A 55,932-nucleotide genomic window follows, 5' to 3' on the forward strand; every position below is an offset into this window, starting at 1 on the left:
CAACATCCTGGCGAAGCTGGGCGCGACGAGCCGTACGGAGGCGGTGGCGATCGCCTACCGGGAGGGTCTCATCGCGCCCGAGCAGACGGCCTCGGGCTGAGGGGCCGCGCGGCTCACCCGCGTCCGGCGCAGTCGAGCTCGGTGAGGTCGACGGCGTCGGCCATCGCCTGCATTCCCTTGTCGTTGGGGTGCAGATGGTCGCCGCCGTCGAAGAAGGGCAGGATCCGCTCCGGGTCGTAGGGGCTGCGCAGGATGTGGTCGAAGTCGGTGTACGCGTCGAAGTCGCCGCTGCTGCGGATGTAGGCGTTGACCTCCTGGCGTACGGCCTCGGCCGCCGGGTCCCACTCCGACCAGCCCTTGAAGGGGGCGACGGTGGCGCCGACGACGCACTTGCCGGCCGCGTGGACACGGCGGGCGATCTCGCGGTAGCCGGCGACGAGGTTCCGGGCGGTGACACCGCTGTGGCTCTTGATGTCGTTGACGCCCTCGAAGAGGAAGACGGTGCGCACGCCCGGCTGGGACAGCACGTCGCGCTCCAGACGGTTCAGGGCGCTCTGGCCGCCGCCGTCGGCGAGGACCCGGTTGCCGGAGATCCCCTCGTTGGCGACGCCCCGGACCGCGCTGTGCGTCTTCTCCAGCCTGCGGGCGAGGTAGTCGGGCCAGCGGCGGTTGAGGTCGCTGGTGGACTGCCAGCCGTCGGTGATGGAGTCGCCGAGCGCCACGACGGCCGCGGTGCCCGCGTGCGGTCGTACGGACACGGAGTCCAGATAGGCCCAGGAGCCGGTCGTCTGCGTCCAGTCGGCCGCCCCCTCCTCGGCGGTGTGGTCGCCCAGGCTGAGGTACGAGGTCTGCATGGCCATTCCGTGGCCGGTCGCCGGGCCCGCCGCGTCCTGCGAGTGGATGCTGACGACCAGGTTGGTGGCGTCGGGCAGCCGTCCGGGCAGCGGGTCGCTGAGGGCGGCGGCGCCCGCGGGGATGGTGATCGACCGGGCGCCGTCGAAGGTCAGGCGGCGGTTGCTGCCGTGGACCAGTGCGGCGCCGGTCTGCTGGATGCCGGCGTAGACGCTGTCGAAGGTGACGGGGCGGTCCCCGAAGGCGTTGGAGAGCCGGACGCGCAGGTCGGTGCCGCCGACGCCGGTGTGCACGATCAGCCGGTAGCCGCGGTCGGGCACGGCGTCGCCGATCCGGTCGGCGCTCGCGCCCCAGGTGACGACGTCCCGCCTGTCGGCGGGCGCCCCCACCACCGCGAACGCGGGCTGCCGGCCGGATGCCTCGACCGGTGACGCCTGGAAGGCGCCCGCCAGCAGCAGGAGGGCGGCGAGCCGGACGGCCCGTCTGTGCCGGGCCCTCACCGCGCGAAGTCCTTGATCGTCACGGACCCTCCGGGCGCTACGGTCACGGTCCGCGACGAGCCGCCGAACGCGACCGTCGTCGTACGGCCGCCCACGCTGCGGATGCGTGCCTCGGTCGGCCTCCCGTTCTGCCAGCGTAGGTCGACGACGAAGCCGCCGCGCGCCGGGGCTCCGGTGAGCGATCCGGAGGCGGCCCAGGCGTCCGGGAGGGCCGGGAGGAGTTCCAGACGGCCCGGCCGCGAGTACAGCAGCATCTCGGTCACGGCCGCCGGGGTACCGAAGTTGGCGTCGATCTGGAAGATGCCCCGGCCCGGCCTGGTCTCGTAGATGTCGAAGAGGTTGGGCGCGGTGCCGTTGCCGCCGTTCACCGACGGGCGCAGGTTGGTGACGATCAGCTGGTAGGCGTTGTCGGCCTTCTTCAGGCGGGCCCAGCACAGGCTCCGCCAGGCGTTGGCCCAGCCGAAGCTGTTCATGCCGCGCGCGGTGAGCAGGGCGGTGGCGCCGGCCACGACGTCGGACGGGGTGGAGCCGTCGGGGCGGATGCGGTCACCGGGGAACAGGCCGACCAGCGGCGAGAGATGACGGTGGGTGGTCTCGCCGAGGTTGTCGGGGGACATCCACTCCTCGAGCCAGCCGGTCTTCGGGCTCACCTGGGGAAGGTACAGCTTTTTGCGGAGGCCGGAGATGGTTTCCGCGTAGCCGCCGTCCCGCTTCAGCTCGGCCGAGGCCACGCAGTAGTTGCCGAACAGCGCCCACACCAGCTCCTGGGCGTAGGTGATGCCCTTCGCGTCGAGGGGTCCCTGTTCCGGCGACCAGTCGCTGTCGGCGATCAGCACCTCCTTGGAGCTGCCCGACAGGGTCGTGGTGAGCAGCCGGGCCTCCCAGAACTCGCAGGCGCCCTTGAGCAGCGGGTAGATCTTCTCCAGATGGGCGCGCGAGCGGGTGAACTCGTAGTGCTCCCACAGGGAGTTGCACAGCCAGGCGTTGCCCGCCGGATGCCACCACCAGCCGCCTCCGCCGTAGGGGTTGGTGGAGATGGCGAGGGTCCAGCCGGCGTTCTTGCCGCTGGAGTTGCGGTAGCGGTTGCGGGGGTCGTCGAACAGCCGGCGGGTCAGCTCGGTCCAGGACGGCACCTGGGCGACGCAGTAGTCGGTGAGGGCGTCGAAGCAGGCGGACAGGCCCGCCCGGTCGGCCATCCAGTAGTTCATCTGGATGTTGATGTCGGTGTGGTAGTCGCCCATCCAGTCCGGATCGTTGCCGTCCAGCCACAGCCCCTGGAGCCCGAGGGGCAGGCTGCCGCGCGACCCGGAGATCATCAGATAGCGGCCGAACTGGACGTAGGCGGCCTCGAGTTCGGGGTCGGGTTCGCCGTCGCGCGCCCGGGCCTGCAGCCGCTCCCAGGTGTCGAGGGAACGCTGCTGGGCGGTTGAGGTCCCCAGCGAGAGACCGAACCGCCCGAACAGCGCGTGGTGGTCGGTGACATGGGTGCGCAGCAGGGTGTCCGCGGAGTGCACGGCGGCGTCGGTGACCTTGGTGCGGGCGAGGCGCCGGGGGTCGAGGAAGGGGTCGCGGTAGCCCCGGGCCGCGTCCGGCGCGTAGTTGGTGCCGCCGCTCACCACCACGGTGAGGTCCTTGCAGCCGGCGAAGGAGATGTGCGGGCCGCTGACGGTGACGCGGCCGCCGGTGCCGTACGCGGTCACGGCGGCCCCGTACTCGAGGCCGTTCGCGAACGCGGCACCGAAGGAGATTCCGGCGCCCTCGCCGTGCGTGCCCTCCAGCGTGACGGTGCCGGTGTAGCGGCCTCCCCCGCTCTGGGTGAGGTGCAACACGATCACGTCGTCGGGCCGGCTGGCGAAGAGCTGCCGCTGATACGTGACTCCCGAGCGGACGTACGACGTCGTCACCACGCCCCGGGCGAGGTCAAGGGTGCGTCGGTAGCCGGAGACGGCGCCGAGGTCGTGGTCGGGGATGTCGACAGTGAGCCGGGCGAGCAGGGTGAGGGAGCCGAAGTGGTCGCGGTCGTAGGGGAACTGGCCGTCGGCGTCGAGGGTGTCGTTGAGGCCGCCGGTCCACAGTGTGGCGTCGGTGACGAGCAGGACCTCGTGGCCGGGGTCGTTGCTCGCGAGGGCGCCGAGGCGGCCGTTGCCGACGGGGAGGCCCTGTTCGATCATGGAGTTGTCGTCGGCGGGGGCCTGCCACCACAGCTCGTCGTGCGAACTCGTCGTGATCCGGGGTGGGTCGGCGGGCCGTTGGGGTGCGGCCGAGGCGGTGAAGGCGGGCAGTGCCGCCAGGGCGGCTCCGGCGGCGGTGGCGGCGAGCAGGTCGCGTCTGGGAAGCAGGCGGGCGGGATCGGTGTTCACTGCGGCTCCTTCAGGCTCGGTCAGGAAGACTTCGGGACGTCGATCCGGTCGATGTCCGGTGCGTAGCTGGTGCCGCTGTCGAAGGTGATCGTGTTGGAGCCGGCCTTGAGGGTCAACGGCACGCTGACCGTCTCGACGGTCCCCCAGTCGCCGGTGGAGGGGAACTTGTGGTTCGTCGCGCCGCCGCCGTCGACGGAGACGGCGGCGGAGCGGGCGTCGCCGCTGACGTAGGCGATCTTCACCTGGTAGGTGCCGGCCTTGGGGACGACGACGTCGTTGACGGTCAGCTTGCCGCCGAGGTAGAGGTTGCCGACCTTCTTGCCGCCGGAGCAGGCGGAGCAGTCGGCGACGGAGGCGTTGCCGGCGAGGGTGTTGGCGGAGGACTCGGCCTCGTAGCCGGTGAAGGCGAGCGCGCTGCCGTGCGGGGTGACGGTGAACAGGCGGGAGCCGTGGGCGGGCAGGGCATCGGTGACCTTGTCCTTGAGGCTGCCGAGGTTCTCGTGGTTCCACAGGTCACGGACGGACGCCGTGCCGGTGAAGCCGAGGGAGGCCCAGGAGGCGGAGACGGCGGCGGGGCTGTCGGCGAGGTTGAACAGGGCGACGGTGTAGCTGCCGTCGGGGTTCTTCGCGGCCCACACCTGCTGCGGGTCGGACGGGGTGATCGGCCGGGCCGGCGGGGTGGCGCCCTGGTCGAGGGCGATGACTTCCTTGTTGGTCAGCAGGGACAGACCGTAGGAGTCGAGGCGGGTGAGGTCGTCGCCGGTGAAGAGCGGCGACTTGGCGATGGCCCACAGGGTGGCGTAGCTCTGCCGCTCGGCCTTGGTCAGGCCGTCCATCGCGCCGTTGCCGACGTCGAGGGAGTCGAGGTCGTTCCAGCCGCCGGGGCCTGCGTACCTGGTCCAGCCGGGGGTGTCGTCCCAGCGGTCGTCGACGGAGTTCTCCCAGCTGACGAGGGTGTTGCAGTAGCACTCGACGTCGGTGTCGATGCGCCAGCCGTTGGAGTACTTCTTCCAGTCGGCGGCGTGTCCGATGTCCAGGGACCAGGAGAGTTCCAGGTGGATCGGGCGGCCGGTGGCGGCGATGGCCTTGTTCCAGGCGGCCACGTCGGCAACGTTGTCGTACTGGTCACCGCTCTTGCCGGAGCCGGGGCCGACGCCGTCGAGCTTGAGGAAGTCATAGCCCCAGCCGGCGATCAACTGGGCCTGGGAGTCTATGTACTTCTGGGTGCAGGGGCGGGAGAAGTCGAGCTTGTAGGAGCTGTCCCAGCCGTTGGTGGTGCGCAGGTCGCCGTAGACGATGTCGGCGGTGGTGCAGCCGTCGGCGTTCCATATCGGCGTCTTCCCGTCGCCGTACGCCTCCTTCTCCAGACCGGCGGGCAGGTAGATGCCGGCCTTGAGGCCCTTGGCGTGGATGCGGTCGGCGACGGCCTTCATGCCGCTGGGGAAGCGCTCGGGGTCGGCCTTCTGGCGTCCGTACTGGTCGTACTCCGGCTTCCAGGTGGTGTCGCGCCACCAGCCGGCGTCGATGTTGACGTGGTCGTAACCGTACTTCTTCAGCTTGGCGGCCAGGGCGTCGGTCTGCTTGGTGACGTTGGCCTCGGTGAGGTAGCTGTAGTCGCCGTCGGGGTTGAGGCCGGGGTACTTGGAGGACTGCATGCTCCAACTCGACCAGCCCATGTAGGGCTTGGCGGCGAGGGTGGGCGCGGTGGTTCCGGCGTGGGCCGCCGGGGCGACGGTGACGGCGCCCGCGGCGAGGGCCAGGACCACCGCGGCTCTCAGGGTGCGTGCGGGCAGGGCGGAGTACGAGGAAGACCTCATGGGTCGTGCCTCCAGGGGGAGTCGGATCAGCGGCTCGGCTGCGGGTGATCTGAGGAGATGAAGGACTGGATGGCGGTGGCGGCGGCTCCGCGGGCCCATTCCTCGAAGGGCAGCGGACGGGTGAGTACGTCGCACTGGGCGGCGGAGCCGAAGGCGGCGGCGGTGAAGGCGTCGCGGATCTGCTCGGCGAAGAGGTCGTGGGCGGCGAGGCCCTCGCCGGAGATGATCACGCGTTCGGGGCCGAGGAGGTTGGCGACGGTGGCGATGCCCCGGCCGATGGCCTCACCGGCCCGCGCGTACACCTCCCGCACGCCCGGCACCTCGCGGTGGGCGAGCGCGACGGCCTCGGTGGCGTCGGCGACCTGGCGGCCGGTGGCGGCGCGGACCTGGCGGACGATCGCGGCCTCCCCCGCGATCGCCTCCACGCAGCCCCGGTTGCCGCAGTGGCAGGCCGGTCCGGCCGGGTCGACGGTGACATGGCCGATCTCGCCGGCCACGCCGTGCGCACCGGAGATCACCCGTCCATGCACCACCAGACCGCAGCCGATTCCGGCGCCGACGGTCACCACGGCGAAGTCGGACAGGCCCACGCCCTCGCCGAACCACTGCTCGGCCACGGTCAGGGCCCGTACGTCGTTGTCCACGGTGACCGGCAACCCGCAGGTCATGGCGGCGAGTTCAGCGAGCGGGACGTCCCGCCACTCCAGGAACGGCGAGTAGCGTACGACGCCCTCGGCGCGGTCCACATCGCCGGAGACGGCGATCCCGAGGCCCTGCACGGTGGAGCCCAACGCGTCGGCGGACAGCAGCAGTTCGTCGACAAGTCGTGCGATGTCGGCGAGGACGGACTTGGTGCCGCGGTCGGCCAGCGGCAGACGGCGGTCTGCGCGGACACGGCAGCACAGGTCGGTGAGGACGGCGATGATCTCGTCGCCGGTCACCTTGACCCCGAGGAACAACGCCCGTGCGCCGTCGACCCGCACCGGGTTGGCGGGCCGCCCGAGCGTCGGCCGGCCCTCGTCCGCCGCGTCCTCCACCAGGTACCCGGCCTCGATCAGGGGCTTGACCGCCTTGGTGACGGCGGCCGGCGACAGACCCGCCCGCCGGGCCGCCTCCAGCCGGGTGAGCGGTCCGTGGGACAGGACCGTGGTGAAGATCTGCGAGGCGGCCGGCGTGTTCGCCGGGAACGTCTCGACACGAGGGGTCGGGCGCATGACCGGGAACCTAGAGGGCTTCTTTTCCACCGTCAATAAAAGAAGCAGGATTCGTCCGTGGCCCCGTTGTCAGACCCGGCGGGCACAATCGCCGCATGACGACGATCAATTGGGGCGAGCTGACCCACGCCTACGGCAGCGCCGAGGACATCCCCGGACTGTTCGCGCAGCTCGGGGGCACGGAGGACGACAGAGTGTGGACGGATCTGTGGTCCGCGCTGTGCCATCAGGGGTCGGTGTACGAGGCGAGTTGGGCGGCGATGCCGGTCCTGGCGGACATCGCTCTCGGGCGGGCCCCGGGCGAGCCGATACAGGCGGTGCTCATGGCCGGCCTGATCACGACGGACGCGGACCCCGGGCGCCGGGAGCGGTACGCCCCCGAGATCGCCGAACTGCTGGGGGTGGCACGCGCGTTGCTCGCCACGCCGGGGACCGGTGACTTCGTGTACCTGCAGATGGCCGTCCTGGCCTTCGAGGACGCCGGGGTGTGGGCGGAGGCACTGGAGGGCGTGGTCAACGAGGAGTACGAGCTCCAGTGCCCGGATTGCGAGGACGGCCTGTTCGTCGCCTTCGGTTCCTACGGCTGCTTCTGCGCGGCCGGCGACTACGTGACGGGGCCGGGCGCGCGGGACACGGAAGGGCGGGCGGAGCTGACACCCATCGCCCCGGACCGCCTCGACGGCATCGGCGCGCGCCTGCACCGCGAGGCCGTGGCGGCAGGGCAGCACGAGGTCGCGCACGCACTGACGTATGTCTTCGGCAGAGCCCACTGCCCCTCCTGCGACGCCGGGTTCACGGTGTCGGAGGAAGTGGAGAGGCAGTGGCTCTGAGCGCCTCCGGCGTCGGCGTCAGTGCCGGTCGGCCGGCGTGTTGGCCTCGCTGACGTTGACGGCGGCCCAGGCCTGGTCCACCGTCCGGTACTCGACGCCACTCGCCCCGTAGAGGTCCTTGGCCGCCTTCAGCGTCGCGACACGCGCGTCGTGGAAGTCGGTGGTGGAGACCATGTAGCGGGTCAGCGCACGGTAGAAGATCGCCGTGGCCTTGGCGCGGCCGATGCCCTTGACGGTGGAGCCGTCGTAGGTCGGCGAGTCGTACCTGACGCTGCCGATCGTCTTCTGGCCACTGCCCTCGGCGAGCAGGTAGTACGCGTGCGAGGAGACACCGGAACCGGCGTGCACCTCCGCGTCGTACACCTCGGGCTGCCAGTAGTCCACCGTGCCCTCGAGCCGGTCGAGGGAGGGGTGGTCGAGGCGGCGCAGGAACTTCTGCGCGAGGCCCAGCTTCTCGCCGATGAGATAGTCCGGCGCGTCCTTCGGGTTGTTGGTGAAGAACTCGACGTTCGAGCCGAAGATGTCCGCCAGGGACTCGTTCAGCGAGCCGGGCTCGCCGTACTGGTTGCCCTGTGCGTCGACCCGGGTGGGCTCCAGCTTGGCGGTGGCGTCCACCACGCCGTGGGTCAGCTCGTGCCCCGTGACGTCCAGCACGACGAGCGGCTTCTTGAACATGTCGCCGTCACCGTCGCCGTACAGCATGCAGCCGCAGTCGGAGTCCCAGAAGGCGTTGGCCACCTTGCTGCCCCAGTGGACCATGCCCTTGGCGGGCTTGCTGTTGTTGGCGATGCCCCTGCGGGCGAAGGTCTTCAGGTAGAAGTCCAGCGTCTTGGTGATGCCGTACTGGGCGTCCGCGGCGGCGCTGTTGCGGCTGGACGTGGCGCCGTTGCCGAAGACGTCGTTGCTGGTGGTGATCTGCTTGCCGCGGGCGAAGCTCTCCGTGTAGGTGCCCTTGGCATCCCGGGTCTCGGTGCCGTACCGCGTCGGGTCCTTCAGCACGAAGGTCCTGCGGGCCGTCTGCGTGGTGGTCAGCGGGACCGGGCCGACGAAGAGGGACTTGCCGGTGCCCTTGGCCGTGCGCGGGTAGTGCACGGCGGCCGCCGCGGACGACGAGGCCGCCGCGGAGGCGAGCGAGGCGCTCCGCGCGCCGATGCCGGTGGCGGGGTCGGCGATCTCACCGCGCTCGCGCAGGGTGTCGAGCAGCTCGGGCGAGAGGAACTCGTCGTTGTTCGGCGTGTTGCTGCGCACCTTGCCGGTGACGGCGTCGATGACGACGGTCCGGGCCCCGGCACCCTCGGTGGTGCCGCTGTCGGTGACCGTGACCTGGTAGGCGAGGGCGGATGCGCCGTCGCGGGCGTCCACGACGAGGCGGGCGGTGCCGGCGTCGCCCTTGGCCACGGCCGCGGCCTTCCGCTCGGCCTCGTCGGCCGAGAGCTTGGCGGCACTGGCCGCGGCGGGCCTGACGGTGTGGTCGGCGGCCCGGGTGACCCCGGTGTACGACAGCTGCCGGTTCAGGTGGACGACGAGGTCGCCGCCGAGGACGGTCATGCCCTGGTGGGTCCGGGTGAACCGGACGTGCCGCGCGCCCTCGGGGTCGATCATCACGTCCTGGGCGTGCAGTTCGTCGCCCTGGGAGACGCCGGTCGCGGCGGTGTGGGCGAAGGCGGCGGCGCGGGCCGCCGACACCACGGACGCGGCCGAGGTCGTGGCGGCTGCAGCATGGGCTGTCCCCGTGTCCGGGCCCGCGAAGGCGGTGCCCGCAAGGCCCGTGGCGGCCGTCGTCACGGCGACGGCGACCGCCACGCTGCGTATGTGCGGTCTACGCACTGATAGGGGTTCCTTCCTTCCAGGACGGCCGCTTTCGCCAACCGCCCTGACGCATGGCCTGGTTGTCCGCCATGGGGGCTGGTCGGGCCCCAGTTCGAAACCCTTATGGACGAGTCATGTCCATGTAAAGCCCAAATCATGGGATTCCGCGCAAAGCAGGGCAATACTTTGCCAATCCCCACCACTCGGTGATCGAGGAGTCACCAACTGTGTGCCAGTAGTGGAGATGTGACGGGACGGAAGAAGGTTGCCCCACGTGAATGTGACTCATCTCGCATCCAGGGCCACGGCCCTGGGCGCGGTCGCGCTCTGCCTGCCCACGGCGCCCGCGCACGCCGCCACACCCGCTCGCCCCGACGTCACGGGAGTCGACACCGCCCTGCGCACCGCGCTGAGACAGGGCGCCCCCGGCGCGATCGCGCGGATCGACGACGACGGCACGGTCCGGCAACTCGCCGTCGGCGTCGCCGACCGGCGGAGCAAACGGGCCATCAGCAACGCCGACCGGTTCCGTATCGGCAGCGTCACCAAGGTCTTCTCGGCGGTCGTGCTGCTCCAGCTGGCCGACGAGAAGAAGCTGGAGCTGGACGCCCCGGTCGACCGCTATCTGCCGGGCCTGCTGCCCGACCGCCGCATCACGGTACGGCAGGTGCTGGGCCACCGCAGCGGCCTGTACGACTACACCAACGACATGTTCGCGAAGTCGGTCTCCGGCTTCGAGGCCGTGCGCACCAAGGTTTTCACCTACCGCCAGCTCGTTGACCGCTCACTGCGGCACGCCCGCACCAACGCGCCGGGGGCCGCGTACGCGTACTCCAACACCAACTTCGTCGTCGCCGGGATGCTCATCGAGAAGCTGACCGGTCACTCCGTGCGCACCGAGTACGAGAACCGCATCATCAAGCCCCTGGAGCTGCGCGACACGCTCTACGTGCACCCCGGCACGGCCATCCCCGGCCGGCACACGAACGGCTATCTCACCCCGGACACGGCGGGCGCGCCCCTGGTGGACGCGACCGAGCAGACCGTCTCCTGGGCGCAGAGCGCGGGCGCCCTCATCTCCAGCACCCGCGACCTCGACACCTTCCTGTCGGCCCTGCTCCGCGGCCGTCTCACCTCGGCCGCCCAGCTGCGTCAGATGGAGCACATGCTCCCGGTCAACAGCACCCAGGCGTACGGCCTCGGCCTGCGCCGCCGCGACCTGTCGTGCGGCGTCTCGGTGTACGGCCACACGGGCGCCGTCCAGGGCTACTACACCTACGCCTTCGCCACCAAGGACGGCCGGCGCACTCTCACGGCCCTGGTCAACACCTCCAACAACGGCGCCGTGCACAACACGATGCTGGGCACCCTGGAGTCGGCGTTCTGCGGCAAGCCGGCGAAGGTGCGGCGGGGTGCGACGATCCTGGAACGCCAGGAGGACGCCATCCCGGGACCCGCCCGGCAGTGACCGCCCGCCGGGGAACCCTCCCGTCCCGGTGGGCGTTGCCCCGATGAGCCCTCCTTCGGGGCCGAGGACGACGACACCGGGGCGGTGACATGAGCGAGTTGGTCCCGGGGGGCAACATGCCCCTCCCGGGCGGCGTCGTGACCGTCCGGGTCCCCGGCCCCTTCGACGTCTCCGCGCTCATCACGGACGACGGCGGCAGGGTCCGCGGCGACGCCGACTTCGTGTTCTACAACCAGCCCTCCGCTCCCGGCGCCCGCCTCGACGGCGACACGCTCACCGTCGACCCGGCGAGGCTGCGCGCCGGGGCCACCCGCGTCACGGTGGTGGTCAGCCCGGCCGACCCCGGCACCCCCCTGGGCCGGCTCCCGGCGCCCACCCTCCACCTGGGCGGACCCGGAGCCCGCCCCCTGGCCCGCTTCACCCCGCCCCCGCCGCGCCAGGAGACGGTGCTGCTGCTCGCGGAGCTCTACCGGCGGGGCGGCGGCTGGAAGCTGCGCGCCCTGGGGCAGGGGTACGCGGACGGACTCGCCGGGATCGCACGGGACTTCGGGGTCGACGTGGCCGACGACGGGACGACCGCGGCGCCGCCCGTCGCCTCCGCACCGCCGCCCTCCCCCGCGCGCGCCACACCGTCAGCGCCCTTCCCACCACCCCGCTCCTCCCCCGACCCCGACGGCTGGCTGACCCTCGTCAACTCCGCCCGTGCCGCGGCCGGTCGTCCGCCCGTCTCCCCCGATCCCCGGCTCGCCACCGCCGCGCACGCCCACGCCGCCGCCATGGCCGCCGCGGGGCGGCTCGGAGTCGACGGGCCGGACGGCGTCTCGCTGTACCAGCGGGTGACAGCAGCCGGATACCCGTACATCACCGTCGGCGAGCACCTCGTCTCCGGCCCGCGCACCGCCTCCGAGTTCATCGACTACGTGCTGGGCGACGAACAGTCCCGCCGCACCCTGCTCGACCCGGCCTTCACGCACGCGAGCATCGGGCACGCCCGCTCCGGCGACGCCTTCTGGACCGCCGTGTGGGCGAGGCCCTTCACGCCCGGCGACCTGACCCGCACGGCCACGGAGGTCGTCGAACGCACCAACCGCGAGCGCGCCGGGGCCGGCCTGCCTCCCCTGGCCGTCGATCCCGTCCTGACGGCCGCGGCGCAGGCGCACAGCGCCGACATGGTGGCCCGCGCCTTCTACTCCCACACCTCCCCGGAGGGACGACAGCCCTGGGACCGGGCGGCCGCCGCGGGCTCCACCCGCCGGACGATCGGCGAGAACATAGCCTGCGGTCAGCGTTCCCCGGCCGAGGTCGTGGACGGCTGGATGCACAGCCCGGGCCACCGCGCCAACATCCTCAAGCCCGATTTCACCCACATCGGCGTCGGGTTCGCCGGTGGCGGCCCCAAGGGGACGTACTGGACACAGCTCTTCGGTGCCTGACCACCGAAAACCGTGACGGTCGTGATCTTGGCGGAATGAACCGCTCCGGGACAGGATGCCCGCATGAAGGGTTCCCTCTTTTCCAGCGAGCACATGGTCCAGCCGGCGACCCAGGCGGGTATGTCGGTCGAGAACGCCAAGTGCATCAAGTACGCGGTCAACGGCGAGATGCTCGCCCGTCAGGGCGCGATGATCGCCTACCGCGGCAACCTCCAGTTCGAGCGCAAGGGCCAGGGCGTGGGCGGCATGCTCAAGCGCGCGGTCACCGGTGAGGGACTGCCGCTGATGTCGGTGCGCGGGCAGGGTGAGGCGTGGTTCGCGCACGAGGCGCAGAACTGCTTCATCGTCGACGTCGACCCCGGCGACGAGTTCACCGTCAACGGCCGCAACGTCCTGTGCTTCGACGCCTCCCTGTCGTACCGGATAGCGACCGTCAAGGGCGCGGGCATCGCCGGCGGCGGCCTGTTCAACAGCGTCTTCACCGGGCAGGGCAGGCTGGGCCTGGTGTGCGAGGGCAACCCGCTGGTCATCCCGGTCTCTCCGCAGTACCCGGTGTACGTCGACACGGACGCGGTGGTCGGCTGGACGGCCGGTCTGCAGACCTCCTTGCACCGTTCGCAGTCCATCGGCTCGATGCTGCGCGGCGGCTCGGGCGAGGCGGTGCAGCTGATGCTGCAGGGCGACGGTTATGCGGTCGTACGGCCGAGCGAGGCGACGCCGCAGAAGGCCCAGCAGCACTGATTTTCGACGCCGAGGGGGAGTTACCGGCGGGAACATATGCCGTCCTGAATTGGGGTCAGGCGTAAGGAACTTCGGGAATTCCCCCAACAGCGCGTGAACAAATAGGGGCGCACGCCGGTGAGTTGAGGATGCATTGAACACGCACCGGCGCACTCCTCGTACCTCTTGTGAAAGGTGAGAGCCCGGGGTTCAACGAGGGATGACCATGGTCAAGGCGCATGTCTTCACGCACGAGTTGGTTGCCGGAAGGTATCGGCTCGTCGACGTCGTCCACCGCGAGGCGAACCGGGTCTGCTGGTACGGCAAGGCCGTCGACGGCGCTGCCCAACGTCCTTATCTGCTCACCCAGATCGCCCTCCCCGCCGACCCGGACGGCGATTCCGCGCTGCGCACCACCGCCCGCATCATCCGTATGTCCGAGACCATGGGACTGCTGTGCCCCGGCGCGGTGGCGACCGTCGTCGACGCCGTGGAGGACAACGGCACCCTGTGGATCGTGACCGACTGGATCGACGGCACGCCGCTCGGCGAACTCCTCGCCCAGGAGGGCACGTTCAACTATGTGCGGGCGGCCCGCGTCGGCCTGGAGCTGCTGGACGTTTTGGAGGCGGCGCATGGCCAGGGCATCACTCACGGCGAGCTCAGCCCCGGGCAGGTGTTCGTGCGGGACCGGGGTTCGGTCGTGGTCACGGGCTTCGGCCTGGCCGGCGCCACCCTGGCGCCCCGCCTGACGGCGCCGTCGTACGCCTCCCCCGAGCAGGCCCGGGACGAGCGGATCGGGCCCGCGGCGGACCTCTGGGCGCTCGGCGCGATCCTGTACACCATGGTCGAGGGCCGGCCGCCGTTCCGGGACCGGGACCGGCCCGAGGCCACGCTGAAGGGCGTGGACCGCCTGCCGCTGCGCACGCCGGCGCACGCGGGCCCGCTCACCCAGACCGTGCTGGGCCTGCTGCGCAAGAACTCCCGGGAACGGCTGACCCGTCCGGTGGTCCGCGAGGCCCTCCAGCGGGTCCTGACCGAGGATCCCGACACGCTCGCGGAGAGCTCGCCCCGGCCCCGGCTGCGCGGCAACTACACCGCCGCCTGGCACGCGGCCCCACCGTGGGGCAGGCGCGCCATGGCGGCCGGCACCGCCCTGGCCGTGGTCACCGTGGCGGTCGCCGCGCTGGCCGCCACCCACCGGCTGCCCGGCCTCGGCACCTCCTCGTCCGAGAGCGCCCCCCGGCCCTCCCCCACCCTCTCCGCGCCCGAGAGCCGCACGGAGGGCACGACCGCTCCCTCCGCCTCGGCGGCCCCTTCCACGTCCCCCTCGGTCTCGCCCTCCCCCTCGGTCTCACCCTCCCCCTCGGGGTCGCCGTCGGCCTCGGCCCTGCCGCCGGCGTTCGTCCGCTACTCCGCGCCCGAGGGCTTCTCCGTCGACCTCCCCAAGGGCTGGAAGCGGGTGGACACCCACCGCGTGGGCGACCTCTCGTACCGCGTGACCTTCGGCGCGAGCGGAGATCCGCGCACCCTGGCGATCACCTACAGCACCGTCCTTGGCCCCGACCCGGTCGCCGTGTGGCGCGACGACGTCGAGCCGGAGCTGCAGAAGGAGGTCGGCTACCAGCGGATCGGCGAGATCAAGGCGACGACCTACGAGGGCCACAAGGCCGCCGACATGGAGTGGCGCTCCACCGTCGACGGCACCCGGGTGCGCACCTTCGGGCGCGGCTTCCTGCTGGGCGGCGGCCGCGGGTTCTCGCTGCGGTGGACGACTCCGAACGCCGAATGGGACACCTCCGCCAACCAGCAGGCGCTGGCGACCTTCCTGCGGACGTTCAGTCCGTCGTCAGGCTGACGGCCACGGCGCCCGCAGCGCGCGCAGGGGCGGGTGGTGCAGCGGGGCGGTGTGCCAGCGGGCCGTGAACGTGCGGTCGGAAAGCGTGCACGTCACGGTCAGGCGGTGCGGTGTCTCCAGGAACACGATGTCCACGGCGAGGGTGCCGGCGTCGCTCCAGCCGCCGCTGACCGCGGTGGGCAGCGGCCCCCCGGTGACGCTCCAGCCGGTCCCCAGGCGCAGGTCGAGGGGGTGGCCGTCCTCGGTGAGCCGCAGCTCCCAGCCGCCGTCGGCGTCCGTCACCGTGACCGAGCCCAGCTTCGGCTGCTCGGCGCAGACACCGCCGAGCGGGGTGAACACGGCACCGGACCATTCCCCGGCGTGCTCGGGCGGTGCCGGCTTCCCGGTGACCGGAGGCAGAGAGAGCCGGGCCAGGCGCTCCCGCAGGGCCGCGTCCTCGTGCTCCCTGCCGGACAGCGGCTCCGGTCCGAAGGCCGGCAGCAGGTGCTCCCAGACGAGATCGAGGACCTGCTGCATCCGCTCGGTCGCCGCGGTCGTCGCGATCACGGCGTCGTGCTCGGGCAGCACGATGCAGAACTGCCCGTAGGCGCCGTCACCGCGATATCCGTGGCGCGCGATCCAGAACTGGAAGCCGTAACCCTGCTGCCAGTCCGACAGCGCCCCCTCGGCCGTACCGTCGCCGTTGTCGATGTGCGGGCGCGTGGCCTCGGCCACCCAGCCCTCGGGCAGCAGCCGCTCGCCCTCCCACACTCCGTCCCGCAGATACAGCAGGCCGAGCCGGGCGATGGCGTCGGTGGTGGCGTGCAGCCCGCTGAAGCCCAGTTCCCGGCCGTTGCGGTCGCGCAGCCAGGCCACCTCACCGATGCCGAGCGGGTCCAGCAGCCGCGGACGGAGGTACTCGGTCAGCGGCTGCCCCGTGACGCGCTGCACGATCGCGGCGAGGGTGTAGGTCGCGGGCTGGTTGTAGGCGAACACGGTCCCGGGGTCGCGCTCGGGCGGCACCAGCAGGAAGCCCCGCACCAGTTCGCCCTGGTCCATGGTGAACGCCCGCTCGAAGGTCTCGTCCTCATGCCCGCTGGCCATGGACGCCACGTGCCGCACCAGCATCGCCCGGCTGCGCGGGTCGGTGATGTCGGCCTCGAACTCCGGGAAGTAGGAGATCACCGGGTCGTCGAAGCTCAGCAGGCCCTCACCGGCGGCGATCCCGGCGGCCGTCGCGGTGAAGCTCTTGCTGAGGGAGTACAGCAGGTGCGGACGCCCGGGCGTGTACGGCGCCCACCACCCGGAGGCCACCAGGCGGCCGTGCCGCAGGATCATCAGGCTGTGCGGCTCGATCTCGGGATCGGCTTCGAGGGCGTCGAGGAAGGCGTGGACACCGGTGGCGTCGACGCCTTGGGCGGCGGGGGTACCGGACGGCAGCGGGCGGGAGCTCATGAGGGCATCCTGCCTGGTGGGCCGCGCCGGATCGAGAGGCCGTTTTCCGTCGCCGGTGCAGGGGACTCGGACGTCATGGTACGAATCGGATACACGATGATGACCGAGCAGGCCGGCCCTCGTGAACTGGTCGACCACGTGGTGCGGGCCGAGCAGGCCGGTTACGACTTCTCGGTGACCTCGGACCACTACTTTCCGTGGCTGCGCTCACAGGGGCACTCGCCGTACGCGTGGAGCGTCCTGGGCGCGGCGGCCCAGGCGACCTCGCGCATTCCGCTGATGACCTACGTGACCTGTCCGACCGTCCGCTACCACCCGGCGATCGTGGCGCAGAAGGCGGCGACGCTGCAGTTGCTGTCCGAGGGCCGCTTCCGGCTCGGGCTCGGCGCCGGCGAGAACCTCAACGAGCATGTGGTGGGCGGCGGCTGGCCGTCGGTCGACGTGCGCCACGAGATGCTGGAGGAGGCCGTCGAGATCATCCGGGCGCTGTTCGAGGGCGGCCATGTCAACCACCGCGGCACGCACTTCGACGTGGAGTCGGCCCGGCTGTGGGATCTGCCGGACGAGCCGCCGCCGATCGGTATCGCCGTCTCCGGCGAGCAGTCCTGCGCGCTGGCGGGCCGGCTCGCCGACCTGGTGATCGCCACCGAACCCAAGGCCGGGCTGCTGGAGTCGTTCGACCGGCACGGCGGCGAGGGCAAGCCGCGGGTGGGTCAGCTGCCCGTCTGCTACGACCCCGACCGGGACACCGCGATCAAGCGCGCGCACTCCCAGTTCCGCTGGTTCGGCAGCGGCTGGAAGGTCAACTCCGAACTGCCCCACCCGGACGCGTTCGAGGCCGCGACGCAGTTCGTGACTCCGGACGACGTCGCCGAGGCGATCCCGTGCGGCGACGACCCGGAGGACTTCGTCGAGGCCGTACGGCCGTATGCCGAGGCCGGGTTCGGGGAGATCGCGCTGGTGCAGATCGGCGGCGAGTCGCAGCCGGCGTATCTGGACTGGGCGGAGAAGACGCTGCTGCCCGCGCTGCGGGACGCGTTCGGCTGACGCGGCGCGCGCCACCACCGACGCCTCACAAAGCGACGTCAACGGGTGCATATAGGCTGCCGGTCTGCACTGCACTTCCGCAGTCCGACCAGCTTTGCACAGGAGAGTCATCGGTGACACTGGCGATCGACCCTGCCGAGACGTCCGAGCCGTCCCCCGCGCCCCTGTCCGACCTCGTGGCGCGGGACGCGCGCGAGTTCGGAGTCTACGCGCGGACCGGTGGATGGGCCTTCGGCCTGATGGTGGCGCGCAGCGTACGGCCCGGCGGTCAGGGCGCGGAGGAGACGGCGAAGGTGTCCGCGAAGGAGTTCGCGGAACTGGCGGGCTGCTCCCCGGAGCGCGTGATGCGCTACTACAAGGCCTGGGACCGGGCCGCCGACGACGGCATGGTGCCGCACTTCGAGGCGCTCGCGCCGGGCCAGGAGGTGGAACTGCCGGACGCCGACGTGTGGCTGAGCTACTACGTCTCCCGCGACAGCGCCACCTCCGAGCGCGGCACCGCCATCGCCGAGGCCGCCGAGGCCGAGGGCATCCGGCCCACCAAGGCGCTGGAGGTCGCCGAGAACCCCACCGCGCTGCGCGCCGCGATCCTCGCCGACCCCTCCACCGCCCGGGCGGCGCGCCGGGCGCTGCTCGACCGGGTGCGCGAAGACCCGGAGCTGCAGGCTGAGTTGGCGCGGGACGTGGTCCGCACGGACGATCTGAAGAAGGCCGTCGCCAGCGAGAGCAGGTCGGCCGACCGGATCGGCTACGTGCGCCAGATCGCCGAGTCCGGCCAGGTCAGGACGCCCGCCGGGCAGACCATCGACGCCCCGGCCGACCTGCGCCAGGAGGCCGAGCGGCATCTGTCGCTCATCGACGAGCTGGAGGAGGACGAGGACACCGGCGACTGGGCCACCGAGGCCTACGACACCATGAAGTCCCTGGTCGCCGAGGCCGTGGAGGCAGATCCCGAACTGCGCGTCCAGGAACGGCGCACGAAGTTCTACAGCAGCCTGCAGAAGGCCACGAAGGCCTTCGAGGAGCTCACCTTCGACGACGTCCAGGACTTCGTCGAGGACGACATGGTCCAGCGTCTGGAGGAGCTCCAGCAGGCCATCAGCGGCTGCCTGACGGCGCTGCGCGGCGCGAAGGGCTGAGCGTCCTTCCCCCCAGGCGGCGCTGAGTAGCCGTACTCATGCCGCCGCCCGCCCGCTCGGCCAGCATGGGGGCTCCTGACCAAGAGGAGCCCCCATGACCGCTGTTGTGCACTCCCCCGTCCCTCGTCGGCATCTGCCCGCCGTGGCCGCCGCCGTCGTTGTCGTCGGCATGGCCGTTTCGGCCTGGGGCGCGCGGGAGCGCGGGACCTGGTTCCTGGAGACGGTGTGGGTGCTCGTCGGGCTGCCGCTCGTGGTGCTCGCCTGGCGGCGTTTCCCGCTGACGAACCTGCTGTGCTGTCTGCTGGCCGCGCACGCCCTGGTCCTCGCGGTGGGCGGCCACTACACCTACGCGCAGGTGCCGCTCGGCGACTGGGTGCGGGACACCTTCGGGCTGGCCCGCAATCCGTACGACCGGTTCGGGCACCTCATGCAGGGCTTCGTCCCGGCGGTGCTGGTGCGGGAGCTGCTCTGCCGCACCTCACCGCTGCGGGGCAGCCGCTGGCTGGCGCCGCTGACCGTGTGCGCGTGCCTCGCCTTCAGTGCCGTCTTCGAGATGCTGGAGTGGCTGGCCGCGGTGGTCGGCGGGCATTCCGCGGACGCCTTCCTGGCCACCCAGGGCGATGTGTGGGACACCCAGTGGGACATGTTCTGCGCGCTGATCGGCGCCACCGTCTCGGTGCTGGTCCTCTCGCGCCTTCACGACCGCCAGCTCGACGCGCTCGCCCTCACTTCGGCGTATGACGGCGCCGCGTCCACATCGGGACCACGAACCAGCACAGGGCGTACCACGCGACGACTCCGGTGACGATCCACGGCACGGCCTCGTTGTGGGTGGCCACCCGCAGGATCAGCAGCAGGGAGGAGGTCATCGTGGCGAGCAGCAGGAGCAGGCCGACGAAGGTCATCCGGGAGGCCCATGCGACGGCCTCGGCCTTGACCCGCTGTCCGGAGACCAGGCGGTGCAGGGAGACGGGCCCGATCAGCGCCCCGGTCGCGGCGGCGCCCAGCACCACGGTCACGATGTAGATGGTCTTGTCGGTGTCCTCCAGGGAGGCGTACTTCTGCTGGAACACGACGGTCAGCAGGAAGCCGAACAGGATCTGCACCCCCGTCTGGGCGACCCTGACCTCCTGGATCAGGTCACCCCACTTGCGGTCGGCCCTCTCCTCGTCGGTCTCGTGCCTCCCCCACTCGTTCACACCTGACTCGTTCTCCGTGGCCGGCACTGTTCCTCCCGGCGTGTTCGCCCCGGACACCGTCGTCTTCCGTGTTCCCGCAAAGTGCGCGATTGATCGTCCCCGGGACGAACCGCCGCTGTTTGGGCGATCACGGGGCGGTTACACGGAGGCCATGGTGTACGACGACCAGCGGAGGGATCCGACGCCCATGTCCGGTACCGAGCTCACGGTCACCCTCAGCGGCGCCACCGCCGCCGACGCGCGTGCGGTCGTGCGGGTCCTGGAGCCCGCCTTCGGGCAGGCGAAGGAGGAACCACCCGCGGACGAGGACGTCACGGTCCACACGGCACGGTTCGCACACGATCCCGCGGACCGCCCGGCCGAGCCCGCGACGGGCGGCCCGGGCCACCTGTCGGGGGCGGTGACGGTCACCGTGCAGGGCGCCCCGGACGCGGTGGCGCTGGCGCGCGAGTCGCTCACCCACGCCTTCACGGCCCAGGACCAGGGCTCGGTCTCCGGCGACCAGGAGCAGGAGTGGCAGCTGCTCCTGGAGCCGTGACCGGTTCCCCGGGCTCTACCAGCGGGCCTCGACCTGGTCCTTGATCCGGCGGTCGTAGAGGTCGCGGATCGCGGCGAGCGTCTGCTCGGACAGCTCCGGCAGCTTCGCCGCGGCCGCGTTGGCGCGGGCCTGCTCGGGCGAGCGGGCGCCGGGGATCACGGTGGTCACGCCCGGCTGCTGGACGATCCAGCGCAGGGCGAGCTGGGCGGGGGTGTATCCCTCGGGCACCAGGGCGGAGAACTCGGCGGCCGCCTCGACACCGGTCGTGTAGTCGACGCCGGAGAAGGTCTCGCCGACGTCGAAGGACTCGCCGTGCCGGTTGTAAGTGCGGTGGTCGTTGGCCGGGAAGACGGTGTCCTTGGTGTACTTGCCCGACAGCAGGCCCGATGCCAGGGGGACGCGGGCGATGATGCCGACGCCGGCCTCCCGCGCGGCCGGCAGCACCTCGCGCAGCGGCTTCATGCGGAACGGGTTGAGGATGATCTGCACGCTCGCCACACCGGGCCGGGCGATCGCGGTCAGCGCCTCGGCGCAGGTCTCCACGCTCACCCCGTACGCGGCGATCCGCTCCTCCTCGACCAGGGTGTCGAGGGCGTCGAAGACCTCGTCGGTGGAGTAGACGGGCGTGGGCGGGCAGTGCAGCTGCACGAGGTCGATGCGGTCGACGCCCAGGTTGCGCCGCGAACGGTCGTTCCAGGCGCGGAAGTTGTCGAGGACGTAGTTCTCCGGGAGCTGCTCGACCCGGCGGCCCATCTTGGTGGCGACCAGCACATGCAGGTCCGGCCGGCCGGCGAGGAAGGCGGCGATGGTCTGCTCGCTGCGCCCGTCGCCGTAGACGTCGGCGGTGTCGAAGAAGGTCACCCCCGACTCGGCCGCCGCCTCCAGCACCGCGAGGGCTTCCTTGCCGTCGACGTCTCCCCAGTCGGCGCCCAGCTGCCATGTCCCGAGGCCGACGACGGATGCGTGCTGATTCGACCTACCGAAAGTGCGCTCGTCCATGGCGTCAGTCTGTCATTCGTGACACCGATGCGCGGAACGGGCCGCTCCGGTGCAGCATGTGTGAATCATTCACTCACATGGGTGCTATGCAGCGACAGCGGGTCGACTCGTGTCAACCGCCGCCTAGCGTGGCCCCGTGACAGATCGTTCACTGAGCAACCACCCCACCGCAGCTGCCGACGACCCGTCCTTCAGCCGCCGCGGCTTTCTGCTGTCGGCCGCCGCGCTGGCCGTCGTTCCCGTCCTGATCGCGGCCGATCCCGCGGTCGCGGCCGAGGAGCTGCCGGACTTCCCCGAGGACGTCGACCTGTACCGCTCGGCGTACCGCAACTGGGTCGGCGAGATCACCGCCGACGGACTGTGGGCCTGCGCGCCGACCGCCCCCGAGCAGGTGCCGGCCGTCGTCAACTGGGCCTGGCGGCACGGCTGGACGGTCCGCGCCCGGGGTTCCGCGCACGGCTGGTCACCACTGACGATCACCGCGGGGACGCCCTCGGACGCGAAGGTCCTCCTCCTCGACACCGCCCCGCACCTGACCGGCCTGTCCCTCGACTCCCCCGCCGCCGTCCGGGCCGGCACCGGAGTCACCCTGGAGGCCCTGCTCACCTACCTCGAACAGCACGGGCTCGGGGTCACCGCCGCCCCCGCTCCCGGCGACCTCACGCTCGGCGGCGCCCTGGCCATCGACGCGCACGGTACGGCCGTACCGGCGCAGGGCGAGAGCCGACTGCCGGGCCACACGTACGGCTCGCTCAGCAATCTGGTGCTGTCGCTGACGGCGGTCGTATGGGACGAGGGCGCGGGAGCGTACGGGCTGCGCACGTACCACCGCGACGAGGCGGACTGCGCCGCCCTGCTCACGCATCTCGGCCGCTCCCTGGTGACCGAGGTGGTGCTGCGGGTGGGTGCCAATGTGAACCTGCGGTGCGTGAGCCGTACGGACATCCCGGCCGCGGAGCTGTTCGCGGCGCCCGGGTCCGACGGCCGTACGCTCGCGAGCTTCGTCGAACGGGCGGGGCGGGTGGAGGCGATCTGGTTCGCCTTCACCGAGTTCCCCTGGTTCAAGGTGTGGAGCGTGGCACCGACCCGGCCGCTGACCTCGCGGCACGTGACATCGCCGTACAACTACCCCTTCTCCGACAATGTCCCGACCGTGGTCGCCGACCTCGTGGGCCGCATGACCTCCGACGCGGCCTGGTATCTGGCCCCGGAGCTGGGCACCGCGCAGTACACCGTGGCCGCTGCCGGACTCACGGCGACCCTGTCGGCCGACATCTGGGGGCCGTCGAAGAACACGCTGCTCTACATCCGGCCCACGACCCTGCGGGTGGCCGCCAACGGGTACGCGGTCCTCACCACCCGGGCCCAAGTGCAGCGCGTGGTCAGCGAGTTCACCTCCTACTACCGCGAGCGGCTGAGCGCCTACGCCGCCGTGGGCCGCTTCCCGGTCAACGGCTCGGTGGAGATCCGGATCACCGGTCTGGACGACCCCGCGGACGCCGAACTGGCCGGCGCCCGGGCCCCGTTGCTGTCGGCGATGCGGCAGAGCGCGGAACACCCCGAGTGGGACACGGCCGTATGGCTGGACGTGCTGACGCTGCCCGGCACGCCGTACGCGGACGCGTTCCTGCGGGAGTTGGAGCGGTTCCTGCTGCGCACCTACGACGGGGAGCACGCGCTGACCCGGGTGGAGTGGTCCAAGGGCTGGGCCTACACGGACGAGGCCGTCTGGAGCGACGCGGAGGTACTGGACACGGCCGTGCCCGCCTCGTTCGGCGAGTCTGTGTGGGGTCAGGCGGCCGGGATCCTGGACCGGCTCGATCCGCACCGCGTCTTCGGCAACCCGTTCCTGGACCGGCTGCTGCGTTAACCGGTTGCCCTCGGCGGGCGCCGCTGCGAGGCTGGCGATCATGCCTGCCTTCACCGCGCCCGACGGGACCGAACTCGCCTACCACGTCCGCGGGGAGGGCCCGCCGCTGATCTGTCTGCCGGGCGGCCCGATGCAGGCGTCCACCTATCTGGGCGACCTCGGCGGCCTGTCCGCGCACCGCCGACTGGTGCTGCTGGACTTCCGCGGCACCGGTGAGTCCGCCGTGCCCGAGGACCCGGCCACCTACCGCTGCGACCGTCTGGTCGACGACGTGGAGGCCCTGCGCGAACACCTCGGTCTCGACACCGTGGACCTCCTCGGCCACTCCGCCGGCACCAACCCGGCCCTGCTGTACGCCACCCGGCACCCGGACCGCGTCGCCAGGCTGGTGCTGGTGACACCGAGCATGTCCGCCGTCGGCATCACGGTCCCGCCGGAGATCCGGCGCCGCACCGCCCGGCTCAGGCAGGACGAGCCGTGGTTCCCGGTCGCCTTCGCCGCCCTGCGGGACATCACGGCCGGACGCGCGACGGCCGACAGCTGGGACGCCATCGCGCCCTTCCTGTACGGCCGTTGGGACGAGACGGCACGCGCCCACCACGCCGCCGGAGCCGCCCAGAAGAACCAGCAGGCCGCGTCCGTCTTCGCCGCGGACGGCGCCTTCGACCCGGACGCCACGCGCACGGCCCTGGCCGGGTGGACCGCACCGACGCTCGTCCTGGCGGGGCAGGTCGATCTCAACTCCCCCTCCCCCGCCGTCTCCGGGCTCGCCGCCCTCTTCCCGAAGGCCGAGTTCGTCGAGGTGTCCGGCGCCGGGCACTTCCCGTGGCTCGACGATCCGCAGGTGTTCACGGCCGCGACGGCGGGGTTCCTGGCGTGAGGTGCTGCTGTACGACGGGGGCGTACCGGGCGACCACGTCGTCCAGGTCCGCCGCCCGGACGTGGGTGCCACGGGCGATGCCGTAGATCACGCCGAGGCCGAGCAGGGCGGCGACGGCGAGTTCGGCGCGCAGGCCCGCGTCGGGGCCGGTGAGGCGGGCGGTGAGGCGCTCGGTGACCTGGGTGCGGAAGTTGGCGCGCAGGATGTCGCCCTGTTCGCCGTGCAGGGGCGCGAACACGATCCGCAGCAGCGGGTCGGCGCCCTGCCGTGACTGGCCGAACAGGACCAGCCGGACCATGTGCCGGCCCAGGTCCTCCAGCGGGGCGTCCAGCAGGGCGTCCGCGTCGGCCTCGAAGGACATCACCCGGGCGAACAGGGCGTCCTTGTTGCCGAAGTACTTCAGGATCAACGGCGGGCTGACACCGGCGCGTTCGGCGACCGCCTTCAGTGTGATGTCGGCGTGCGCGTGCCGGGCCAGCAGATGGCGGGCGGCCTTGAGGATGGCCGCCTTGGTGGCCTCGGCATCACGGCGGGCGGGAGCGGAGGCGGTGGGGGGAGTGCTCACGGCACTCATGCTCCCTCCAGCGCCTCGTCCCGTGAGCCCCGGGTGCGGCCGCGGGCCCGGCGGGTCCCGTCGTCGGCGGAGTCGCCCGGGATGGTCAGCGCCGTCGCGGCGGCGGCCAGCGCGATCGCGCCCGCCATTGCGAACGCCATCAGGTAGCCGTGCAGGGTCGGCACCGGCAGCCCGCCGACCGGGCTGGTGTGGTGCACCAGGACGGCGGCGACCGCGGCGCTGGAGGTGGCCTGGCCGATGGTGCGCATCAGGACGTTGACGCCGTTGGCGGAGGCGGTCTGCTCGGCCGGCACGGCACGCAGGATCAGGGTGGGCAGGGCCGAGTAGGCGAGGGTGGTGCCGATCGACACCACCGTCGCCCCCAGGATGATCATCCACAGGTCGCGGCTGTCGGCGATCCGCACCACATAGCCGCAGGCGATGACCGCGGCGCCGAGCGCGAGCGTGATCCGCGGGCCGCGCGCCGTGGAGATGCGGGCCGAGACGGGCGAGAACAGCAGCATGGTGACGCCGCCGGGCAGCAGGCACAGACCGGTCTGCACGATCGAGAGCCCGAGGCCGTAACCGGTCGCCTTGGGCGCCTGGACCAGCTGGGCGGTCACCAGGGAGTTGGCGTAGAACGCGAATCCGGTGAGCAGGGCCGCCACATGGGACAGACCCACCCGGGGCCGGGAGACCAGCCGCAGGTCGACCAGCGGCCGTTCGGCGCGCAGCTGCTGCCACCACCACAGCACCATGATGACGACGGAGCCGGCGAACAGGCCCAGGACCCGTGCGCTCCCCCAACCCCACTGACCGCCCTGGGAGACCCCGAGCAGCAGGCAGACCAGCCCGGCCGCCAGGCCCAGGGCGCCCGCCACGTCGAACCGGCCCGGCTCGCGCACCGGCGACTCCCTGACCGCCCACCACACCGCCGTCACGCCGAGCGCGCCCAGGGCGCTGGTCAGCCAGAACATGGTGTGCCAGTCGGCGTACTGCACGACCAGCGCGGCCAGCGGCAGGCCCAGGGCGGCGCCGATGCCGACGGTGGAGCTCATCAGGGCCACCGCGGAGCCCCGGCGCTCGGGGGGCAGTTCGTCGCGCAGGATGCTGATCGACAGCGGCACGACGGAGGCGGCGGCGCCCTGCAGGGCACGGGCCGTGATCAGTACGGCGATGTCGGAGGACAGGGCGCACATCACCGAGCCGACCGTCATCAGGCCGAGCGCCGCCGTCAGCACCCTGCGCTTGCCGTACATGTCGCCGGCGCGGCCGAGGACCGGGGTGAGAACGGCTCCGGCCAGCAGGGTGGCCGTGACCGTCCAGGAGACCGCGCCCGCCGAGGAGTGGGTGAGGCGGGGAAGGTCCGGCAGCAGCGGCACGACCACCGTCTGCATGACGGCCATGAGGATGCCGCCGAACGCCAGCACCGGGATCGTGAGCCGGTCCCGCAGGGCCCTCGCCGTGGAGGGCTCGGCTATCGGTACTGGCTGGCCCATGCGTACTCCAGTGTGTGGCCGCGGAAAAGAAACGGTGAATGGCTATTCACCATAGCCGGTGAATAGCCATTCACCCAAGGCTTTTCCGCATGCGGCCGCTGAGGCGCCGCTACTTCCGGGAGGCCAGCGCCCGCGCGTGGACGGTCCGGGCGACCTTCGGCCCGAGCCAGCGCTTGAACCGGCGCAGCGCCTCCAGCTGTCCGGCCGCCCTGTCGAGGCGGTAGTAGAGCTGGGGCGGGACGTACGGCAGCAGGGGCGAGTGGCGCTGGCCGAGCAGGGCGAACATCTGCTGCGGGGGCAGGCCGATGTAGCGCGGCAGGTTCTCGTACCACTGGGCGCTGTAGCGTGCCGCGCTCTGGATGGAGAGCAGCTGCGCCTTCCGTTCGCGTTCGTAGTGGGCGAGGGCGGACGGGAGCCCGGTGTGCGTGCGCAGGGCGCCGGCCAGGGCGATGGCGTCCTCCAGGGCGAGGGTGGTGCCGGCGCCGATCGAGTAGTGGGTGGTGTGGGCGGCGTCCCCCATGAGGACGAGGTTGCCGCGGGACCAGGTGCGGTTGGTGAGGGTGCGGAAGGTCAGCCACTGGGCGCTGCCGTCGGCCGAGGAGCGCCCGATGAGGGGGTGACTGTCCAGGACGTCGGCGAAGAGCTTCTCCAGCAGCGCGAGCCCGTCGGCCTCGCCCGCGGTGTCGAGGCCGAGGCCGCTGAAGGTCTCGGGGGCGCACTCGACGACGCAGGTGCTGCGTTCGGGGCTGAAGCCGTAGCCGTAGCACCAGATCCAGCCGTGGTCGGTCTCGACGAAGGCGAAGGTGAAGGAGTCGAAGACCTTGGTGGTGCCGAGCCAGATGTAGCGGTTGCGGCCGGCCCGGATCTCGGTGCCGAAATCGTCGGCGTGCCGGGTGCGCAGGGCGCTGTGGACGCCGTCACCGGCGACGACCAGGTCGGCGACGGGCAGGTTGGTGTCGGTGATCTCGTGCTCGAACTCCAGCCGGACGCCGAGGGAGCGGGCACGCGCGGAGAGGATCTCCAGCAGCCGGTGGCGTCCGATGCCGAAGCCCTCGTCGCCGGGGTGCCGGGTCTCCGCGTCGCGCACGCGGGCCACGCCCTCGTTCCAGCTCACGGAGTGCTGCTCCAGGGCACGGGCCGATTCGGGGTCGTGTTCGTGGAGCTTGTCGAGCAGTCCGCGCCAGTAGGTCACTCCCCAGCCGTAGGTGGAGCCCTCCGGATCGCGCTCGTGGACGGTGATGTCGTGGGACGGGTCCTGCCGCTTCAGCAGGATCGAGAGATAAAGGCCGGCGGGCCCGCCGCCGACGCAGGCGACCTTCACGCACACCCCTAGAAATTACTCAGAGTTTGCAGCTTGCGACGCACAGTAGCAGGACGTCGATGGACGGCTGTTCAACGGGAGGTTCGCCGCGCAGGTCACGGGTACCCGGCCCGCACGCAACCGTCTGAGAACGAAGGAGGGGTTTCACCCGTGTCGCAGGTCGAGGAATCCATCGAGGTCGGCGTCCCGGTGCACACCGCCTACAACCAGTGGACGCAGTTCGAGACGTTCCCGGAGTTCATGAACGCCGTGGAGCGCATCGAGCAGCGCACCGACACGCTCACCCACTGGGTGACCAGTGTGAACGGGGTTCACCGGGAGTTCGACGCGGAGATCACCGAGCAGATCCCGGACGAGCGGGTCGCCTGGACCACGGTCTCCGGGGAGGCCAAGCAGGCCGGGGTGGTGACCTTCCACCGCCTCGACGACACCCACACCAAGGTCATGCTGCAGATGGAGTTCCAGCCCGACAGCATCACCGAAAAGGTCGGCGACAAGCTCGGGTTCGTGAAGCGGCAGACCAAGGGCGACCTGGAGCGCTTCAAGCAATTCATCGAGGAGCGCGGCCGGGAGACCGGCGAGTGGCGCGGCGTGGTCGTCTGACCCCGCCCGCTAACCGGCTTCCGCCGTACGGCACTCCGGATGCCCCCAGCCCTGCGCGTTCTTGGTGATCGGCTCCCCGGCCGCGTAGGACCGGCCGCACAGGCAACGGCCGGGGAACTTCGCCTTGATCGTGCGGGACGACGAGCCGCCGCCCTGCCGGGCCCCACCGGGCTTCCGGCGCGGGGCGGCGGCCTTTTTCGGGGTGTCCGGCGAGGGCGGCGGCTCCGGTGAGCCGAGTGCGCTGCCCGCCGGCTCCTGCATGGTCGCCGCCTGGCTCGCGGCCCGGTCGGCGAAGTCGTTGAGCGGGTCGCCGTCGACCTGGTGGGCCGGCACATAGCGGAAGTCGACCGTGCGGCCCTGGAGCAGCTCGTCGATGCGCACCACCAGGTCCTGGTTGGCGACCGGTTTGCCGGCCGCCGTCTTCCACCCGTTGCGCTTCCAGCCGGGCAGCCAGGTGGTGACCGCCTTCATGGCGTACTGGGAGTCCATCCGGACCTCGAGCGGAACCCCCGGGTCGGTCGACGTCAACAGGCGTTCCAGCGCGGTGAGTTCGGCGACGTTGTTGGTGGCCCGGCCCAGCGGCCCGGCCTCCCAGCGGGCCGGGACCTCGGAGTCGTCGGAGACCACCCACGCCCAGCCCGCAGGTCCCGGGTTTCCCTTCGAGGCCCCGTCGCAGGCGGCCACCACACGTTCACGCATGGGCTCGATCATGCCACGGCGGACAGGGCCTCCCGGCACCCTCTAGGAGACGTCCTCGGTCCGCGGCATCTCGCCCGCGGTGCGCGTGAGGTCGATCACCGAGAAGCTCGCCCCCTGCGGGTCGCTGAGGGCCGCGAACCTGCCGTAGGGGCTGTCCATGGGACCGAAGCGCAGGACTCCGCCGAGCTTGGTCGCCTTGGCGACGGCGTCGTCGCAGTCGGGGACGACGAAGTAGAGGTTGACATAGGAGGGGATCTCCGGCGGGAACTCGTCGCCCATCCGCATACGGCCCAGGACCGTGTTGTCGCCGAGGTTGAACATGCGGAAGTCGACCGCGTCGTCGACGATCTGCTGGGCCGTGTACGGGAAGACCGCGCTGAAGAAGGCGTCCGTCCGCTCCGGGTCCCGGGTGAAGACCTCGGCCCAGCCGTAGGCGCCCGGTACCGCGGTCGCCTCGAAGCCCTCGTGGGTGCCGCCCTGCCAGAGGCCGAAGACCGCGCCGCTGGGCTCACGGGCGATGCACATGGTGCCGAACTCGCCTACCTGCATCGGCTCCATCAGCACCTCGCCGCCGTTCTCCCGGATCCTGGCGGCCGTCGCGGCGGCGTCCGCGGAGGCGAAGTACAGGCACCACTGCGACTGGCCTTCCTGGCCGGGCATCGGCGGTACGACGGCGGCGACCGCCTTGCCGTCCGCGTAGGCCTGGGTGTAGTTGCCGTACTCCGACGACGCCTCGCCGAAGGTCCAGCCGAGGACATCTCCGTAGAAGCTCTTGGCTCCCTCGACGTCACCGAACATCGCGTCGGCCCAGCAGGGGGTTCCCTCAGGTTGTACGGCCATGACAGCGGCCCTTTCCCGAATAGGCGGATGGTCCGTTTCCTCACGCTAGCCATCCGCCGGTCGAAGCGCGCGCCGAACGCCTCAGTCCGTTCCAGACTGGTCGGGGAGGCTTCCGGCGGGCTGTCGAGGTGACGGACGGGGTGCGGGATGACGGACGGGACGATGCGCGCGTGGTCGGTGGTGACCCCGGGGCCGGTCGAGGAGGAGGGGGGTCTCCGGTTCGTCGAGAAACCGGTTCCGAAGCCCGCCGACGACGAACTGCTCGTGCACGTGCGCGCGTGCGGGGTGTGCCGCACCGATCTGCATGTCGCCGAGGGCGATCTGCCCGTGCACCGGGCCGGGGTGACCCCGGGGCACGAGGTCGTGGGCGTCGTCGCCGGGCTCGGAGCGGCGGTCGAGGGCTTCGCCGCCGGTGACCGCGTCGGCGTGGCCTGGCTGCGGCGTACGGACGGCACCTGCGCCTACTGCGGGCGCGGCGCCGAGAACCTCTGCCCGGCCTCGCGCTACACCGGCTGGGACGCCGACGGCGGCTACGCGCAGTACACGACCGTGCCCGCCTCCTTCGCCCACCGGCTGCCCGGCGCCCTCGACGACGTGGCGCTCGCGCCGCTGCTGTGCGCGGGCATCATCGGATACCGCGCGTTGCGCCGGGCCGCGCTGCCGCCGGGCGGACGGCTCGGACTGTACGGCTTCGGGGGCAGCGCCCATCTGTGCGCGCAACTCGCCCTGGCCGAGGGCGCCACCGTGCACGTCCTGACCCGAGGGAGCACGGCACAGCGACTGGCACTGGAACTCGGCGCCGCCTCCGCACGCGACGCGTACGCGATGCCGCCCGAGCCGCTGGACAGCGCGATCCTGTTCGCCCCGGTCGGCGACCTGGTCCCGGTCGCGCTGCGGGCCCTGGACCGCGGCGGCACCCTCTCCGTCGCGGGCATCCACCTCAGCGACACCCCGCCGCTGCACTACGAGACCGACCTCTTCTACGAGAAGCAGATGCGCAGCGTCACCTCCAACACCCGTGCGGACGGCCGGGAGTTCCTCGCCCTGGCCGCCCGGCACGGTGTGCGCGCCACCACCCACACCTATCCCCTGACGCGGGCCGACCAGGCCCTGCGGGACCTGAAGGCGGGGCGGTTCGACGGAGCCGCGGTTCTGGTCAACGACCTTTCCTGAACGCCTCCTCTGGAGGGGCCGCACGGCTTGCACGCCCGGCGCGCGATCACGTGCGACGAACCGGCGCGGGACAGGGAGCGGTATGTGCCCCTCCGCTCCGGGGAAACGCCCCCCGCACGCCGTACCGAGGCCACCGTCCTCCCTGTTGGCTTGTACACGCGGTGCGTTCCTGTCAGCCACCGCTCTCTCGTCCTTTCTCAACGACCACTGAGCACACCCCTGTTCAGGGAGGGAATGTGTCCGTCCCCGAAAGCGCCACCGACAACCCCGCCCCCGACGATCCCGGCGAACCGCAGCTCACCAGCCTCAGCACCCAGGCGGCGCGCCGGCTCACCACGACCACCAAGTCCGAACCGCAGATGCAGGCCATCAGCTCGCGCTGGCTGCTGAAGGCGCTGCCGTGGGTGGACGTCCGGGGCGGCACCTACCGGGTCAACCGGCGCCTCCAGCTGAAGATCGGGCGCGGCCGGGTGCAGTTCGAGCAGAACGGCGCCAACGACATCAAGGTCATCCCCGAGACGCTCACCGAACTGCCGGTGCTGCGCGGCTACTCCGACATCGATGTCCTCAAGGAGGTCGCAACCCGCTTCCGGGTCCGCGAGGTCCGCGCCGGACAGGTGCTGTTCGAGGCCGGCCAGCCGGTCACCGAGGCCTATCTGGTGGTGCACGGCAGGTTCACCCGGTACACGGCCGGCAAGTACGGCGAGGAGGAGATCACCGGAGTCGTCACCGACGGCGACCAGATGGGCGACGAGGCCATCGGCCAGTCGGACCCGCTCTGGCTCAGCTCGGTACGCGCGGAGACGGCGGGCGTGCTGCTGGCGCTGCCCTGGGACGTCGTCACCGAGCTCACCGACCGGGTGCCGTCGCTGGCCGCCCATCTCCAGGCGTTCGCCGAGCGGCAGAAGCTGCCGATGAACCGCAAGGGCGAGGCCGACGTCCCCGTCCAGGCGGGTCACGTGGGCGAACCGACGCTGCCCGGAGGATTCGTCAACTACGACCTCGCTCCGCGCGAGTACGAGCTGTCGCTCACCCAGACCGTGCTGCGGGTGCACACCCGGGTCGCCGACCTCTACAACGACCCGATGAACCAGACCGAGCAGCAACTGCGCCTGACCATCGAGGAGATCCGCGAGCGCCAGGAGTGGGAGCTGGTCAACAACCGGGAGTTCGGGCTGCTGCACAACGTCGACTACGGACAGCGCGTCAGCACCTTCACCGGGCCGCCGACACCGGACGACATGGACGAGCTGCTGGCCATGCGCCGCAAGACCAAGGTGTTCCTCGCCCATCCCAAGGCGATCGCCGCCTTCTTCCGCCAGTGCAACCGCCGCGGACTGGTACCGGGCACGGCGACCGTCGAGGGGCACGAGATCCCCGCCTGGCGCGGGGTGCCGATCCTGCCCTGCAACAAGATCCCGGTCAGCGACCGGCACACCAGCAGCATCATCGCGCTGCGCACCGGCGAGTCCGACCAGGGCGTGATCGGCCTGTTCCAGACCGGCATCCCGGAGGAGTACCAGCCGGGCCTGAACGTGCGGTTCATGGGGATCGACGCGGCCGCGATCATCAGCTACCTGGTCACCGCCTACTACTCGCTCGCCATCCTCGTGCCGGACGCGGCGGGGATCCTGGAGAACGTCCAGATCGGCCGGACGGCCGACTGAGGGTGGAGCACGCGATGAGCACCCCCACGTCCGTCCCGTCCCTGCCGGGACCGCCGAACCTGGCCCGCACCGTGCGCACCCGGCGCGGCGGCGCGATCCCCGGGCTCAAGTACCGGCCGGCCGCCCCCGCCGACCCCGAGAAGGCGGCGGAGATCGACCGCAGACTGGAGGCCTGGGCCCGCGGCCTGGAGCTGTTCCCGGCCGCCTGGAAGGGGGACTTCTCCGGGTTCCAGTTCGGCCGGGCCGTCGTACTCCAGCATCCTGAGGCGGCCGACCTGGACCGGCTGACCGTGGCCGGGCAGCTGCTGCTCGCCGAGAACCTCGTCGACAGCTGCTACTGCGAGGAGGACGAGGGCCGCGGCGGAGCACGCCGCGGACTCGGCGGGCCGCTGATCCTGGCCCAGTCGGCGATCGACCCGTACCACGGCACGCCGGCCCTGGAGGCCGAGTGGCGCGAGGGCGTCCAGGCCGACGGCCCGCTGCGCTCCTACCACTGGGCCATGAAGGACTTCGCCGCCTTCGCCACCCCCAGCCAGAGCGACCGCTTCGTCCACGACATCGCCCGCCTCCACCTGGGCTACCTCGCGGAGGCCGCCTGGATGGAGACCCGGCACGTGCCGCGGGTCTGGGAGTACCTGGTGATGCGGCAGTTCAACAACTTCCGCCCCTGTCTGTCCATCGTCGACGCGGTGGACGGCTACGAACTGCCGGAAGCCGTCTACGCCCGCCCGGAGATCCAGCGGATCACCGCGCTCGCCTGCAACGCCACGACCATCGTCAACGACCTGTACTCCTTCACCAAGGAGCTGGCCGGCGACCCCGACCACCTCAACCTGCCGCAGGTCGTCGCCGCCAACGAGCGATGCGGGCTGAAGGCCGCCTATCTCAGGGCCGTCGACATCCACAACGAGATCATGACCGCGTTCGAGGACGAGTCGGCCGTTCTGTCCGCCACCTCACCGCTCGTGGAGCGCTACGCCCGGAGCCTGTCCGACTGGGTGGCCGGCAACCACGAGTGGCACGCCACCAACACCCACCGCTACCACCTTCCCGACTACTGGTAGGCGCCACCCCGATGAACCATCAGCACCACCACGAGGAGTCACCGTTGACCATCGCCCCCGCCGACACCAGGAACGTCCCGCTGCCGACCCAGTCCACGTACCAGAACCGCGTGGCGGACTACTGGAACGCCGAGGAGAACCCGGTCAATCTCGAACTGGGCAAGCTCGACGACCTCTATCACCACCACTACGGCGTCGGCGCCGCGGACCACACCGTGCTCGACGAGCGCGACCCGGCGCTGCGCCGTCAGCGGATCACCGCCGAACTGCACCGGCTGGAACACGCCCAGGCCGAACTCCTCGCGGCCCATCTCGGCCCGCTCACCCCGGACGACCGGGTCTTCGACGCCGGCTGCGGACGCGGCGGCGGCAGCGTGGTGGCGAACCTGCGCTACGGCTGCCACGCCGACGGCGTGACCATCTCCGCCAAGCAGGCCGCCTTCGCGAGCGAACAGGCCCGCAAGCGGGGCATCGACGGCAGAGTGCGCTACCACCACCGCAACATGCTCGACACCGGTTTCGAGACCGGCGCCTACGCCGCGTCGTGGAACAACGAGTCGACCATGTACGTCGAACTGGACCTGCTGTTCGCGGAGCACGCGCGGCTGCTGCGCCGCGGCGGACGCTACGTCGTGATCACCGGCTGCTACAACGACACCTACGGGCGTGCCTCGCGCGAGGTGTCCCTGATCAACGCCCACTACATCTGCGACGTCCACCCGCGCTCGGAGTACTTCCGGGCGATGGCCCGCCACCGTCTGGTCCCGGTCCACGTCCAGGACCTGACCGCCGACACCATCCCCTACTGGGAACTGCGCCGCGAGGCGGAACACCTGGTCACCGGCATCGAGGACACGTTCCTGTCCGCGTACCGCAACGGGAGCTTCCAGTACCTGCTGATCGCCGCGGACCGCGTCTGATCCGCGTCCCGGCGCGGGCCCGTGCGGCGGTGGTGACACACATCCCCGCACCGCACGAGCCCGCGCCGGAACTCCCCCCGGGCGGCTCCCCCTTGAACCGTGGGCTTGTCCTGTTCTACCTTCGCCACATGGTCGGGGCATCAACGCCCGCTCATGAGCTGCACAACGAGCGGGCGGCAGACAGTCCGGGTGATGCGTTATGCGACCGCATCTCGCGCTGATCGAGGACGACCCCGACTTCGCACTGATGTGCCGTTCCTATCTGGAGCGCGCGGGCTTCACCGTCACCTGGGCCATGGACGCGCGCGCCGGCAAGGCCGCTCTGCACGAGGGCGGCATCGACCTCGCCGTCCTCGACCTGGGGCTGCCCGACGGCAGCGGCCTCGAGCTGCTGCGTGCGCTGCGCTCCACCAGCCGGCTGCCGGTCATCGTGGTCAGCGGACGCGGCGCGGAGGCGGACCGGGTGGCGGGGCTGGAGATCGGCGCCGACGACTACCTGGTGAAACCGTTCTCACAACGGGAACTGGTGGCCCGTATCCACGCGGTGCTGCGCCGCACGCAGCCGCCCGACGCGCCCACCGTGCTCCGCGTCGGCTCCCTGCTCATCGACAGCGCGGGCCGCCAGGCCTCCGTCGACGGCATGACGCTGACGCTGCGCCCCAAGGAGTACGCCCTGTTGGAGATGCTGGCCCAGGCGCCCGGCCGGGTCTTCTCGGCGGAGCAGCTGCTGGAGCGGATCTGGGGCTCGTCCTGGCAGCAGCCGGCGACCGTGGTCGAGCACGTGTACCGGCTGCGCGGCAAGCTCGCGGCGATGCCCGCCCCCGTCCCGCGGATCACGACCGTCCGCGGCTACGGCTACCGCCTCGACCTGTGAGTGACCCGCCTCGGCCCGGAGGTCCGACCATGCCCGACGCCCCGGACTACCGGCGCCTGTTCGACGCCACGCTGTCCCCGCTGCTCGTCCTGAGCCCCGACTTCACCATCGTCGAGGTCAACCGCGCGTATCTGACGGCGACACGGACGCAGCGGGACATCGTGGGGCGGCCGATCTTCGAGGTCTTCCCCGACAATCCGGACGACCCCTCGGCCGACGGCGTGGCCAATCTGCGGCGCTCGCTGGAGACGGTGGTGGCGAGCGGCCGTACGGACACGATGGCGCTGCAGCGCTACGACATCCCCACCGGCGAGGAGGGCGTCTTCGCCGAGCGCTACTGGAGCCCGGTCAACGCACCGGTCCTGGACGACGACGGCCGGGTCGTCCACATCATCCACCGGGTCGAGGACGTCACGGACTTCGTGCATCTGCGCCGGGTCGGGCGCGAGCAGCGGCGGGCCGTCGCCGAGGCGCAGATGCGGGCCGAGGGCATGGAGATCGACCTGTTCGTCCGGGCCCGGGAGATCCGCGAGGTCAACGAGCAGCTCAGCCGGGCCAACGCCGAACTCGACGCCGCCGGACGCCGGTTGCGGGAGGAGCAGCGGGCCAAGGACCGGTTCATCGCCACCCTCTCGCACGAACTGCGCAACCCGCTCGCCGCCGCCACCGCCGCCACCGAGCTGCTCGCCCTCGACCTGCCCGGCGGCCATCCGGCGCTGTCGGTCCTGGAGCGGCAGCTGGGCACGCTGGCGCGGATGAGCAACGACCTGCTGGACGGCACCCGGGCGGTGACCGGACGTCTGGAGCTGGTGCGCGACCCGGTCGACCTGCGCTCGGTCGTGGACGGGGCGTGTGCCGACATCCGGGGCGTGTTCGGACACGAGGGCCGCACCCTGGGCGTCGTCGTGCCGCCCGAGCCGGTGATGATCGACGGCGACCGGCTGCGGCTGGCCCAGGTGCTGACCAATCTCCTGTCCAACGCGCTGAAGTACACCCGCCCCGGCGGACACACCGAGGTGGGCCTGGAGGCCGAGGACGGCACGGCCCTGCTCACCGTCCGCGACGACGGCATCGGCTTCGCCCCCGAACAGGCGGAGGAACTGTTCGGGGTGTTCATGCGGGCCGCCCCGGCCGGCCCCGACACCCCGGAGGGCCTGGGACTGGGGCTCGCGGTGGCGCGCACGGTGGTGGAGCTGCACGGCGGCCGGATCGGCGCCCACAGCGACGGCCCCGGCAAGGGCGCGGCGTTCACGGTACGGCTGCCGACCACCGAGGTGACGGCCCCCCGGCCGACGCGCACCCCGGCCACCCGTGCGGCACCCGGCCGTCTGTCCCTGCTGATCGTCGAGGACAACGCGGACCTGGCCGCCACCTACCGCACCCTGCTGGAACGCCAGGGCCACCGGGTCACCGCCGTGCACACCGGCGCGGACGCCCTCGCCGCCACCGGGAACGAGCCCTTCGACGCCGTCCTGTGCGATCTGGGGCTGCCGGACATGGACGGCTACCAGGTCGCCCGTACCCTGCGTGCCAGGCCGGGCGGGGACCGATTGCGCCTGATCGCGGTGTCCGGGTTCAGCCGGGGCACCGACCGCGCCCTGTCCCGGGCGGCCGGTTTCGACGCCCACCTGGCCAAACCACTGCCGCTCGCCGAGCTGCTGGACCTCCTCGAACGGCTCGGCCAGTCCTGAACTCACCCCGTGTCTTCCCCCTTGCGCCCTCCTGTGCTTGCCTGGGGAACCGTTTTCGGTTGCCGGGGCGGGAGTTGCTGCATGCGGAAACCGTGGTTCGTGGGGGTGTCGCTGGTCGGCGCGCTGCTGCTCGGCGGGTGCACCGACCCGTCGTCCGCCCCGCAGGCCCCGCCGCCCTCCCCCGCCGTGCCGGGCGCGAGTGCCACCACGACGCACCAGCGGGCCCCGGCCTCCCCCGGCCGCCCGGCCGTGGCCCCCAAGGTGCTGTACCTCGGCGACTCGCTGGCGATGGAGGCCCAGAACGTCCTCGGGCAGCAGCTGCGCACGGACCTGAACGCGACCTACACCAGTGCTCCGTACTCGGGCACCACACTCTGCGACTACCTGGAGGGCACCGGGGCGCGCTCGCTCGTGCCGGACGCCGACAAGGCCGCCGCGCTGGTGCGGGCACGGCATCCGGACTATGTGGTGATGCAGTTCTGGGGCAACGCCTGGGGCTACACATGGTGCATGGACGGCATCACCTACAACGCCTCGCGGCAGCGGTACTTCACCCGCTACCGCGCCGACCTGCGCAGACTCACCGAGCAGATCGCGGACGCGGGCGGGGCGAAACGCCCGAGAATCGTGTGGGTGCAGCAGGGACCGGATCCGATCACCCCGGACCGGGTGCGCCGCGTCAACGAGATGTACGAGCAGCAGGCCGCCGCCTCCCACGACCTGGTAGCCGACGCGGGCGCGACGGTCAGCCCGGCGGGCGGCCGCTACACCTGGGCGCAGTACCTGCCGTGCACCGCCTACGAGCACGCGCACCCCGGCTACTGCACCCAGCCGGACCAGGACCGTACCGCCCTCCACCTGAGCTCGGACTACCTGCACTTCTGCCTGGTCCCCACGACGTCCACCCCGAAGCCGTGCCCGGTCCGCTCCCCCGGCATCCTGCGCATGGCCCGCGAGGTCACCCGGGTGATCGCGCAGCAGGCAGCGGGGCACTGACCACCGGCCAGTGACCCCGCGCGCCCACGGCGGCAGCAGCCGGACGGGCCGTCACTCGCCGGCGTAGGCCTTCTCCAGGGCCGCGATGTCGAACTTGGACATCGCCATGAACGCCTTGGTGGTGCGGGAGGCCTTCTCCTGGTCCGGGTCGCTGATCATGTCGATCAGCTTGTCCGGGACGACCTGCCAGGACAGGCCGTACCTGTCCTTGAGCCAGCCGCAGGGGCCGGGCTCGCCGCCGCCCTCGGTGAGCTTGGTCCAGTAGTAGTCGATCTCCTCCTGGTCCTTGCAGAAGATCTGGAAGGAGACCGACTCGTTGAACGTGAACTGGGGCCCGCCGTTGAGCGCCACGAACTTCTGGCCGTTGGCGGTGAACTCCACCGCCAGCACGGAGCCGACCGGGCCCGCTCCCCCTTCGACGTTGCGGCCGACGCGGCCGATGCTGGAGTTCTTGAAGATCGAGACGTAGTGGTGCGCGGCCTCCTCGGCCTGTCCGTCGAACCAGAGACAGGTGGTGAATCCGTCGGTGGTCATGGGCTCCTCCTGGGGCGTGGAACGCTGTCACCTCTACCGACCGATCCTGGCGGCGGAACTCATCGGTGGGGCGGCCGATTAATCCATATGGTCCCGCCGCCGCCCCCGCCTAGGCTCCGCACATGACGTCATCCCCCACGGACACGATCCGCCCCTTCCGCCTGGACATCCCGCGGCGCGACCTCGACGACCTGCACGACCGCCTCGACCGCACCCGCTGGCCGGACGAGCTGCCGGGCACCGGATGGGCGTACGGCGTGCCGTCCGACTACCTCCGCGAGCTGGTCCACTACTGGCGCCACAGCTACGACTGGCGGGCCGCCGAGGCGCAGCTGAACCGGTGGCCGCAGTTCACCACCACCATCGACGGCTCGACCGTGCACTTCGCGCACGTCCGCTCCCCCGAACCGGACGCCACCCCGCTGATCATCACGCACGGCTGGCCGGGATCGATCGTGGAGTTCCTGGACGTGGTGGGCCCGCTCGCCGACCCGGCCGCGCACGGCGGCGACCCGGCCGACGCCTTCCATGTCGTCGTCCCCGGCATTCCCGGGTTCGGGCTGTCCGGGCCGCCCACGGACACCGGCTGGGAGGCGGGCCGGGTCGCGGACGCCTGGGCCGAGCTGATGCGCCGCCTGGGCTACGAGCGCTTCGGCGCGCAGGGCGGCGACTGGGGCGCGGCGATCTCCCGGGAACTGGGGCGTGCCCACCCGGACCGGGTGATCGGCGTCCACCTCAATCTGCTGCCGGGGGCTCAGCAGCTCACCGAGCCCACACAGGAGGAGCTGGACGAGCTGGGCACCGAGGAACAGGAGCGGGCGCTGCTGTCGTGGCGCCGGTGGAGCGAGTGGTCGCGCGAGGGCACCGGGTACGCCGTCCTGCAGGCCACCCGGCCGCAGACCGTGGCCTACGCGCTCACGGACTCCCCCGTTGGCCAACTCGCCTGGATCGTCGAGAAGTTCCACGAGTGGACGGACTCCCAGCTGTTGCCGGAGGAGGCCGTGGACCGGGACCGGCTGCTCACCAACGTGATGCTCTACTGGCTGACCGGGACCGCCGGCTCCGCGGCCCGCATCTACTACGAACGCGCCCACGCCACCGGCCGGGTCGCCCTGCAGACCGAGCCGTCGACCGCCCCCACCGCACTCGCCCTGTTCCCGGCCGAACCCCAGATCCCGCTGCGGCACAAGGCGGAACGCACCGAGAACCTGGTGCGCTGGACGGAGTTCGACCGCGGCGGGCACTTCGCGGCGATGGAGGAGCCCGACCTGCTGGTCGGCGATGTGCGGGCGTTCTTCCGGCAGCTGCGCGAGAAGGGCTGAGGGCGGGCTCTGCCCGTGGCGAATCTGCCGCGGGCAGAGAAACCGCATCGGGGCACCGAACCGGGCCAAGAGTGGAGTCGACGCCATCACGATGCGACGGCATCACCATTCGACAGGAGAACCGATGACTCCACTCACCCCGCTCGCGCCCCGCGCCGAGGAGGGCGACACCCCGCCCAGCCGCTTCGACGACCATCTCGCCGCCCAACTGCTCGGGCAGCGCATCGTCTTCCTCGGCACCCAGGTCGACGAGATCTCCGCCAACCGGGTCTGCGCCCAGCTGCTCCTGCTGTCCGCGGAGGACCCGCGCACCGACATCAGCCTCTACATCAACAGCCCCGGCGGCTCGGTCCACGCCGGTCTCGCCATCTACGACACCATGCGGCTGATCCCGAACGACGTCTCCACGCTCGCCATGGGCTTCGCGGCCAGCATGGGCCAGTTCCTGCTCAGCGTCGGCGCGACGGGCAAGCGGTACGCGCTGCCCAACGCGCGGATCATGATGCATCAGCCGTCGGCCGGGATCGGCGGCACCACCGCCGACATCGAGATCCAGGCGGAGAACCTGGAGCACACCAAACGGACCATCGAGCGGATCACCGCCGAGCACACCGGGCAGAGCCCGGAGACCATCTCCCGCGACGGCGACCGCGACCGCTGGTTCACGGCCGAGGAGGCCAGGGAGTACGGCATGGTGGACCGGGTCCTGGACTCCCTCGCGGACGTCCGCCCGGCCGCCTCCAGGCGACGGATGGGGCTGTGACATGGGGAACTACACGATTCCGTACGTCGTCGAGCGGACCGCGCACGGCGAGCGCTCCTCCGACGTGTTCAGCCGGCTGCTGTCGGAACGGATCATCTTCCTCGGCACCGAGATCGACGACGGCGTCGCCAACGTCGTCATCGCGCAACTCCTGCACCTGGAGTCGGCGGCCCCCGAGCACGAGATCGCGATCTACATCAACTCCCCGGGCGGCTTGGTCACTTCGCTGATGGCGATCTACGACACGATGACGTTCGTCCAGGCGCCGATCTCGACGTTCTGCGTCGGCCAGGCGGCCTCCACGGCGGCCGTCCTGCTGGCGGGCGGCGATCCGGGGCGGCGGTTCGTGCTGGAGCACGCGCGGGTGCTGCTGGGGCAGCCTGCCAGCGGCGGCCGGCAGGGCACGGTCTCCGATCTGTCCCTGCAGGCCAAGGAGATGGTGCGGATCCGCTCGCAGATCGAGGAGGTGCTCGCGCGCCACACCCACCACGACATCACGACCCTGCGCGCGGACATGGACCGCGACAAGGTCTTCACGGCCGAGGAGGCGGTGGCCTACGGCCTGGCCGACGAGGTGCTGAGCCGGCGCCTGGTGGCGGTCTGAGGCGCCGGATCGCTGCCGCGGTCAGGCGGCCAGGCACAGTCCGTTGTGCGGCGAGGCGGGCGTGGCCGCGCTCCGGCCGTGCCGGCGGCCGCCGGTCCGGGTGAGCTCGCCCTGCGCCAGCGACAGCAGGTCGCCGAGGCCCAGGCCCAGGGCGTGGGCGGCGGCCGCGAGGACCTCGGAGGAGGCCTCCTTGCGGCCCCGCTCCACCTCGGAGAGGTACGGCATGGAGATCCGGGCGGCGTCCGCCACGTCCTTGAGGGTGCGCTCCTGCGCGAGGCGCTCGCGCCGCAGGACGTCCCCGACCAGGTCACGCCAGAGCGGCTCCCTGGGCGCGGGGGCCGCCGGGGCCGCCTCACGCGGCGGCGAGGCTGCGGGACGTTCGGCCTGCGGACGGCGCAGGGGAATGACACGGGCTTCGTTCGGCGCTTGGCTGCTCACCCCCTCAGACTAAATTCGATCGCCCCGATGGGAAGAGACCGGCATTCTGCCCTGGGTGGAATCCCAGGAGCGGAGGGCACGACGATGGTGCTGCGGGAGACGTTCAACGAGGTCGCCGAGCTGTACGACCGGGCACGTCCGCGCTATCCGGCCTCGCTCGTCGCGGAGTTGACGCGCGCCGCAGACCTCGGCCCGGCCGGCCGGGTGCTGGAGATCGGTCCGGGCACCGGTCAACTCACGCTTCCGCTGGCCGAGTCGGGCTGCCTCATCACGGCGGTGGAACTCGGGGACGCCATGGCACAGGTGGCCCGGCGACGCCTGCGCGGCTTTCCCCGGGTGGACGTGCGGGTGGCGGACTTCGAGCGCTGGGAGCTGCCGGACGAGCCGTTCGACCTGGTGGTGTGCGCCACCGCGTTCCACTGGATCGACCCGGCGGTCCGGCTGGTGAAGTCGGCGCGGGCGCTGCGGCCCGGCGGGCGGCTGGCCCTGATCCTCACCGACCACGTCGCGGGCGGAACGGAGGAGTTCTTCCGGCTGGCCCAGGAGTGCTACGAACGCTGGGACCCGGCCACCCCGCCCGGGCTGCGCCTGCAGCCGGCGTCCGAGATCGTCTTCGCGGAGACCGCCCAGCTGAACGAATCCGACCTGTTCGAGACGCCGGTGCCGGTCCGCGTCACCCAGGACATCACCTACACCGCCGACCAGTACATCGACGTCCTGCTGACCTATTCGGGCCACCGGGCACTCGACGACACCGCCCGCCAGGGCCTGCTGGCGTCTCTGCGGCAGCTGATCGACACCCGGTTCGGCGGGACCGTCACCAAGCGTTATCTCCACGAACTCGTCGTGGCCGCCCGGACCCCGGAGTGATATTTTCCGCCACCCGGATCCGTGGGGGGCATGGTCCGCCGAACCCGGGGTACCCGCATCCCGAGGACCCGAGGTAGAACACACCATCGGACCCCGACTTCCGTGGGAGAGGAAATGAATACCGCCGTGAATCGGTCGAAGGCGCAGGTCACAGCCGAGGCCGCCGGGACCGCCACGGGTGACGGGCCGCTTCCGGGCATCGTCGAGCCCCGGTCCGTGGCACCGCGCGACGCACGAGAGCTGTCCCGCCAGTTCTTCCAGCGGCTCGCGGAGCTGGAGGAGGGTACGCAGGAGTACCAGTACGCCCGTAACACCCTCATCGAGATGAACATGTCGCTGGTGCGGTTCGCCGCCGGACGGTTCCGCGGGCGCGGCGACGACATGGAGGACCTCGTCCAGACCGGCATGATCGGTCTGATCAAGGCGATCGACCGGTTCGAGCTGTCCCGCGAGGTGGAGTTCACGTCCTTCGCGCTGCCTTACATCGTCGGCGAGATCAAGCGGTTCTTCCGCGACACCACCTGGGCCGTGCACGTGCCGCGGCGGCTGCAGGAACTGCGCGTGGAGCTCGCCAAGGCGCGCGAGGAACTCGCCAGCCGGCTGGACCGCGATCCCACGACCGCCGAGCTGGCCACGCTGATGAACATCTCCGAGAACGAGGTCGTCGAGGCGCAGATCGCCGCCAACGGGTACAACTCCTCCTCCCTGGACGCCGCGCTCACCGGCGACGGACCGGAGGGCGGCGAGGCGGTGCTGGCCGACTTCCTCGGCGTCGAGGAAGACGGGCTGCGGCTCGTCGAGGACTTCCAGTCGCTGGCCCCGCTCATGGCCGAACTCGGCGAGCGCGACCGGCAGATCATCCACATGCGGTTCGTGGAGGAGGCCACCCAGGCGGAGATCGGCGAGCGGCTCGGCTGCTCGCAGATGCATGTGTCCCGCCTGATCAAGCGGATCATCGCGCGGCTGCGCGAGGGCATGCTGGGCGAACTCGGCTGCGCCTGAGGTACCCGCACGAAGTCGGCCGACCGCGCCGTGATTGCCCGCAGCGGTCGGCCGACGCACTCACTCGGCGCTCAGCGCCACCACGGCCGAGACGCGCTTGCCCACCGGCACCCGTTCGACGGACATCCCCTTGGCGAGCGCGTGGACTATCTCCAGGCCGTGCCGACCGATCCGCTCGGGGTCGCGCGGGAAACGGCGCGGCAGGGCCGCGCTGCTGTCGCACACGCACACCGTCACAAAGGTGTCCGTACCCTCCAGCTCCAGGATGTAGGGGCCGTTGCTGTGCCGGTCGGCGTTGGTGACCAGCTCGCTCACCACGAGCAGGACCTCCTCCTCGGCGCGTGACCCGATCTCGGCGCACCACTCCGTTCTCAGCCGGCCCACGAAGTGCGCGGCGAAGGCCCTGGCCTCGGCGATGCACCCCGGTTCACCGGTGTAGTGGGCCGCCCGTCGGAGGGGTTCCACCGGTACATCGAAACCAGTTGCCACCACTGCTCCGCCCACATGGTCGTTCATGCGTTTCTCTCTCGGAAGCCGGACCGGCCGGACGCTGCTGCACCAGTGCTCGTACCCCGAGCCGCGCTTCGCAGTCCCCGTCGCGGCCCGATGTGTCCGCTTCCACTCAGAGCGCCGGTGATGTGCCCGGCGACGACAAGGAACTCAGTGAGCTCGAGGGCGGCTCGAGGGACGAGGAATCCGAGGTCGGCGGCGAGGTCGTGGGCGGCACGGACGACGGCGACTCGGAACTCGGCGACGAGGACGACGGGGAGGACGGGGAGGACGGGGCGCTCGAGCTGGGTGGGCAGGGGGACTTCTTGCCCGGCGAGGAGGCACACGGCGATGACGGCGTGGGCGTGGTGACGCTCACCGACGGCGAGGGCCGCGCCGGGGGCTTGACCGGCCGGTCGTGGTGCCCTGTGTCTCCGCGGTGCCGCCCGATCCAGGCCTTGTGGTGGGGATCGTAGATCACGAAGACGTTGATGATCTGCGGTGCGGGCGTGATCACGACGGTGTTCGAGGGGCGGTACGACGGCCACGCGTCGCCGGCCTGCCTGAACGCGCCCTGCTGGGCGACGGGCTGCGTGAGCGGATTGCCGCAGGCGCAGCGGACGCGGGGCACGCCGTGGCCGTCGACCATGACGGCGGTGCCTGCCTGCAGGACGGCCTGGTAGTTGGTGGCGGTGCCGTTGCGGTAGCCGTGGTTGGTGACGCGGGTGTCCATGCGCAGCTGCACGGGTGTGAGCGAGCGCAGGTAGGCGGGGACCTGGGAGGGGGCGATGCCCTCGACGCCGGCGAAGGCCTGGGTCTTCGCCGGGGTCGCCTGAAGGTACTTGATCTGCTGTTCCACGTCGCAGCTGGAGACGTTGCGGCTGCCGCCGTAGAGGCCGGGCGCGCCGCCGTCCACCCCCTGTACCGCGTTGGACTGAGCCGAGGCGGTGGCCGGGGAGGGTGAGACGGGGGCGGTGGAGCTGTTCTTGGCGGTGGACGGGGTGAACGGGTCGGGGCCGCTCTTGTCCGCCGCCTGCAGGAAGACTTCGCCGCTCTTCTTGCCGCCGCCTCCGCCCGAGTGGGTGAACACGAGCGCCAGGGCCACGACCGCGACGACGGCGGTGGTCAGCAGGGCGACGCGTGGTGCCGACCGCCACCACGGACGGTGGGGTTCCGGTGTGGGCGCGCTGCCGCTGCTGCCGGGCGGCGGCTCGGAGGGCGGACCGGACGGTGGCTCGGTGGGACCCGACAGCGGGCCCGAGGGTGGTCCTGTGGGGCGGCCGGAAGACGGCGGTTCGACGCTCACGAGCTCTTCTTCCCGACGTTGGTTTCCTGCGGTTTTCCAGCGGCTCGCCCCGAATTGAGCCGCTCGCATGACTTACACATCTATTGTCTGCATCTGTCGTGAGCGGCTCGCAAGCCGACGCGGACGGCCCTCCCGGCGGGCGGGGTGGGCGGGTGCTGCTTAGCGTGGCAGGCGTGAGCCTGCGAACCGCCTCCCAGCAGACCGTGGCCCGTCATGGCTGGGTGCAGGCCCTGGCCGCGGTGCTGGCCGCGCTGATCGCCATGGGGGTCGTGGCTGCCCTGGGGTTGTGGGCGGCCGGAGCGACGGATCTTCCCCAGGGCGCGTTTCCCCGGGTGGTGGCGGCGACGGTGGTCACGGCCGTCGGCGGCACGATCGAGCTGTCCGGGGACGCGGGCGGACTCGCCTCGTCCTCAGCCGGGCTGACCGTGATCCCGCTGTCCGTCACGCTGACGGGTGCGCTCGTGCTCGCCGCCGGCTTCCTGCGCCCGCTGCGGCACCGGGCGGTCACCGGAGCGCCCGAACTGGCCGGATGGGCGGCCAGGATCGCGGTCCTGTGGCTGCTCGCCCTGCTCGGTCTGGCCTTCGGTGCCCGCCAGACCTTCGCCCTCTCCCTAGGCAACGGCACGCTCAGCGACGTCGGTGACCTGTTCGACGTCTCACCGAAGGTCGGTTTCAAGACCGACGTACCGCAAACGCTGCTCTTCGGCCTGCTGTGGCTGGCGGGCGTCCTGGTGCTGGCCCTGCTGGTCTCACGCGGGGCGCCGCTGCCCGGCCGGTTGCTGCGCTTCCAGGAGTCGGTGCGTCCGGCCGCGTACGCGATGGTGGCCCTGCTCCTCGTGTACGTCGCTCTCGGCGTCGTCATCGGCCTGGTGACCGCAGCAACCCGCGGGCATGCCGTGGAGACCCTCGCGGTGATCCTGCTGGGCATGCCGAACCTGGCCTGGCTCACCCTCACGCTCGGACTCGGCGCGACCTGGCACGGCAGGGTGCAGGGGCCGTTCGGGCTGCCCATGCCGCACGTCCTCGACGAGGTGCTGCGCACCAAGGACGTCTCCACGCTCAACCTGAGCACCCTCTCCGACTACGACAGCCGGGTGTGGTGGCTGGTCGTCGTGGACGCGGTGCTGCTGCTGGGCGCGGCCTTCGTGATGGCGGCCCGCTCCCCGTCCCGGACGCGCGCCTGGCAGCATGCCCTGCACATGGCCGTCGCCCTCGCGCTCACGGTCTGGATGATCTGCCTGGTAGGCCGGATCTCCGCGCACTACGGCCTGTCGGTGCTGGGCATCGGCGACCTGGGCGGGCGTCTGGGCGGGAACCTGTTCCTCACGCCCCAGGTGTGGAGCGCGCTGGGGCTGGCGGTGCTGTGGGGACTGGTGACCGGGTTCCTGGGCGCGCTGCTGGCGAGGCCGGTGCGGCGGAGGGGTGCCGCCACAGGCGTGTGACGTGTGGTCAGACCCTGTCCAGGGGCCGGTGCGGGCCACTGGGGAGTTCCGCCTCGATCCTGTCGTCGGGACGCACCACGCCCCCTTCCCGCACGACGGTCATGATCCCGGCCTTGCGTACGACCTTGCCGGCCTCGTCCCTGCCGACGACCTGCCTGAGCAGCCCGCCCTGGAAGTTGTCGATCTGCAGACAGGGGTTGCGCAGACCGGTGACCTCCAGGACGGCGGAGTCGCCGATGCGCAGCAGGGTGCCGACCGGCAGGCCGAGCAGGTCGATGCCGCGCGTGGTGATGTTCTCGCCGAGCTCGCCGGGCGCCACCTTGAACCCGGCCTCGCCGACCTCGGCGAAGAGCTCCTCGTGGATGAGATGCACCTGGCGCAGGTTGGGCTGGGTGGGGTCCTGCGCGACCCTGGACCGGTGCTTGACCGTCACCCCGGCGTGCACGTCCCCCTCCACCCCCAGCCCGGCGAGCAGCGTGATGCTGTCCCGGTTCGGCTTGGTGAAGGAGTACACCCCGTTGCTGCTGACCGCCGTCACGCTTCCGCTCATCGTCGGACCCCCCTCGTCGGTAACGATCAGTCATGAGCCTAACCCGGGCCCGGACGCCCGAACACCGGGGCGGCCCAGTGCGGGGGTGGTGGGACGTGGTCCTCCGGGGCGCGCACGGTCCGCAGGTCCACCTCCGTCAGGGGGTGCGGTGCGTTTCCGGTCAGGGACGCGCGCAGATCGGCGACGAAGGCGAGGCAGGAGGCGTGGCGCTCGTCGGGCGGCTTGGCGAGGGCCTTGGTGAAGACCGGGTCGACCTGGGGGGCGAGGTCGGGGCGGGAGGCCGTCAGCGCAGGCGGCTGGTCGTACTGGTGGGCCCACAGCAGGGCCATGTCGTCGTCGCGGCGGAAGGGCGGGTGGCCCGCGAGGGACTCGTAGACGACGCAGGCGAAGCCGTAGACGTCGCAGCGTCCGTCGACCGGGCGGCCGGAGATCTGCTCGGGTGCCACGTAGTCGAGGGTGCCGACGAACTGGCCGACGGTCGTGAAGCCGGTCAGGGACAGCGACTTCTTCGTCAGGCCGAAGTCGGTGAGGTAGCTGTGCTCCGGGTGGTCGCTGTCGGTGCCGCGGGCCACCAGGATGTTGCCGGGCTTCACGTCCCGGTGGACCAGCCCGTGTTCGTGGGCCGCGTCCAGCGCGGAGGCGACCTGCGCGGCGATGCGGACCGCGACCGAGGGGGCCAGCGGGCCGCGGCGGTCCAGGACATGCCGCAGGTCGCTGCCCTCGACGTAACGCATCGCGATGTACAGGACGCCGTCCGTCTCGCCCGCCTCGTAGATCGGCACGATGTGCGGGTGGTCGATGGCGGCGGCCGCCCGGGACTCGTGGGTGAAACGGAGCCGGAAGGTGTCGTTGCGGGCCAGCTCGGGGGCCAGCAGTTTGAGCGCGACGGTACGGTCCAGGCGCAGGTCGCGGGCGCGGTAGACGACGGCCATGCCGCCGCGCCCGATCTCGCGCTCGATGCGGTAGTCGGCGACCTTGGTGCCGACGAGTTCGGAGGGGCGGCCCGAGAACAGGCTGGTGTCACGAGCCATCGGGCGTCACGACCTGGGTGGGTGCGTGCCCGGCGTCCGCCGCGGCCGCGCCGGGTCCGTCGTCGGTGGCGTACGGGGCCAGCCGCGCTCCGTCGCCGTACACCCATCGGCCCTGCTCGGTGTCGTACAGCCACACGGACTCGCCGTCGACGACGACTCCGACGCGCAGCCCGCGCGTACGGCCGCGGAAGGACTCCCCGTCCATGCCGCCGGCGAGGTCCTCGACGGCGGCCCGGTAGTGGGCCAGGGCCTGTTCGGCGCGGGCGAGCAGGGGGCGCGGGTCGGCGGTGCGGGCCCGGGGATCGCCGGCGGCCGGCGGGTCCTGGGGCACGGCGACCAGCAGGCGGCCGTCCACCCAGGCCGACCAGCCGTTGGCGCACAGGGCGTGCGCCCAGTCTCCGCGCCGCTCCGTCACCTGCACGGGCAGCAGGGGGTCGAGGGGGATCGTGGGCCGGGCGGGGTCGGGGGCCTCCCAGGCGGGCATGCCGTGCTGGGGGACGACGTGGGTGGGCCGGAATCCGGGCGTGGTCATAGCGGCCCTACTTCCGCATCACGGCCGGTTCGTGCCGGCGCAGCAGCCGGGACACCGCGAACCAGAAGACGGCGGACAGCACGACCAGCATGGCGATGTTCAGCAGCCACACCCCGGTGGAGTGCCGGAACAGCGGGTCGGCGGTCAGCTCGCCCGGCACGATCCGGGACAGCCCGATCGTGCCGGCCATCGCGCCGAGCGCCCAGCGTGAGGGCACCAGCCAGGACAGCTGTTCCAGGCCCGGTACGCCGTGCAGCTTCAACAGGGCGCCGCAGAAGACGACCTGGACGATGGCGAGCAGCACCAGCAGCGGCATCGTCACCTCCTCCTTGCGCACGAGCGCGGAGACCAGCAGGCCGAGCATCATCGCCGTGAACGCCAGCAGGGCGACCGCGACGGTGATTTCGACCAGGGGCGGCATCATCACTCCTTGACCGCCGGGCGCGTTGAGATCGACGCCGAGCAGGGCGACGAGGGTCAGCACGACGGCCTGGAGCACGGTGACCGTGCCGAGGACGACGACCTTGGACATCAGGTACGCCGATCTGGACAGGCCCACGGCGCGTTCGCGCTGGTAGATGGTGCGCTCCTTCACCAGTTCGCGCACGGCGTTGGCCGCGCCGGTGAGGACTCCGCCGACGCACAGGATCAGCAGGGCGTTCATCGCCGTGTCATGGGTGAGTTTGCTGCCGGCCAGGGCGCGGGCCATGGCGCCCATCACGAACGGCAGGGCGATCATGATGGCGAGGAAGGTGCGGTCGGCGCTGAGTGCGGCGGTGTAGCGGCGCACCAGGGTGCCGAGCTGGGCGCCCCGGCTGCGTGGCCGGGCGGGCGGGGTGATGACGACCGGGCCGGAGCGGGGCACCCGGGGCTGGGCGGTGGCCTCGGTGATGTAGCGCCGGTGGAAGGGCGAGAGGCGGAAGTCGCCCGCCCAGTCGCGGTCGGTGTCCCGTTCGAAGGCCTCGAAGGCCTCCGGCCACTGTTCGAAACCGAAGAAGGCGAGGGCGTCCTCGGGCGGTCCGTAGTAGGCGACCTTGCCGCCGGGGGCGAGGACCAGGAGGCGGTCGCACACGTCGAGGCTGAGGACGCTGTGGGTGACGACGATGACCGTGCGTCCGTCGTCGGCGAGGCCACGCAGCATGTGCATCACGGAGCGGTCCATGCCGGGGTCAAGACCGGAGGTCGGCTCGTCGAGGAAGAGCAGGGAGGGCTTGGTCAGCAGCTCCAGGGCGACGCTGACGCGTTTGCGCTGGCCGCCGGAGAGGCTGTGCACGGGCTGACGGACGCGCTGCTCCAGGCCCAGCTCACGGATGACCTCGTCGACGCGGGCCCGGCGTTCCGCCTTCGCGGTGTCCTGCGGGAAGCGCAGTTCGGCCGCGTAGGACAGGGCGCTGCGGACGGTGAGCTGGGCGTGCAGGATGTCGTCCTGCGGGACCAGGCCGATGCGCTGGCGCAGCTCGGCGTAGTCGCGGTAGAGGTCGCGGCCGTCGTAGAGGACGGTGCCGTGGTCGGCGGGACGCTGCCCGGTGAGCGCGTTGAGCAGGGTGGACTTTCCGGCACCGCTCGGGCCGACGACCGCGAGCAGGCACTTCTCCCCCACCGGGAAGGAGACGTGGTCCAGCAGCGTCTTGCGGCCCCGGTCGACGGCCACCGCGAGGTCCTGCACGTCGAGGGAGACCTCGCCGGTGTCGACGTACTCCTGCAGGGTGTCGCCGACGAGGCTGAACGCCGAGTGGCCGATGCCGACGATGTCGCCGGGGCCGATCGGAGCGACGGTGACGGGCGTGCCGTTGAGGTACGTGCCGTTGTGGCTGCCGAGGTCGGCGATCTCGTAGCTGCCGTCGGGCAGGGCGCGCAGTTCGGCGTGCCGGCGGGAGACGCTGAGGTCGTCGATGACCAGGTCGTTGTCGGTCGCGCGGCCGATGCGCAGGGTCCGCGTGGGCAGCGGCCGTACGGTGGTGGGCTGGCGGAAGGTGCCGGTCAGTCCGGGCATCGACACCGCGGAGGGGCGTTCGACGACCGGTGGCGGGCAGTCGAGCAGGACGGCGCGGGGGCCGTCGGAGGGGTTGCCGAAGCGGATGACGCTGCCGGGTCCGACGCCCCACTCGTGGATGCGGCGGCCGTCGGCGAAGGTGCCGTTGGTGCTGTTCTCGTCCTCGACCAGCCAGTGACCGTCCTCGGGCCGCAGCACCGCGTGGTGCCAGGAGACCCGCGCGTCGTCGAAGACGATGTCGCTCAATGGGTCGCGGCCCACGTGGTAGTCGTGGCTCGGGCTCATCACCGTGGAGCCCGTCTCGGTCTCCAGCACGAGTTCAGGCGCTGTCGGAGCGACCGGCCGCTCTGCCATGCGGAAAATACTACCGATTCGTCCAGATGTGCGCCTGGCGCGAGGAGCGGTGCCGGAGCTCAGCCGACGGGCATGAACAGCGCCGGGACGACCCGCTGCATGCGCAGTGCGTCGACGGACTCGGCGAGCAGCTCGTACTCGGTGGTCTCGTCGCAGACGGCGACCCGCACCAGTCTCCCGGCGGCCAACTCGTCGGCGACCAGCTCCTGTTGGGAGAGCTCGCCGCACCACCAGCGCAGCGCGGTCGGCACGTCCGGCACGGTCTCGGCGACCGGGGCCAGTGAGCCGGGCGGGAAGTGTTCGGCCTCGGGCTGCGGGTCGAGACGGTCGGCGATCCAGATGGCGCGGTCGCGCAGCCACCACAGCGCGAGGGCGAGGGTGGGGGCACGGTAGGTGCCCAGGGGTACGCCGATACGCTGTCCGGCGCAGACTCCGTACGCGGTGACGTGGCATAAGAACTCGTCGTGCATGGTCATTCCCCCGCTGCTCGTTCGTCTCTCGGCCTTGCCTCGCTTTCCGTGCGGCTCATGTGCGGTACGTGACGGCCTCTTCGCTCGCCGTGAAGTCCCTCAACTGTTGAGTATGTTCACTACTGAAACAGTGTCACCATGCTTTTCCGGCCAGTCTCCTGGCATATTCACCAGGGCAGTTGGCCGAAATACGCGGGTCGGTTCATTACCCGAGGGGTAATCGACGCACCGCCCCGCGCCGGGCAGGGTGGTCGTACCGGGTCGCCGAGACCGCGATCCGGGCTCTGACCAGCAACGACTACCTCTGTGGAGGCTGATCGCCATGTCCGCGAACACCGACCGTTACGACAACGCCGTCGCCCGCTACTTCGAGGCCTGGAACGCGGGCGAGCCGGAGGAGCTGGCGAAGGCGGTCGCCGCCGCGTGGACCCCGGACGGTTCCTACACCGACCCGCTGGCCGATGTCACCGGTCACGAGGGGATCGCCGCCGTGATCGCCGCGGCGCATGAGCAGTTCCCCGGGTTCTCCTTCCGGCCGGCCGGCCCGGTCGACGGCCATCACGACACGGCGCGTTTCTCCTGGGAGCTGGTCAGCGAGACCGACGGCTCGGCGCCGGTGGCCGGCTTCGACGTGGTCACGCTGGACGAGGACGGCCGCATCCGCACCGTGCTGGGCTTTCTGGACCGGGTGCCCGCCGGGGGGTGAGCACGCGGCCCGGGCGATGAGTTTCCCCGCTCCCGGTGGTCTCCTGTACACATCCACCGGGAGCGGAGGAACCACCATGGTGACGACCGGAAAACTCGACGAGCAGTTCACCGCCGTCCTGCGCAAGAGCCCCGCCGAGGGTGGCTGGACCTATCTGGTCTGGCCGAAGTCCGTCGACTTCTTCGGCACCCGCGGGCTCGTCAAGGTCCGCGGCACGATCGACGGACACCCATTCCGCAGCTCCTTCATGGCCCTGGGCGACGGCACCCACAAACTCCCGGTCAAGGCCGACCTCCGCAGGGCGATCGGCAAGAGCGAGGGCGACACGGTGACCGTACGCCTGGAGGAGCGGCTCTAGACCCGGGTGGCGTCCCGGTAGCGGCGGGGGGCTACGCCCATGGAGCGTTTGAAGGCGTTGCTGAAGGCGCTTTCGGAGGTGTAGCCGACGGAGCGGGCGAGCGCGGCGACGGGAGCCGTGTCCTGGCGCAGGGCGCGGGCCGCGAGACTCATGCGCCAGTTCAGCAAATACGTCAGCGGCGGCACCCCGGCCGCCTCCTTGAACCGTACGGCGAAGGTGGTGCGGGACATCGCGGCGGCGCGGGCCAGCTCCTGAAGCTGCCAGGGGTGTCCCGGGTCGGCGTGCATCAGACGCAGCGCCGGGGCGAGCCGTTCGTCGGCGAGGGCCCGCAGCCAGCCGGGCGGCAGCCCGTCGGCCTCGGCGAGGCAGACCCGCAGCACCTGCACGAACATCAGCTGGGCCAGCTGGTCCGAGGCGAACTCGCCGCCCGCCCGGCGCGTCTTCATCTCCCCCACCAGCTGCCCGACCAGCCAGCGCAGCACGGGCGCCTCGGCCGCGTCGGCCCTCACGTGGATCAGCTCCGGCAGCGCCCGGCGCAGCAGCTCGCCGCTGTCCCGGCTCAGGTCGATGTGCCCGGAGACGCAGGCGACGTCCTCGCCCTCGCCGAGCCGCCCCATGCGGGTTCCGGGGTCCATCGCGACCTGGTCGGAACTGATCGGCTCGATGCCGGGCCGGCTGCACAGCACGTACGGCCGTCTGCCGTCGGAGACCACGATGTCGCCCTCGACCAGCGGCAGGGGCTGACCGCCGTCCGGGGGCAGCAGCAGGCACCGTCCGCGCACCACGGCGTTGACCTTCAGTTTGTCGCGCCCCACGAGCCGGATCGCCCAGTGCCCTCCGGCGAGGAAACCCCCGGAGAACACACTGCGGGCGTCGGCGACGGCGAGGGCGTCGGAGAGCGGATCCGCGGTCATGCTCGAACTATCACGCAAGTAATGCGGATTCTCAAGCATTCATCGTACGGATCGACGGTCCTACGGTGGCCTGGTCAGTCCATTTCGAGGAGAGCCAGACATGACCACCACCGCACAGCGTCCCGTCCGCTCCGGCTTCGGCGCCGCGTCCACCGCCGAGGAGGTGATCAAGGGGATCGACCTGACCGGCAAGGTCGCGATCGTCACCGGCGGCTACTCGGGGATCGGCCTGGAGACCGCCCGGGTACTGCGCGCCGCCGGCGCCCAGGTCGTCGTACCGGCGCGTGACCTCGAGCGGGCGCGGGCCGCGCTGACGGACGTGCCCGGGGCCGAGACCGAGTATCTGGACCTGCTGGATCCGGCGTCGATCGACGCCTTCGCGGAGAAGTTCCTGGCCTCCGGGCGGCCGTTGCACCTCCTGGTCAACAGCGCCGGGATCATGGCGACTCCCCTGACCCGGGACGCACGCGGCTACGAGGCGCAGTTCGCGACCAATCACCTGGGGCACTTCCAGCTGGTCCGCCGCCTGTGGCCGGCGCTCGTCGCGGCAGGCGGCGCACGGGTCGTGTCGGTGTCCTCCCGGGGCATCCGCTTCGGCGGCGTCGACTTCGACGACCTGCACTTCGAGCACCGGCCCTACGAACCGTTCGTCGCCTACGGCCAGTCGAAGACGGCCAACGCGCTGTTCGCCGTGGAGCTGGACCGGCGCGGGCGCACCGAGGGCGTACGGGCCTTCTCGGTGCATCCCGGCATCATCATCGACACCGGGCTGATCAAGCACCTCGACCCGGAGATCGTCCGGGCGTCGGGCACGGTCGACGAGGACGGCAGGCCCGTGATCGATCCCGCGCGTCAGTGGAAGACGGTGCAGCAGGGCGCGGCCACCGGCGTCTGGTGCGCGACCAGCCCCCGGCTGGCCGGCCTCGGCGGGGTCTACTGCGAGAACTGCGACGTCAGCCCGCTCGTGACGCCCGAGACCGAGGCCGCCTGGTACGACAGCGAGCGGACGCCCGGCGTGCTGCCGGGCGCCGTCGATCCGGAGGCGGCGGCCCGCCTCTGGGAGGTCAGCGAGCGTCTTACGGCGTGACGATCGCGTCGATGCGGGCCAGTTCATCGGCGTCGAAGTCCAGGTTGCGGGTGGCCGCGACGCTGTCCTCGATCTGCTGCGGGCTGCTCGCGCCGACCAGCGCGGAGGTCACCCGGCCGCCGCGCAGCACCCAGGCTAGGGCCAGCTGGGCCAGGGTCTGTCCGCGGCCCTTGGCGATCTCGTCGAGGGCACGCAGCTTGGCCACCAGGTCCTCGGTGACCGCGTCCGACTGCAGGAACGGGCTGTCGGAGGCGGCCCGCGAGTCCTCCGGGATGCCGTCGAGGTAGCGGGAGGACAGCAGGCCCTGCTCCAGCGGGGAGAAGACGATGGAGCCGACCTGGAGCTCGTCGAGCGCGTCCAGCAGGCCGCCGTCCTCGGGGCGGCGGTCGAGCATCGAGTAGCGCGGCTGGTGGATCAGCAGCGGGGTGCCCAGCTCGCCCAGGATGCGGGCGGCCTCACGGGTCTGCTCGGCCGAGTAGTTGGAGATGCCGACGTAGAGCGCCTTGCCCTGCTGCACCGCGGAGTGCAGGGCGCCCATCGTCTCCTCCAGGGGAGTCTCCGGGTCGGGGCGGTGCGAGTAGAAGATGTCGACGTAGTCCAGGCCCATCCGGGCAAGGCTCTGGTCCAGCGAGGACAGCAGGTACTTGCGCGAGCCCCACTCGCCGTACGGGCCGGGCCACATCAGATAGCCGGCCTTGGTGGAGATCACCAGCTCGTCGCGGTAGCGCGCGAAGTCGTCCTTGAGGGCCTCGCCGAAGGCCAGCTCGGCGGCGCCGGGCGGCGGGCCGTAGTTGTTGGCGAGGTCGAAGTGGGTGACGCCGAGGTCGAAGGCGCGGCGCAGAATGGCCCGCTGGGTCTCGACCGGGCGGTCGGGACCGAAGTTGTGCCACAGGCCGAGCGAGATCGCGGGGAGCTTCAGGCCGCTGCGTCCGGTGCGCCGGTAGGGCAGGTCCGCGTAGCGGTCGGGGTGTGCGGTGTACAACGCGACTCCAGAGGGGTTGGCACAGGGCTTTCTCGGTTCCGGAAACCGGTACCCCATCTTTCGCGACCTGGGGGCAGTGGTCCAACAGGAGAATGCGATGGAACTCAGCAGATAGGCTGCACAATCATGGAACTCCGCCATCTCCAGCACTTCGTCGCGGTCGCCGAGGACCAGCATTTCACCCGGGCCGCCGAACGGCTGATGGTCTCCCAGTCGGGGCTCTCGGCCTCGATCCGGGCGCTGGAGCGGGAGTTGCAGACGCCGCTGTTCGTGCGCACCACCCGCAGGGTGACGCTCACCGAGGCGGGGCGGGCGCTG

At 71.4% G+C, this 55,932-nt stretch carries 54 protein-coding genes (2 of these 54 cut by a window edge); 30 read left to right on the forward strand and 24 right to left on the reverse strand.

Annotated features, from left to right (window positions below):
- On the forward strand, positions 1-100 hold the final stretch of the coding sequence (locus ACWCQ1_RS02690; protein WP_451025690.1) for a helix-turn-helix transcriptional regulator. The gene continues 2,855 nt to the left of window position 1, outside the view; only the last 100 of its 2,955 coding nucleotides appear in the window; its start codon lies off the left edge, out of view; it ends in the stop codon at positions 98-100.
- 13 nt (positions 101-113) lie between these two features.
- Here the strand turns inward: ACWCQ1_RS02690 and ACWCQ1_RS02695 are convergent, their stop codons facing one another.
- Genes ACWCQ1_RS02695 through ACWCQ1_RS02710 form a run of 4 tightly spaced genes read right to left on the reverse strand, consistent with a single transcriptional unit; the run spans position 114 to position 6,743 of the window.
- Complete coding sequence (locus ACWCQ1_RS02695) at positions 114-1,352, reverse strand: SGNH/GDSL hydrolase family protein (protein ID WP_451025691.1); 1,239 nt, start codon at positions 1,350-1,352, stop codon at positions 114-116.
- A complete protein-coding gene (locus ACWCQ1_RS02700) occupies positions 1,349-3,712 on the reverse strand; it encodes a glycosyl hydrolase family 95 catalytic domain-containing protein (RefSeq protein WP_451025692.1) in 2,364 nt (787 codons plus the stop codon). The genes ACWCQ1_RS02695 and ACWCQ1_RS02700 overlap by 4 nt, the downstream gene beginning before the upstream one ends.
- Before the next feature lie 20 nt (positions 3,713-3,732).
- On the reverse strand, positions 3,733-5,529 hold the full coding sequence (locus tag ACWCQ1_RS02705) for an alpha-galactosidase D (RefSeq protein WP_451025693.1): 1,797 nt from the start codon (positions 5,527-5,529) through the stop codon (positions 3,733-3,735).
- A gap of 26 nt (positions 5,530-5,555) precedes the next feature.
- Complete coding sequence (locus tag ACWCQ1_RS02710; protein ID WP_358602133.1) at positions 5,556-6,743, reverse strand: ROK family transcriptional regulator; 1,188 nt, start codon at positions 6,741-6,743, stop codon at positions 5,556-5,558.
- 95 nt (positions 6,744-6,838) lie between these two features.
- Between ACWCQ1_RS02710 and ACWCQ1_RS02715 the strand changes: the two genes are divergently transcribed.
- Positions 6,839-7,573 (forward strand): hypothetical protein, encoded by a 735-nt coding sequence (locus ACWCQ1_RS02715; protein WP_358602130.1) that lies wholly within the window; start codon positions 6,839-6,841, stop codon positions 7,571-7,573.
- Positions 7,574-7,591: 18 nt separating this feature from the next.
- Here ACWCQ1_RS02715 and ACWCQ1_RS02720 read toward each other — a convergent pair whose 3' ends face one another.
- Positions 7,592-9,400, reverse strand: coding sequence for a M4 family metallopeptidase (locus tag ACWCQ1_RS02720; RefSeq protein WP_133048691.1), 1,809 nt, complete (start codon positions 9,398-9,400; stop codon positions 7,592-7,594).
- Between the two features lie 262 nt (positions 9,401-9,662).
- On the opposite strand from ACWCQ1_RS02720, the gene ACWCQ1_RS02725 reads away from it, so the two are divergent.
- The 4 genes from ACWCQ1_RS02725 to ACWCQ1_RS02740 all read left to right on the forward strand — a co-directional run bounded on the left by ACWCQ1_RS02725 (position 9,663) and on the right by ACWCQ1_RS02740 (position 14,861).
- Complete coding sequence (locus tag ACWCQ1_RS02725; protein WP_358602126.1) at positions 9,663-10,850, forward strand: serine hydrolase domain-containing protein; 1,188 nt, start codon at positions 9,663-9,665, stop codon at positions 10,848-10,850.
- Positions 10,851-10,939: 89 nt separating this feature from the next.
- Entirely contained in the window at positions 10,940-12,283 is a 1,344-nt protein-coding gene (locus ACWCQ1_RS02730) for a CAP domain-containing protein (RefSeq protein ID WP_358602123.1), read from the forward strand.
- Between the two features lie 63 nt (positions 12,284-12,346).
- Positions 12,347-13,024 (forward strand): AIM24 family protein, encoded by a 678-nt coding sequence (locus ACWCQ1_RS02735; protein WP_133048688.1) that lies wholly within the window; start codon positions 12,347-12,349, stop codon positions 13,022-13,024.
- A 199-nt stretch (positions 13,025-13,223) separates the two neighbouring features.
- Entirely contained in the window at positions 13,224-14,861 is a 1,638-nt protein-coding gene (locus tag ACWCQ1_RS02740; protein ID WP_358602117.1) for a serine/threonine protein kinase, read from the forward strand.
- Here ACWCQ1_RS02740 and ACWCQ1_RS02745 read toward each other — a convergent pair.
- A complete protein-coding gene (locus tag ACWCQ1_RS02745) occupies positions 14,853-16,295 on the reverse strand; it encodes a serine hydrolase domain-containing protein (protein ID WP_358602114.1) in 1,443 nt (480 codons plus the stop codon). The genes ACWCQ1_RS02740 and ACWCQ1_RS02745 overlap by 9 nt on opposite strands.
- A 75-nt stretch (positions 16,296-16,370) precedes the next feature.
- Between ACWCQ1_RS02745 and ACWCQ1_RS02750 the strand changes: the two genes are divergently transcribed.
- The 3 genes from ACWCQ1_RS02750 (at position 16,371) to ACWCQ1_RS02760 (ending at position 19,286) form a co-directional block, all read left to right on the forward strand.
- A complete protein-coding gene (locus tag ACWCQ1_RS02750; protein ID WP_133048686.1) occupies positions 16,371-17,342 on the forward strand; it encodes an LLM class F420-dependent oxidoreductase in 972 nt (323 codons plus the stop codon).
- A gap of 113 nt (positions 17,343-17,455) precedes the next feature.
- Complete coding sequence (locus ACWCQ1_RS02755) at positions 17,456-18,481, forward strand: hypothetical protein (protein ID WP_451025694.1); 1,026 nt, start codon at positions 17,456-17,458, stop codon at positions 18,479-18,481.
- 94 nt (positions 18,482-18,575) lie between these two features.
- Positions 18,576-19,286, forward strand: coding sequence for a DUF2238 domain-containing protein (locus tag ACWCQ1_RS02760; protein WP_358602107.1), 711 nt, complete (start codon positions 18,576-18,578; stop codon positions 19,284-19,286).
- On the opposite strand, the gene ACWCQ1_RS02765 is transcribed toward ACWCQ1_RS02760, so the two are convergent.
- The gene (locus ACWCQ1_RS02765; RefSeq protein ID WP_133048683.1) at positions 19,207-19,680 is read right to left on the reverse strand and encodes a DUF6328 family protein; all 474 of its coding nucleotides are present in this window, start codon (positions 19,678-19,680) and stop codon (positions 19,207-19,209) included. The two genes, ACWCQ1_RS02760 and ACWCQ1_RS02765, sit on opposite strands and share 80 nt — an antisense overlap.
- A gap of 187 nt (positions 19,681-19,867) precedes the next feature.
- Here ACWCQ1_RS02765 and ACWCQ1_RS02770 point away from each other — a divergent pair, with 187 nt between their 5' ends.
- On the forward strand, positions 19,868-20,218 hold the full coding sequence (locus ACWCQ1_RS02770) for a hypothetical protein (protein ID WP_133048682.1): 351 nt from the start codon (positions 19,868-19,870) through the stop codon (positions 20,216-20,218).
- A 15-nt stretch (positions 20,219-20,233) separates the two neighbouring features.
- Here ACWCQ1_RS02770 and ACWCQ1_RS02775 read toward each other — a convergent pair whose 3' ends face one another.
- Positions 20,234-21,217 carry an aldo/keto reductase gene (locus ACWCQ1_RS02775; protein WP_451025695.1) on the reverse strand — a complete coding sequence of 328 codons (984 nt, stop codon included), beginning with the start codon at positions 21,215-21,217 and terminating at the stop codon, positions 20,234-20,236.
- A 136-nt stretch (positions 21,218-21,353) separates the two neighbouring features.
- Here ACWCQ1_RS02775 and ACWCQ1_RS02780 point away from each other — a divergent pair, with 136 nt between their 5' ends.
- Positions 21,354-23,087 carry a cholesterol oxidase substrate-binding domain-containing protein gene (locus ACWCQ1_RS02780; protein WP_451025696.1) on the forward strand — a complete coding sequence of 578 codons (1,734 nt, stop codon included), beginning with the start codon at positions 21,354-21,356 and terminating at the stop codon, positions 23,085-23,087.
- Positions 23,088-23,127: 40 nt separating this feature from the next.
- Positions 23,128-23,967, forward strand: a complete 840-nt coding sequence (locus ACWCQ1_RS02785; protein ID WP_451025697.1) for an alpha/beta fold hydrolase — start codon at positions 23,128-23,130, stop codon at positions 23,965-23,967.
- On the opposite strand, the gene ACWCQ1_RS02790 is transcribed toward ACWCQ1_RS02785, so the two are convergent.
- From ACWCQ1_RS02790 to ACWCQ1_RS02800, 3 genes are all read right to left on the reverse strand, one after another.
- Entirely contained in the window at positions 23,936-24,541 is a 606-nt protein-coding gene (locus ACWCQ1_RS02790; protein ID WP_358602093.1) for a TetR/AcrR family transcriptional regulator, read from the reverse strand. The genes ACWCQ1_RS02785 and ACWCQ1_RS02790 overlap by 32 nt on opposite strands.
- A complete protein-coding gene (locus ACWCQ1_RS02795; protein WP_358602090.1) occupies positions 24,538-26,019 on the reverse strand; it encodes an MFS transporter in 1,482 nt (493 codons plus the stop codon). Before ACWCQ1_RS02795 ends, ACWCQ1_RS02790 begins: the two co-directional genes overlap by 4 nt.
- Before the next feature lie 109 nt (positions 26,020-26,128).
- Positions 26,129-27,346: an FAD-dependent monooxygenase gene (locus ACWCQ1_RS02800; protein WP_451025698.1), complete on the reverse strand. Its 1,218-nt coding sequence runs from the start codon at positions 27,344-27,346 to the stop codon at positions 26,129-26,131.
- Between the two features lie 144 nt (positions 27,347-27,490).
- Between ACWCQ1_RS02800 and ACWCQ1_RS02805 the strand changes: the two genes are divergently transcribed.
- Entirely contained in the window at positions 27,491-27,943 is a 453-nt protein-coding gene (locus ACWCQ1_RS02805) for an SRPBCC family protein (RefSeq protein WP_358602084.1), read from the forward strand.
- A gap of 9 nt (positions 27,944-27,952) precedes the next feature.
- On the opposite strand, the gene ACWCQ1_RS02810 is transcribed toward ACWCQ1_RS02805, so the two are convergent.
- Positions 27,953-28,654: a ribonuclease H family protein gene (locus ACWCQ1_RS02810; RefSeq protein WP_133048675.1), complete on the reverse strand. Its 702-nt coding sequence runs from the start codon at positions 28,652-28,654 to the stop codon at positions 27,953-27,955.
- A 30-nt stretch (positions 28,655-28,684) separates the two neighbouring features.
- The gene (locus ACWCQ1_RS02815) at positions 28,685-29,482 is read right to left on the reverse strand and encodes a VOC family protein (protein ID WP_358602081.1); all 798 of its coding nucleotides are present in this window, start codon (positions 29,480-29,482) and stop codon (positions 28,685-28,687) included.
- 162 nt (positions 29,483-29,644) lie between these two features.
- Here ACWCQ1_RS02815 and ACWCQ1_RS02820 point away from each other — a divergent pair, with 162 nt between their 5' ends.
- The 7 genes from ACWCQ1_RS02820 to ACWCQ1_RS02850 all read left to right on the forward strand — a co-directional run bounded on the left by ACWCQ1_RS02820 (position 29,645) and on the right by ACWCQ1_RS02850 (position 37,867).
- Positions 29,645-30,655 carry a zinc-binding alcohol dehydrogenase family protein gene (locus ACWCQ1_RS02820; protein WP_358602251.1) on the forward strand — a complete coding sequence of 337 codons (1,011 nt, stop codon included), beginning with the start codon at positions 29,645-29,647 and terminating at the stop codon, positions 30,653-30,655.
- A 236-nt stretch (positions 30,656-30,891) separates the two neighbouring features.
- On the forward strand, positions 30,892-32,322 hold the full coding sequence (locus ACWCQ1_RS02825; protein ID WP_358602078.1) for a family 2B encapsulin nanocompartment shell protein: 1,431 nt from the start codon (positions 30,892-30,894) through the stop codon (positions 32,320-32,322).
- Between the two features lie 14 nt (positions 32,323-32,336).
- Entirely contained in the window at positions 32,337-33,386 is a 1,050-nt protein-coding gene (locus ACWCQ1_RS02830; RefSeq protein ID WP_358602075.1) for a family 2 encapsulin nanocompartment cargo protein terpene cyclase, read from the forward strand.
- A 44-nt stretch (positions 33,387-33,430) separates the two neighbouring features.
- Positions 33,431-34,306, forward strand: a complete 876-nt coding sequence (locus ACWCQ1_RS02835) for a geranyl diphosphate 2-C-methyltransferase (protein ID WP_358602072.1) — start codon at positions 33,431-33,433, stop codon at positions 34,304-34,306.
- Positions 34,307-34,505: 199 nt separating this feature from the next.
- The gene (locus ACWCQ1_RS02840; protein WP_133048669.1) at positions 34,506-35,180 is read left to right on the forward strand and encodes a response regulator transcription factor; all 675 of its coding nucleotides are present in this window, start codon (positions 34,506-34,508) and stop codon (positions 35,178-35,180) included.
- A gap of 29 nt (positions 35,181-35,209) precedes the next feature.
- Entirely contained in the window at positions 35,210-36,871 is a 1,662-nt protein-coding gene (locus tag ACWCQ1_RS02845) for an ATP-binding protein (RefSeq protein WP_133048668.1), read from the forward strand.
- Between the two features lie 81 nt (positions 36,872-36,952).
- On the forward strand, positions 36,953-37,867 hold the full coding sequence (locus tag ACWCQ1_RS02850) for an SGNH/GDSL hydrolase family protein (RefSeq protein ID WP_451025699.1): 915 nt from the start codon (positions 36,953-36,955) through the stop codon (positions 37,865-37,867).
- Positions 37,868-37,918: 51 nt separating this feature from the next.
- Here the strand turns inward: ACWCQ1_RS02850 and ACWCQ1_RS02855 are convergent, their stop codons facing one another.
- Entirely contained in the window at positions 37,919-38,401 is a 483-nt protein-coding gene (locus ACWCQ1_RS02855; protein ID WP_451025700.1) for a VOC family protein, read from the reverse strand.
- Positions 38,402-38,523: 122 nt separating this feature from the next.
- Here ACWCQ1_RS02855 and ACWCQ1_RS02860 point away from each other — a divergent pair, with 122 nt between their 5' ends.
- From ACWCQ1_RS02860 to ACWCQ1_RS02870, 3 genes are all read left to right on the forward strand, one after another.
- Entirely contained in the window at positions 38,524-39,723 is a 1,200-nt protein-coding gene (locus tag ACWCQ1_RS02860; protein WP_133048665.1) for an epoxide hydrolase family protein, read from the forward strand.
- Positions 39,724-39,847: 124 nt separating this feature from the next.
- Positions 39,848-40,486 (forward strand): ATP-dependent Clp protease proteolytic subunit, encoded by a 639-nt coding sequence (locus tag ACWCQ1_RS02865; RefSeq protein ID WP_133048664.1) that lies wholly within the window; start codon positions 39,848-39,850, stop codon positions 40,484-40,486.
- 1 nt (position 40,487) lies between these two features.
- Complete coding sequence (locus ACWCQ1_RS02870; protein WP_358602061.1) at positions 40,488-41,090, forward strand: ClpP family protease; 603 nt, start codon at positions 40,488-40,490, stop codon at positions 41,088-41,090.
- Positions 41,091-41,111: 21 nt separating this feature from the next.
- On the opposite strand, the gene ACWCQ1_RS02875 is transcribed toward ACWCQ1_RS02870, so the two are convergent.
- Positions 41,112-41,528, reverse strand: a complete 417-nt coding sequence (locus ACWCQ1_RS02875; RefSeq protein ID WP_133048662.1) for a helix-turn-helix domain-containing protein — start codon at positions 41,526-41,528, stop codon at positions 41,112-41,114.
- Positions 41,529-41,615: 87 nt separating this feature from the next.
- Between ACWCQ1_RS02875 and ACWCQ1_RS02880 the strand changes: the two genes are divergently transcribed.
- A complete protein-coding gene (locus ACWCQ1_RS02880; protein ID WP_133048757.1) occupies positions 41,616-42,398 on the forward strand; it encodes a class I SAM-dependent methyltransferase in 783 nt (260 codons plus the stop codon).
- Positions 42,399-42,512: 114 nt separating this feature from the next.
- Positions 42,513-43,400: an RNA polymerase sigma factor SigF gene (locus tag ACWCQ1_RS02885; protein WP_451025701.1), complete on the forward strand. Its 888-nt coding sequence runs from the start codon at positions 42,513-42,515 to the stop codon at positions 43,398-43,400.
- A 60-nt stretch (positions 43,401-43,460) separates the two neighbouring features.
- On the opposite strand, the gene ACWCQ1_RS02890 is transcribed toward ACWCQ1_RS02885, so the two are convergent.
- On the reverse strand, positions 43,461-43,916 hold the full coding sequence (locus ACWCQ1_RS02890; protein ID WP_133048660.1) for an ATP-binding protein: 456 nt from the start codon (positions 43,914-43,916) through the stop codon (positions 43,461-43,463).
- Between the two features lie 106 nt (positions 43,917-44,022).
- Positions 44,023-45,195, reverse strand: coding sequence for a DUF6777 domain-containing protein (locus tag ACWCQ1_RS02895; protein ID WP_358602052.1), 1,173 nt, complete (start codon positions 45,193-45,195; stop codon positions 44,023-44,025).
- Between the two features lie 173 nt (positions 45,196-45,368).
- Here ACWCQ1_RS02895 and ACWCQ1_RS02900 point away from each other — a divergent pair, with 173 nt between their 5' ends.
- Entirely contained in the window at positions 45,369-46,637 is a 1,269-nt protein-coding gene (locus ACWCQ1_RS02900; protein ID WP_451025702.1) for a streptophobe family protein, read from the forward strand.
- Positions 46,638-46,644: 7 nt separating this feature from the next.
- Here the strand turns inward: ACWCQ1_RS02900 and ACWCQ1_RS02905 are convergent, their stop codons facing one another.
- From ACWCQ1_RS02905 to ACWCQ1_RS02925, 5 genes are read right to left on the reverse strand one after another with little or no spacing between them, the layout of a single operon-like run.
- A complete protein-coding gene (locus ACWCQ1_RS02905; protein ID WP_358602046.1) occupies positions 46,645-47,187 on the reverse strand; it encodes an MOSC domain-containing protein in 543 nt (180 codons plus the stop codon).
- A 38-nt stretch (positions 47,188-47,225) separates the two neighbouring features.
- Positions 47,226-48,218, reverse strand: coding sequence for a serine/threonine-protein kinase (locus ACWCQ1_RS02910; protein ID WP_358602043.1), 993 nt, complete (start codon positions 48,216-48,218; stop codon positions 47,226-47,228).
- Positions 48,208-48,750, reverse strand: coding sequence for a hypothetical protein (locus ACWCQ1_RS02915; RefSeq protein ID WP_451025703.1), 543 nt, complete (start codon positions 48,748-48,750; stop codon positions 48,208-48,210). The genes ACWCQ1_RS02910 and ACWCQ1_RS02915 overlap by 11 nt, the downstream gene beginning before the upstream one ends.
- A gap of 7 nt (positions 48,751-48,757) precedes the next feature.
- A complete protein-coding gene (locus ACWCQ1_RS02920) occupies positions 48,758-51,097 on the reverse strand; it encodes an FHA domain-containing protein (RefSeq protein WP_358602037.1) in 2,340 nt (779 codons plus the stop codon).
- 59 nt (positions 51,098-51,156) lie between these two features.
- Complete coding sequence (locus tag ACWCQ1_RS02925) at positions 51,157-51,567, reverse strand: hypothetical protein (RefSeq protein ID WP_133048755.1); 411 nt, start codon at positions 51,565-51,567, stop codon at positions 51,157-51,159.
- A gap of 322 nt (positions 51,568-51,889) precedes the next feature.
- On the opposite strand from ACWCQ1_RS02925, the gene ACWCQ1_RS02930 reads away from it, so the two are divergent.
- Together ACWCQ1_RS02930 and ACWCQ1_RS02935 are read left to right on the forward strand one after the other, a co-directional pair.
- Positions 51,890-52,273 (forward strand): nuclear transport factor 2 family protein, encoded by a 384-nt coding sequence (locus tag ACWCQ1_RS02930; RefSeq protein ID WP_133048654.1) that lies wholly within the window; start codon positions 51,890-51,892, stop codon positions 52,271-52,273.
- 76 nt (positions 52,274-52,349) lie between these two features.
- On the forward strand, positions 52,350-52,631 hold the full coding sequence (locus ACWCQ1_RS02935; protein ID WP_133048653.1) for a DUF1905 domain-containing protein: 282 nt from the start codon (positions 52,350-52,352) through the stop codon (positions 52,629-52,631).
- Here the strand turns inward: ACWCQ1_RS02935 and ACWCQ1_RS02940 are convergent.
- Entirely contained in the window at positions 52,628-53,545 is a 918-nt protein-coding gene (locus ACWCQ1_RS02940) for an AraC family transcriptional regulator (protein WP_451025704.1), read from the reverse strand. The two genes, ACWCQ1_RS02935 and ACWCQ1_RS02940, sit on opposite strands and share 4 nt — an antisense overlap.
- A gap of 100 nt (positions 53,546-53,645) precedes the next feature.
- Here ACWCQ1_RS02940 and ACWCQ1_RS02945 point away from each other — a divergent pair, with 100 nt between their 5' ends.
- Complete coding sequence (locus ACWCQ1_RS02945; RefSeq protein ID WP_358602022.1) at positions 53,646-54,632, forward strand: oxidoreductase; 987 nt, start codon at positions 53,646-53,648, stop codon at positions 54,630-54,632.
- On the opposite strand, the gene mgrA is transcribed toward ACWCQ1_RS02945, so the two are convergent.
- Entirely contained in the window at positions 54,622-55,614 is a 993-nt protein-coding gene (mgrA, locus tag ACWCQ1_RS02950; RefSeq protein WP_356763955.1) for an L-glyceraldehyde 3-phosphate reductase, read from the reverse strand. The two genes, ACWCQ1_RS02945 and mgrA, sit on opposite strands and share 11 nt — an antisense overlap.
- A 126-nt stretch (positions 55,615-55,740) precedes the next feature.
- Here mgrA and ACWCQ1_RS02955 point away from each other — a divergent pair, with 126 nt between their 5' ends.
- Positions 55,741-55,932: the 5' end (the start) of a LysR substrate-binding domain-containing protein gene (locus ACWCQ1_RS02955; protein ID WP_133048649.1), read on the forward strand. The gene runs 702 nt beyond the window's last position; 192 of the gene's 894 nt are visible here — the first part of the coding sequence; its start codon is at positions 55,741-55,743; the stop codon falls past the right edge of the window.

It is taken from the genome of Streptomyces sp. NPDC002144, from assembly GCF_053593695.1.

Bases quoted from the DNA above. Each gene is read 5' to 3' on its own strand.
- ACWCQ1_RS02705 (WP_451025693.1), bottom strand. From the start codon at position 5,529: ATGAGGTCTTCCTCGTACTCCGCCCTGCCCGCACGCACCCTGAGAGCC.
- ACWCQ1_RS02710 (WP_358602133.1), bottom strand. From the start codon at position 6,743: ATGCGCCCGACCCCTCGTGTCGAGACGTTCCCGGCGAACACGCCGGCC.
- ACWCQ1_RS02715 (WP_358602130.1), top strand. From the start codon at position 6,839: ATGACGACGATCAATTGGGGCGAGCTGACCCACGCCTACGGCAGCGCC.
- ACWCQ1_RS02730 (WP_358602123.1), top strand. From the start codon at position 10,940: ATGAGCGAGTTGGTCCCGGGGGGCAACATGCCCCTCCCGGGCGGCGTC.
- ACWCQ1_RS02735 (WP_133048688.1), top strand. From the start codon at position 12,347: ATGAAGGGTTCCCTCTTTTCCAGCGAGCACATGGTCCAGCCGGCGACC.
- ACWCQ1_RS02740 (WP_358602117.1), top strand. From the start codon at position 13,224: ATGACCATGGTCAAGGCGCATGTCTTCACGCACGAGTTGGTTGCCGGA.
- ACWCQ1_RS02745 (WP_358602114.1), bottom strand. From the start codon at position 16,295: ATGAGCTCCCGCCCGCTGCCGTCCGGTACCCCCGCCGCCCAAGGCGTC.
- ACWCQ1_RS02750 (WP_133048686.1), top strand. From the start codon at position 16,371: ATGGTACGAATCGGATACACGATGATGACCGAGCAGGCCGGCCCTCGT.
- ACWCQ1_RS02760 (WP_358602107.1), top strand. From the start codon at position 18,576: ATGACCGCTGTTGTGCACTCCCCCGTCCCTCGTCGGCATCTGCCCGCC.
- ACWCQ1_RS02770 (WP_133048682.1), top strand. From the start codon at position 19,868: ATGTCCGGTACCGAGCTCACGGTCACCCTCAGCGGCGCCACCGCCGCC.
- ACWCQ1_RS02775 (WP_451025695.1), bottom strand. From the start codon at position 21,217: ATGGACGAGCGCACTTTCGGTAGGTCGAATCAGCACGCATCCGTCGTC.
- ACWCQ1_RS02785 (WP_451025697.1), top strand. From the start codon at position 23,128: ATGCCTGCCTTCACCGCGCCCGACGGGACCGAACTCGCCTACCACGTC.
- ACWCQ1_RS02790 (WP_358602093.1), bottom strand. From the start codon at position 24,541: ATGAGTGCCGTGAGCACTCCCCCCACCGCCTCCGCTCCCGCCCGCCGT.
- ACWCQ1_RS02795 (WP_358602090.1), bottom strand. From the start codon at position 26,019: ATGGGCCAGCCAGTACCGATAGCCGAGCCCTCCACGGCGAGGGCCCTG.
- ACWCQ1_RS02810 (WP_133048675.1), bottom strand. From the start codon at position 28,654: ATGATCGAGCCCATGCGTGAACGTGTGGTGGCCGCCTGCGACGGGGCC.
- ACWCQ1_RS02815 (WP_358602081.1), bottom strand. From the start codon at position 29,482: ATGGCCGTACAACCTGAGGGAACCCCCTGCTGGGCCGACGCGATGTTC.
- ACWCQ1_RS02820 (WP_358602251.1), top strand. From the start codon at position 29,645: ATGCGCGCGTGGTCGGTGGTGACCCCGGGGCCGGTCGAGGAGGAGGGG.
- ACWCQ1_RS02830 (WP_358602075.1), top strand. From the start codon at position 32,337: ATGAGCACCCCCACGTCCGTCCCGTCCCTGCCGGGACCGCCGAACCTG.
- ACWCQ1_RS02840 (WP_133048669.1), top strand. From the start codon at position 34,506: ATGCGACCGCATCTCGCGCTGATCGAGGACGACCCCGACTTCGCACTG.
- ACWCQ1_RS02845 (WP_133048668.1), top strand. From the start codon at position 35,210: ATGCCCGACGCCCCGGACTACCGGCGCCTGTTCGACGCCACGCTGTCC.
- ACWCQ1_RS02850 (WP_451025699.1), top strand. From the start codon at position 36,953: ATGCGGAAACCGTGGTTCGTGGGGGTGTCGCTGGTCGGCGCGCTGCTG.
- ACWCQ1_RS02855 (WP_451025700.1), bottom strand. From the start codon at position 38,401: ATGACCACCGACGGATTCACCACCTGTCTCTGGTTCGACGGACAGGCC.
- ACWCQ1_RS02860 (WP_133048665.1), top strand. From the start codon at position 38,524: ATGACGTCATCCCCCACGGACACGATCCGCCCCTTCCGCCTGGACATC.
- ACWCQ1_RS02865 (WP_133048664.1), top strand. From the start codon at position 39,848: ATGACTCCACTCACCCCGCTCGCGCCCCGCGCCGAGGAGGGCGACACC.
- ACWCQ1_RS02870 (WP_358602061.1), top strand. From the start codon at position 40,488: ATGGGGAACTACACGATTCCGTACGTCGTCGAGCGGACCGCGCACGGC.
- ACWCQ1_RS02885 (WP_451025701.1), top strand. From the start codon at position 42,513: ATGAATACCGCCGTGAATCGGTCGAAGGCGCAGGTCACAGCCGAGGCC.
- ACWCQ1_RS02890 (WP_133048660.1), bottom strand. From the start codon at position 43,916: ATGAACGACCATGTGGGCGGAGCAGTGGTGGCAACTGGTTTCGATGTA.
- ACWCQ1_RS02905 (WP_358602046.1), bottom strand. From the start codon at position 47,187: ATGAGCGGAAGCGTGACGGCGGTCAGCAGCAACGGGGTGTACTCCTTC.
- ACWCQ1_RS02910 (WP_358602043.1), bottom strand. From the start codon at position 48,218: ATGGCTCGTGACACCAGCCTGTTCTCGGGCCGCCCCTCCGAACTCGTC.
- ACWCQ1_RS02915 (WP_451025703.1), bottom strand. From the start codon at position 48,750: ATGACCACGCCCGGATTCCGGCCCACCCACGTCGTCCCCCAGCACGGC.
- ACWCQ1_RS02920 (WP_358602037.1), bottom strand. From the start codon at position 51,097: ATGGCAGAGCGGCCGGTCGCTCCGACAGCGCCTGAACTCGTGCTGGAG.
- ACWCQ1_RS02925 (WP_133048755.1), bottom strand. From the start codon at position 51,567: ATGCACGACGAGTTCTTATGCCACGTCACCGCGTACGGAGTCTGCGCC.
- ACWCQ1_RS02930 (WP_133048654.1), top strand. From the start codon at position 51,890: ATGTCCGCGAACACCGACCGTTACGACAACGCCGTCGCCCGCTACTTC.
- ACWCQ1_RS02935 (WP_133048653.1), top strand. From the start codon at position 52,350: ATGGTGACGACCGGAAAACTCGACGAGCAGTTCACCGCCGTCCTGCGC.
- ACWCQ1_RS02940 (WP_451025704.1), bottom strand. From the start codon at position 53,545: ATGACCGCGGATCCGCTCTCCGACGCCCTCGCCGTCGCCGACGCCCGC.
- ACWCQ1_RS02945 (WP_358602022.1), top strand. From the start codon at position 53,646: ATGACCACCACCGCACAGCGTCCCGTCCGCTCCGGCTTCGGCGCCGCG.